The organism is Rhizobium sp. SAFR-030 (genome assembly GCF_059415005.1).
This window is the reverse complement of sequence record NZ_JBPFDO010000001.1, coordinates 110,225-166,734: the sequence shown is the minus strand read 5'-3', so window position 1 is coordinate 166,734 and position 56,510 is coordinate 110,225. Positions and strand designations below refer to the sequence as shown.

Below are 56,510 nucleotides of genomic sequence, written 5' to 3'. Positions count from 1 at the left end.
ATTAGAGGCAGTCTCTGAGGATGTAGAGAGAATTTTCGGCTGCTGCAGAGCAGGGATGCCAGCTTAGATGCCTCCCACCCGTCCTCGGCATCGATTTACTTCCCGCTTGACCAGCGTTTGTGTTGCGCAGATCTTCACTCGGATAACGGGTGGAGGGGATATGAGTACCATTGATGAAAGTTTGCGCTCGATCGCGGAGCGCGTCCGAACACATTCCAGTACGATGGCGACCGAGGAGGCGGTGAAGACGGCGGTGGTGCTGCCTTTCCTGCGTGCCCTGGGCTACGATGTCTTCGATCCGACGGAAGTCGTGCCGGAGTTTACCGCAGATGCCGTCGGCAAGAAGGGCGAGAAGGTCGACTACGCCATCAAGATAGACAACGAGATCAGGATCCTGATCGAGTGCAAGCCGATTTCAGTTGCCCTGGACAAGAAGCATCTGGACCAGCTCTACCGTTATTTCAGCGTGACCAACGCGAAGTTCGCCATCCTGACCAATGGTCGAACGTTCAATTTCTACACGGACCTCGAAGCGACCAACAAGCTCGATACGCGGCCGTTCTTCGTCTTCGACGTGACCGACTTCAACCCAGGCATTCTGTCCGAGTTGCGGAAGTTCGAGAAGGCGAGTTTCGACGTCGTGGCGATTCTCGCGACCGCCGAGCGGCTGAAGTACACGTCGGGGGTCAAGCAGATCATCTCGAGGCTGATGGAAGAACCGTCCGAGGATCTGGTGCGCATCGTCTCGGCCGGTGTCTATGATGGCCGTATGACATCACCGGTGCGAGAGATGTTCACCGGGATCGTCCGTGCGGCTTTTCGAGAGGTCATCATGGACACGGTCAAGAGCCGTCTCTCCAACGCGCTGGCTGATACCGAGGCGGTCATCGAAAAAATCGACCTGCCCGCGGCCGACGAGCCCGAGGTGGTGACCACGGAAGAGGAGCGCGAGGGCTACATGATCGTCAAGGCGATCGTGCGCGATACGATCAGTCCAAAGCGGGTGGTGATGCGCGACCAGCGAAGCTACTGCGGCATCTTGGTCGACAACAACAATCGAAAAACCGCTGGCGCGGCTGTGGTTCAATCGGTCGGTCAAGTATATCGGCCTGTTCGACGGTGACACCGAGGAGCGGCTGATCGTCGACAGCCTCGACAAGATCTACGAATACAGTGACCGCCTGCGGGCGACAGCCAAGAAATATCTCGATTCCTAGGCTGACTAAGCGCGAAAAAAAGGCCCGCCGATTGAACCGGCGGGCCTTCCGTCACATCTGCGCCGTTGCCGTTACTGGCAGTCGGAAACCACCAGCTTGCAGTTCGGGCATTCGTCGAGCGCGGCCTTCTGGGCTGCCTTCTCGGTCGCGCCGATGCCGATCGCATAGTTTACCTTGTCGCCGACGTAAGCGCCGCACTGTTCGAAGGTCAGCATCACCTTGCAGGCCTCATTACCGGCCGACTTGCATTCGCGCACGGCGTTGGCCGATGCTTCCTTCTTGGTGGTGCCGTAGCCGACGGCATAGCCGGCTTCATCGGCCGACATGCCCTGTTCGTCGTTGACGGCAATGGCGCCGGTTGCAAAGGCGGATGTCGAGAAGGCGCAGGTAAGCATCGCTGCGGCGAACGCAGCGCGAAGGGTAGATGTCATGTGAAAAGGTCCCCAAGCCCCAAAAATGGCGGCGCGAGCGACACTATAGAAGGCTTTTGATATTACAAGCGTCGCACTTGGTTAACCTTGGAATTATTTTCGGGCCAAGGTTAGCTCCCAGCTTTGCAGTTGATAGTGCAGGGGTGAGCGCTCGGTTGCTGCCCCGGCCCGATGACTTTGCGGTCTGGGTTCGCCGGACTTTGCTCGTCAGGCATGCGCGACCCACCGGCTTGGCAGTGAAGGTCCGCAGGAACCCTTGCCGACCCGCTCAGTTCTGCCAGCACGGATTGCGGAGGTATTATATTATGCCGAACTACAAGCTTCAGATTTCCGACGGATATTCCGGCGAAACGGCGATCGATGCGCCGAATTCGCACGAGGCGCTGAATTCGGCTCTCAATGCGATGGCGCAGTTTGCCTGCCGCAATTTCCCGCCCCCCGAAAACGTCAGCATCACGGTGACCGAAGCCGATGGCGCGCCTGTCGCCACCCTCAACCTCGCCTTCTCGATCGAATACGCCGAGCGGGTGCGCGAGAGCCTGTCCTAGCCGAGTTCTAGGAACCGGGCCGGGTGAGCCGACCCCTGTTCGATCGACCGCGTGCTGGGATACGGAGGGAGATCAGCGTGGAGGACCGTGCGTATTCGGGCAATCAGTCTTCCGGATAGTTGATCCGCTGACGGTTCACCAGTTTCAGCGAGCGGTCCGGCTGAATGATGTATCGCTCGCTCCACTCCTGGCCGAACTGGTCCCGAAAACGGTTGCCGACGGCGCTGCCGATTGGCGCCTTGGCCAGACGGCTGGCTGGCTGGCCGCCATAGGTAATGCTGCCGGGGACCGGCTCCAGTTCGCTCGTCGTGCATCCGGTGATGAAGATCGCGATGGCCGGTAGAAGAATGCGCAGCATGAAAAACTCCCTGAGCTTGCGGGGGCCGAACCATAAGTGGTGGCGGAGGTTCCATGGGCGCCGTGGCGTCAACGGGGTGGGCGATGGCGCCGGGTGGTGGTATCGCACACACGAACTGCGTTCGGGCGCTTCGCGCTCAATCGGATCAAGATTATGAGAGAGAAGGATGGAGGCCTCGCCCGGAATCGAACCGGGGTGCAAGGATTTGCAGTCCTCTGCGTAACCACTCCGCCACGAGGCCATCCGGGTAGTAAGTGCGTGTGGTGACGGGCGTTTAGAACGAATCTTGAAAGCGCGCAAGAGGCGAGATCGGCTGCGGCGACAAATTCACAGGCGGCGCGTTGAGCGAGCGGGGCAGGCGCCAAGTCATGCTCGAGAGTTAAGCGCATTGACGAGTGGCGGCGCCGCAGCGCCTCTCTGTCTTCGCGAGACACCCGGAGCACCGAGACCGCAAAATGCCTCAAGTGCCGAGATTGCGCCGCGGCGAACACGCCTAAGATGCCCGGTACGAAAAAGGCCGCCCCGCGGGACGGCCTTCGAAGGAACGTATAAGGAGCCTCGGCTCAGGCGGCGCCAGCGGGATCACCGATCGGCAGCAGTGCCGGGTTGAGCGTCGGATCGTTGGGGTTCTTCGTATCGCCCGGATCCTGTGCCGGGGTCAGCGGTGGTTTTTCCTGCGTGCGGTCCGGCACGCCGGGGGCAGGGGTCGGGCCGCGCGGCGTATCCACGGGGTTGTCGGGCAGGTTCGTCGGCATGGTGGCCTCCCTTCGGTTTCGTGTGGTCTCCCAGAGGCAACCCATCGGCTCGGGCTTTGTTCCGTTATTTGACGTCCCCGGCAGGCCGGAATTGCCGAGCCGCTGCGCGAACCGTCTTGAAAGGTGCAAGCGGCCCCAGTAAGACGAGGGCCAGATAGATGCACAGACGCTTTGACGAGGCGAACCACAATGATCGATTTCGAAGCAGCACGGGTAAAGATGGTCGAGCACCAGGTGCGGACCACGGATGTGACCTCCCATTCGGTGCTGCGGGCCTTCTTTTCCGTGCCGCGTGAAGCCTTCGTACCCGAGAAGCAGAAGATCCTCGCCTATGTCGACAACGACATTCAGCTGGCGCCGGGCCGCTTCCTGATGCAGGCCTCGCCGCTGGCAAAGCTGCTGCAGCTTGCCGCCATCACCAAGAACGACGTGGTGCTGGAGATCGGCTGCGGCACCGGCTACGCGACAGCGCTGCTGTCGCAGCTTGCCAGCGCCGTGGTGGCTCTCGAAAGCGATGCCGAGCTAGCAGCCGAGGCCTCCAAGACGCTCGCCGATCTCGGCTGCGACAATGTCGCGGTGGTGAGCGGCGACCTCGAAGCCGGTTATCCCGGCGAGGCGCCCTACGACCTGATCTTCATCAACGGTGCCGTCGAAGACGTGCCGGAGGCCCTGTTTGCGCAGCTGCGCGACGGCGGACGGCTGATGACGGTGGTCGGCTACGGCAATGCCTCCACGGCGCGCGTCTACCTGAAGGAGCACGGCGTCGTGTCGGAAAGCGTCTACTTCAACACCAGCGTCAAGCCGCTTCCCGGCTTCCGCAAGGCCAAGCAATTCGTATTCTGAGAACGCACTGGGCGGCCACGAGCCGCCCTTTTCGCGACCGCTCGTGCGGCTCCATGCGGTGACTTGATGCGGCAGTTCCGCCGCGCCGGCGCCGGGGTCACCGTTCCCTCTCTCCGATAAACCTGTGTATGCGCTGCAGCACGCCACCCCCGGCGATTGTGAGGCGGGCGCCGGATCGCGTAGACTGGTCACCGATTCGTCCGTTCGTGCCGCGGCACCGGACGGCCTTAAGGCAGATCGGGGATGAAGATGGCCCAGCCGAGCGTAGCGCGTGAACCCTCCATGGAAGAGATCCTGGCCTCCATCCGCCGGATCATCGAAAGCAATGACCCGATCGGCGAGGGCGAGCTTCACGGACGTCCGCAGCAGGCGGTGTTCGACGAGGAGGACGACGATTTCGAGGTGACCGACACGCTCGACCCGCCCTTCCTGTCGCAGATACCTGCAAACGACCCGGGTCGTCCCTTCGCTGGCGAAGCCATGAACCTGCGTCCCTCGATCGATCCTCCGACGCGTGCGCCGCTCGAGCCGGCAGCCCCGGCACGTTACACTCCGCCGGCCGAGCCTGTGGCTGCTGCTGCGGCGCCGCAGGAGCGGACGCTTTCGCTCGCCGATGTCGCCGCACGCGTGCGCGCCGCCGCCGGCCGTGTTCCAGAGCCGGTGGCGCAGCGCCCGGTGCCGGCCGACATGGCATCCGCGGATGTGGCTCCGACGAACCTCGCGCCGTCGCGGCAGATTCCGCGCGACCTGCCGCCGCAGCCCTCCGTATCGCCGCTCGTGCAGCCTGCCGCGCAGACCGGTTTCGAACCTGCGATCGCCACGCCGCCGGCGGCCGTGGTGATGGCCTCCGACCTGCCGCGCGAACGCTTCGAGGCGCGCTCAGCGGATCTGAAGCCGCGCGACATGCCCTCATACGAGGCGGAACAGTTCGCGCCCGAGCCTGCCGCTCCGAAGGCGGTGACTGCCGCTGCCGAGCCGATGGCCGCCGAGCCTATGCGCGACGCAGAGCCCGCCGCAGACATGCTGCCGCCGGTCACCGCAATGTCGCTTCCGGCAAAGATCGAGGAGGCGGCGCTGCTGCTGTCGGCCGAGGCCGGCGAACAGGTCGCCCGCTCGTTCAAGGAGCTGGCCGATGTCTTCAACGGCATCGAGCGGCAGTCGCTGGAGGACATGGCCCGCGACATGCTGCAGCCGATGCTGCGCGAGTGGCTGGACGACAACCTGCCGACGCTCGTGGAGCGCCTGGTGCGCGAAGAGATCGAGCGCGTGGCGCGCGGTCCGAACCGCTGAAGCTGCCGGAGGCAGGCATAGTGGGGCCGCTCTTCGGGGCGGCCTTTTTTATTGACTCGCTAGGGTCACTCCTGTTTACACCCAAGCAACGAGAACTCGAGAAACTGGTCGGAAAATGCTCGAAAAAACCTACGATTCCGCCGCCGTCGAACCGAAGATCGCAACCGCCTGGGACGAGGCCGACGCCTTTCGCGCCGGTGCAAATGCCCGGCCCGATGCCGAGACCTTCACCATCGTCATCCCGCCGCCGAACGTTACCGGTTCGCTGCACATGGGCCATGCGCTGAACAACACGCTGCAGGACGTCATGGTGCGCTTCGAGCGGATGCGCGGCAAGGACGTGCTGTGGCAGCCGGGCATGGACCATGCGGGCATCGCCACGCAGATGGTCGTCGAGCGCAAGCTCGCCGAGACCCAGCAGCCCGGCCGTCGGGCGCTCGGGCGCGAGGCGTTCATCGACAAGGTCTGGGAGTGGAAGGACGAGTCCGGCGGGTTGATCTTCAACCAGCTGAAGCGGCTCGGCGCCTCGTGCGATTGGTCGCGCGAACGCTTCACCATGGACGAGGGCCTGTCGAAGGCCGTCCTCGAAGTGTTCGTCACGCTCTACAAGCAGGGCCTGATCTATCGTGGGAAGCGGCTGGTCAACTGGGACCCCAAGTTCGAGACGGCGATCTCCGACATCGAGGTGGAGAACCGCGAAGTCGACGGCCACATGTGGCACTTCAAGTACCCGCTGGCCGGCGGCGAGACCTACACCTATGTCGAGAAGGATGAGGACGGCAACGTCACCTTCCAGGAACAGCGCAATTACATCGCCATCGCCACGACGCGGCCCGAGACGATGCTCGGCGACGGCGCGGTTGCCGTCAACCCGAAGGACGAGCGCTACCAGGCCATCGTCGGCAAGCTCTGCGAGATCCCCGTCGGGCCGAAGGAGCACCGCCGGCTGATCCCGATCATCGCCGACGAGTACCCGGATCCGGCCTTCGGCTCCGGCGCCGTGAAGATCACCGGCGCCCATGATTTCAACGACTACCAGGTGGCCAAGCGCAACAACATTCCGCTGTACCGGCTGATGGACGGCACCGCGCATCTGCGCGACGACGGCGAGCCCTATGCCGTCTGTGCGGCCCAGGCACTTGCCGTCGCCCGCGGCGGCGAGGTTCCCTCGGAATCCGAGGTGGACGACATCAACCTGGTTCCGGATGAATATCGCGGCCTTGACCGGCTGGAAGCCCGCAAGCGGATCGTCGATGCGATCAACGCCGAAGGTCTGAGCGTTACCGTCAAGGACGCAGAGGGCAATGACGTCCCCTACGTTGAGAACAAGAAGATCATGCAGCCGTTCGGCGACCGGTCGAACGTCGTCATCGAGCCGATGCTCACCGACCAGTGGTTCGTCGACGCCCAGACGCTGGCCGAGCCGGCGATCGCCTCGGTGCGCGACGGCCGCACGAAGTTCGTGCCGAAGAACTGGGACAAGACCTATTTCGAGTGGATGGAGAACATCCAGCCCTGGTGCATATCCCGCCAGCTTTGGTGGGGTCACCAGATCCCAGCCTGGTATGGCCCGGACGGCCAGTGCTTCGTCGAAAAGACCGAGGAAGACGCGCTCAACGCGGCGATCCAGCATTATCTGGCGCATGAAGGTCCGTGGAAGGCCTGGGTGCAGGAAAAGCTCGAAAACTTTGCGCCCGGCGAGATCCTCACGCGCGACGAAGACGTCCTCGACACCTGGTTCTCCTCGGCGCTCTGGCCGTTCTCGACGCTCGGCTGGCCGGACCAGACGCCGGAGCTTGCCCGCTACTACCCGACCAACGTCCTGGTCACCGGCTTCGACATCATCTTCTTCTGGGTCGCCCGGATGATGATGATGGGTTTGCATTTCATGAAGGACGAGAACGGCAACCCGGTGGAGCCTTTCAACACCGTCTACGTGCACGCGCTGGTTCGCGACAAGAACGGCCAGAAGATGTCGAAGTCGAAGGGCAACGTCATCGACCCGCTGGAGCTGATCGACGAATACGGCGCCGACGCGCTGCGCTTCACGCTGGCGATCATGGCGGCCCAGGGACGCGACGTGAAGCTCGACCCGGCACGCATTGCCGGCTACCGCAACTTCGGCACCAAGCTTTGGAATGCGACGCGCTTTGCCGAGATGAACGGCGTCAAGCGCGATCCGCATTTCGTGCCGCAGGCCGCGACGCTGACCATCAATCGCTGGATCCTCACCGAGCTGACGGCGACGATCCGCGAGGTGACGACCGCCATCGAGACGCAGCGGTTCAACGATGCGGCGAGCAGCCTCTACCGTTTCGTCTGGAACCAGGTCTGCGACTGGTATCTCGAATTTCTGAAGCCGGTGTTTGCCGGCGAAGACGAGGCGGCCAAGGCCGAGGCCCAGGGCTGCGTCGCTTACGTGCTGGAAGAGACCTACAAGCTGCTCCACCCGTTCATGCCGTTCATGACGGAAGAGTTGTGGGCGCACACGGCAGCGCGTGATGGTCTGCTGTGCCATGCCGATTGGCCGCAGCCGGGCTTCGAGGATGACGGTGCGGCAGCCGAGATCAACTGGCTGGTCGATCTGGTGACGGGCCTGCGCTCCGCCCGCTCCGAGATGAACGTGCCGCCGTCGGCGGTGGCGCCGCTGATCGTCGTCGGTGCAACCGCGCTGACGCAAGGACGCCTGCAGCGCCACGAGCCGGCGATCAAGCGGCTGGCGCGCGTCTCGACCATCGAGCTTGCCGATGCCGCTCCGCGCGGTGCAGCCCAGGTGGTGATCGGCGAGGCGACAGCCTGCCTGCCGCTCGGCAGCCTTATCGACGTGGCAGCCGAACGGGCGCGAATCGAAAAGGCGCTGGGCAAGGTGGATGCCGACACCGAGCGGACCGAGAAGAAGCTCGGCAACGAGCGGTTCGTCGCCAATGCGGATCCGGAAGTGGTCGCGGCCGAACGCGAACGGCTGGCCGAGCTTCAGGTGCAGCGCGCAAGCCTTCAGACGGCGCTGCAGCGGATCAACGAAGCCGGTTGAATCACCTGCAATAAACGGACAAGAAAACGGCCCGCGGGATCCATTCCGCGGGCCGTTTTGCGTCCGGCCGCAAACGGTTCCCGGAGGCAGCAGATCGTGGCGAGAAATGCGCCTATGTGGCGAATGTGCAACGGACCGCGAACTTTGAGTACGTTTTTCTAATGCGCGCACCAGGGCGCAAGCTTGACGCAAAAAACACCAGCCATTCTGCGTCGGCGCGCGAGAAGCTGAAGAACTTACGTAACTTTGAGACCTGCATGCTGCGCTGCACCGTTGCTAGCCGACGTTGTTTTTCAGGCGCGCGTCACTAGGCTGGCCAGGGTCACTTACCTTGGGAGTGGGAGAGATATGGTAAGATACACAATTACGAGCGGCCTTCTGGCCGCGGTCGCGGTCGGCGCGCTTCACACCACGGCGATGGCCGGCGGCCTTGAGCGCGGCGGCTACAACATCGATCTGCTGTTCGATCCGGCCACTGTGGCCGGGGAGGCGTCGGCAACATTCGTTGCTCCGCAGCGCGAGCTGAAGAACGCCCGCGACATCAACCCGGCGAATGGTCTGGGATCGGATGGCCGCAACGGCGGAACGACGACGGCAAACGATTCCGAGAACTACTGGGTGCCGCGCGTCGGCATCAAGGCCGGTCTTGGCGACAGCGTCGACTGCATGGCCGACTACTCGCAGCCATGGGGAGCACACACGAAGCCCGGCGCCAACTGGCGCGGCGCCAATGAGAACATCGAGACCAAGGTCGAGAGCGACAATTACGCTGTCACCTGTTCCTACCGCTTCGACGCGGGTCCGGGTCAGTTGCGTATCATCGGCGGCGGCTTCTACCAGGAAGTCGAAGGTTTCAAGGAGCGTCTGGTCGTTCCTCCGACCCCACTTGGGAACGGCGTTGGGCGCCTGGATCTTGAGGACAGCGGCTGGGGCTGGCGCGCCGGCCTTGCCTACGAGATACCGGAATATGCCTTCCGCGCGAGCCTTGTCTACAACAGTGAAGTCAAGCTCGACGACATCACCGGCACGCTCAATCTCACGCAGGTTCCCAGAGCGCTCACACCTGTCGGCGGACGCGTCTACAACGTGTTCGGATCGCAGAGCATGCCCGACAGTGTGGAGCTGAAGTTCCAGACTGGGGTCGCTCCTGGCTGGCTGGTCTTTGGTTCGGCCAAGTGGGTCGACTGGAGCCAGTTGTCGACGATCCCCTTCTGCGTCGCCGGCACCACGTCGAGCTGCACGACCGCGAGCCAGATCACCTCACTCGATCTCGGTTACCGCGACGGCTGGACAGTCACCGGCGGCGTCGGACACAAGTTCGATGAACAATGGAGCGGTGCACTGGCTCTGACCTGGGACCGCGGCACCAGCCAGGGCTTCGGCACGCAGACCGACACCTGGTCGGCGGCAGCGTCGGTCGCCTACACGCCGACGCAGAATGTCGAGTTCCGCCTCACGGGCGTTCTCGGCGTGCTGACCGGCGGCTCGTCCGGCCCGGTGACGCTGAACGGCGTCCAGTATGGCGCAGACTCGCGCTACGACTTTGATGACGATCTGGTCGCCGCCATCTCCACCTCGGTCCGCGTGAAGTTCTGATCTCATCCGCGCAATGCAACCGAAGGCCCGGATCCGTCCGGGCCTTTTTTTTCGTGCGCCTCCGGCCTAGCTGGCGCCCGCGATTTTGTGACGATTCGGCAACAGTTTCTTCAGACCATGCGACGTAGTCTCGGTGCCGGCCAATCGGTCTACTTCCCGCCACAAACGGGGCGCAGCGAATGTGTCAATTGAAGTAAGCGGACCTGCGGGGGCGGGGGCGTGTTGGGTGAATATGGGCGAATTCTTCAGTGAAATGCCGTGGATGCGGGGACATTCGACTTTCGTCGATGCCCGTCGCGCGTCGCGACCGCACATTGCAGAGCGGGACCGTAGTCTTGCCGGAAACACGTTCTATCGTGAGGCTGCGATCGGTCGCCGATCGTCGCAGTTCCGCCCAGCCGGTTGTCTGGCAAGCGCGATCGAATGTGTGTTCGGAGTACGTACATGACCTCTTATCAAGGCTCTGGCGAGCTGGCCCTACGGGCCGCGGCGACAGCGACCGTAGCGAACACCCGTCCCGCATCAAGCACCGGCATGGTTAAGGAAGTCTAAACATGCCTCGCCTCAACATGCTCACTGTCGGGCTCCTGACACTCGGCTTCCTGCCCGGGATGCTGGTCGCGCAATCAGGCTATTGTTTTGACATCACTGCGGGCGTGACGAAGGAATCCGGTCCGTTCGACCTCTTCAAGTTCGGCTTCAAGGCCTACAAGAACGGTCAGAAGAAGGACGCGGTCGAAGCCTATCGCTACGCTGCGGAAAAGGGTCATACCGGTTCGCGCTGGGCGCTTGCCAACATGTACGCCTATGGCGACGGCGTGGCGAAGAACGATTTCGAAGCGTTCAAAATCTACAGCGAGATTGCCAACCAGGGCGTCGAGCCGGGTTCGGAAGACACCGGCTTCTTCGTCAACGCGCTGCTGGCGCTCGCCGACTACTACCGCAACGGGATCGCCAATACCCCGGTCAAGGCCGATCTGGGCCAGGCCCGGCAGATCTACTTCCAGGTCGCATCGACATTCGGCGTGTCGGAGGCGCAGTTCCAGCTGGCCCGCATGATGCTGATGGGCGAGGGAGGCTCTGCCAATGTGCAGCAGGCGAAGAAATGGCTGAACCAGGCCCGCAAGGCCGGCCACGCCGGTGCCATGGCGGTGTTCGGCGACGTGCTGTTCCAGGAGGGGCAAACCGTCCGCGGTCTTGCCTTCCTGACGGCAGCGCTGGACCGCTGCAACAAGAAGGACTGCCCGTGGATGGAAGAGCTGCAGGAGGACGCCTTCTCGCTGTCCAACGAGCAGGATCGCCGCAGCGCCGTGGCGCTGGCGCAGCAGTTCGGCCAGGGCGACGACGCCGACTGAACGACGTTTCCTGTCGGATCAAAGCTTGCTTGACTGAGGCTAGAGCCGGCTGGCGAAGTCGAAGGTGCCGACCACCGGCACGTGATCCGACGGCTTTTCCCAGGCCCGCACCTGTTTTGCGATCGACGTTGCAACCAGGCGATCGGCCGCTTCCGGCGACAGCATCAGATGATCGATGCGGATGCCGTTGTTCTTCTGCCAGGCGCCGGCCTGATAATCCCAGAACGTATAGAGTTTCGTCTGGTCGCTCGTGGCGCGGACGGCATCGGTGAAGCCGAGGTTCTCCAGCCGGCGGAAGGCGGCGCGCGTCTGCGGCAGGAACAGCGCGTCGTTCACCCAGGCGGCGGGATCGAAACAGTCGTGCGGCTCGGGAATGACGTTGTAGTCGCCGGCCAGCACCAGCGGCTCCTCCAGCAGCAGGCGTGCCTGTGCGTGGCGGGCGAGCCGATCCATCCAGGCGAGTTTATAAGGGTATTTGACCGGGTCGTCGGAAGGGTTGCCGTTCGGCAGGTAGATGGACGCGACGCGCAGCACGCCGGATGGGATCGAAAACACGGCCTCGATGTAGCGCGACTGCTCGTCCGTATCGTCGCCCGGAAGGCCGCGCAGGACATCCTCGGGCTTCAGCTTCGAGAGGATGGCGACGCCGTTGAAGCCCTTCTGGCCATGCGTCTCGACATTATAACCGAGCGCCTCGATCTCCAGCCGCGGAAAGCCTTCGTCAACCGACTTGATCTCCTGCAGGCAGACGATGTCCGGGCTGAAATCGCTCAGCCACTGCCGCAGGCTGTCGATGCGTGCCTTGACGCCGTTGATGTTCCAGGTGGCGATCTTCATGACTTCCGGTCCTTGCGCTGTCCGCCTCTTTTAGCCGATGGGGCAGGCATTGAAAGCGGCAACTGCCGTCATCCACGCAAGTTGAAGCGATGCTCCGGACGCGGGTCGGGGCGGGTCAGTCAGGCCGAGGAAGCCGTCAGATGGAGAAGCTGGTGCCGCAACCGCAGCTGGCGACAGCGTTGGGGTTCTTGATCTGGAACGACTGGCCGAGCAGGTTGTCGACGAAGTCGATCTCCGAGCCTGCCATGTAGACGAGCGACAGGCTGTCGATCAGCACCTTGGCCTCACCCTTGGCGATCACCACGTCGTCGGCATCCGCATCGTCGACGAGGTCGAACTTGTAGGAAAAGCCGGAACAGCCGCCGCCTTCGACGGAGACGCGCAGAGCCTGCTTGCCGGTATCGGCGCTGACGATTTCGGCGATCCGCCGGGCAGCTGCATCGGAGAGGGTTACATTGATATCAGTCATCGCTTTTGCCTTCCTGCCGGGTTCAAGGCCCGGAGATTGCGCAACCGGCTATGCGCCGTGTTGCTCTATAGGTATGAAGGCTTAAATCAAGCGTCAATGGTGCTTCGCTGCGCACCTGACCTTCCATGCGTCGAAAACGGAATAGAGCATGTCGATCGATACTCGCAGTCTTGGCTTCGGCTCCGGCGAAAAGTCCGTCTATGCGGCCGACGCCTGGGCATCGCGCGGCAGGCTGGTGCCCGAGCCATCGTCGCTGACCCGCTCCGAGTTCCAGCGCGACCGCGACCGCATCGTCCACACGACGGCCTTCCGGCGTCTGAAGCACAAGACGCAGGTGTTCATCGGCGTCGACGGCGACCACTACCGCACCCGGCTGACCCATACGATCGAGGTGGCGCAGATCGCCCGAGCCCTGGCCCGGGCGCTGAAGGTCGACGAGGATCTTGCAGAGGGTGTCGCGCTCGTCCACGATTTCGGCCATACGCCGTTTGGCCATACCGGCGAGGACGCGCTGCATGAATGCCTGGGGGCCTATGGCGGCTTCGACCACAACGCCCAGTCGCTGCGCATTGTTACCAAGCTCGAGCGCCGTTACGCCGAGTTCGACGGCATCAACCTGACCTGGGAGAGCCTGGAAGGTCTGGTCAAGCACAACGGACCGCTGATGGATAAGAACGGCATCGGCACCCACGGTCCAGTGCCGCAGCCGATCCTCGACTACTGCGAGATCAACGACTTGGAACTGTCGAGCTATGCAAGTCTTGAGGCGCAGGTCGCGGCGATCGCCGACGACATCGCCTACAACACGCACGACATCGACGACGGGCTGCGCTCCGGATACCTTACCTTCGATATGCTGGAGGACATTCCCTTTCTCGCCTCGATGATGGCCGAGGTGCGCCTCAGATATCCGCATCTGGAGCCCGCGCGCTTCGCCAACGAGATCATGCGCCGTCAGATCACCCACATGGTGGAGGACGTCATCGGCGTGGCGCAGGAGCGGCTGTCGACGCTGCGGCCGCAGAGCGCCAACGATATCCGCGGCCATGACTGCGTCATCGCGACTTTCTCGCCGGAGATGCAGGAGACCGACCGGGCGATCAAGAAGCTGCTGTTCTCGCGTATCTATCGGCACCCCGACATCATGCATATCCGGGCCGGAGCGGCGCAGATCGTCACCGACCTGTTCGGCGCCTACATGGCCGATCCGTCGCAGATGCAGAGCCACTACTGGGTGAGCCACATGGCCGGCCTTAGCGAGGCGGCGAAGGCCCGCCACGTCGGCGATTACCTGGCCGGCATGACCGACACCTATGCGGTGAAGGCGCACCGGCGAATGTTTGACCATACCCCGGATTTGGGCTAGGCACCCCACCAACCGAACCTTGACTGACGGACGCACGCGCCGTCGTTTGCCCGGATGCACCACATGAACCTCTTTGCCGATTTCGAAGTCCGGATCAAAGCCGCTCTCGAAACACTTGATATCGTGAAGGAAAAGCGTGACAGCGTCGATTTCGGCCGGTTGACGATCGAGCCGCCGCGCGATCCGTCGCACGGCGACGTGGCAACCAATGCCGCGATGGTGCTGGCAAAGCCGCTCGGCACGAATCCGCGGGCGCTGGCCGATATCATCGCCGCTCGGCTTGAGGAAGACGACGACATCGTCGAGGTCACCGTCGCCGGTCCCGGCTTCATCAACATCCGCCTGTCGGTTGCCTACTGGCAGCGGCTGCTGGCCACCGTGATTCGCGAGGGCACGGCCTATGGCCGCTCGGGCGTCGGGCAGGGCAGGAAGGTCAATGTCGAGTTCGTCTCGGCCAACCCGACCGGCCCGATGCATGTCGGCCATTGCCGCGGTGCGGTCGTCGGCGATGCACTGGCGAACCTCATGGGCTTTGCCGGCTATGAGGTGACCAAGGAATACTACATCAACGATGCCGGCAGCCAGATCGACGTGCTGGCGCGTTCGGTGTTTCTGCGCTACCGCGAGGCGCTCGGCGAAAACATCGGCGAGATCCCGGCCGGCCTCTACCCGGGCGACTATCTCGTGCCGGTCGGCCAGGCGCTGGCCAAGGAATTCGGCACGCGGCTGCACAACAAGCCGGTGGACGAGTGGATGCCGCTGGTCAAGGAACGCGCCATCGACGCCATGATGGCGATGATCCGCGAGGATCTCGAGGCATTGAACGTCCACCACGACGTGTTCTTCTCGGAGCGCACGCTGCATGCCGATGGCGCTGCCCGTATCCGCCAGGCCATCAACGACCTGACATTCAAGGGACACGTCTACCGCGGCACGCTTCCGCCGCCGAAGGGCCAGCTGCCCGAGGATTGGGAAGACCGCGAGCAGACGCTGTTCCGTTCGACCGATGTCGGCGATGACATCGACCGGCCGCTGATCAAGTCCGACGGAAGCTACACCTACTTCGCCGCCGACGTCGCCTACTTCAAGGACAAGTTCGACCGCGGCTATGACGAGATGATCTACGTGCTCGGGGCCGATCATGGCGGTTACGTCAAGCGGCTGGAAGCGGTGGCGCGCGCTGTGTCCGGAGGCGCTGCGAAGCTGACGGTGCTGCTCTGCCAGCTGGTCAAGCTCTACCGCAACGGCGAGCCCGTGAAGATGTCGAAGCGCTCGGGCGACTTCGTCACGCTGCGCGACGTGGTGGAAGAGGTCGGCCGCGATTCGGTCCGCTTCATGATGCTGTACCGGAAGAGCTCGGAGCCGCTGGACTTCGACTTCGCCAAGGTGACGGAGCAGTCGAAGGACAATCCGGTCTTCTACGTGCAGTACGCGCATGCCCGCTGCATGTCGGTTTTCCGGCAGGCGAAGGAGGCGTTTCCGGACCTCGACATCGAATCACTCGACCTGGCGGCGGCGGCCGGCGACATCATCGACCCCACCGAAATCCAGCTGGTGGCGAAGCTTGCCGAGTATCCGCGCCTGATCGAGGCCGCGGCACTGTCTCAGGAGCCACACCGGCTTGCTTTTTACCTCTATGATCTGGCAAGCTCCTTCCATGCGCACTGGAATAAGGGCAAAGACAACCCTGACTTACGGTTTGTTAAGGATAACGACCGAAAATCCAGTATCGCCAGGCTTGGGCTGGTGCGCGCCGTCGCGTCTGTTTTGAAATCCGGATTGGCCATAACTGGCACAGCAGCTCCGGACGAGATGCGGTAAAAGCGCCACCATTTACCCATAATGCGCTGGCAATGACTGTGTTAGCGTAGGTAAGTGGACGAGGGTATGGCAGACAACAGCGTTGCACTTGGCCGCAACAGCGGACCGGATTTCTTCGCCGACGACGATCCGTTGGCGGAACTGGCACGCATTGCGGGCTTCGAGGAGCGGCCGGGGAACCGGCCGTATGACGCCGCACCTGCGCGGCGAGAGCCGGCCTTCAATCTGGAAGATGAACTGCTGCACGAGCTGGAGCACTTCGATTCGCCGCACCTCGATCCGGTTGCCGACATTCCCGTTGCTCCGCTGTTGCCCGTCGCTCCGCCGGCGCCTGTTGCTGCCCGTGCTGCACCTGTCGCGCCGCCTGTGGAACGTGATCCCTTTGCCGACGACGAGCCGGCCGCTCCCCGCTCGGAACCGCTGTTCACGGCACGCCCGGCAACGCCGGTGACGCAGGCTGCCGTCCAGCCCGACTATAGCGATCTGTCGAGCCTGTCGGCTGACCGCCAGCCGATGCCGGTTGCTGTCGCTGCACCGCGCGGTGGCTTCGACGTGGACCTGATCTCCGAACTCGAAGGCTCGATTGCCGCTCCCGCCGTCGCGCCGGCACCCAAGTCGGGTCGTCCTCCGGCGCGCGCCTACGAGCCCGGCTTCCGGATGCCGATCGCCAACTTCAACCTCGCCCAGACGCGGGTCGAGCCCGGCATGACCGCATCCGCGGCGTCTGCCGCCCCGTCGATCATGCCCGAATCACCGGCGCTTGCAGCCCAGCTCGCTTCGTCCGTCCAGTCGCTCGGCCCGATGGTGGAGCCGGTTCCGGCCGCCATCCAGGCGCCGCCGCTGTCGGCGGATACGTGGGAGAACGATTTCGATCTCGGTGCGGCGATGGAAGCCGAGCTGAGTGTCGATCAGCCGGCGCCGGTCGTGCAGCCTATCAATGAGCGTCGCGAACCGGTGGCGCCCATGGTGCCCGTTGCCGCGAGATCTGAAGAAGCCGCTCCGGACCAGGCCACCTTCTCGGCACAGCCGGAGCCCGCCTACGACGTCGACCACTACAGCGTATCGCAGAAGCCGGCGACGATGTCGGCGCCTGTTATCGGCAATCGGTCCGACGTCATGACTGCGCCAATGCCTGTCGCAGCACCGGTCGCAGCGCCAGTCGCAGCAATGGCTCCGCAGCCTGTCGCCGCCGATCTGGCGGATGACGAATTCGAGCTTGCCCTGGACGATCTGGAACTCGATTTCTCCGACTTGATGGTAGACGAGCCGATGGTCGCCTCTCCGGTGGTCCATCCGGCACCCCGCGCGGTCGAGCCGTCTTACGTGACCGAGCCCGTGACTGCTCCTTCGGTCGCGGTCGAAGAGCCGGCCCCGGTCGCCGCCTCGGTCAGCCCGTCGGTTCCGCCGTTCCTCGCCACCGCGCGGTCTGCCGCGCCAGTCGCCGTCGCACCGGCTCCGGTCGCTGCTGCTGCAATAGCCGAGCACCAGGTGGTTCCCGATCCTTTCGCTCTGGACAGCGATGCCTTCGACCCGGCGCTGCTGGCGGAAGCCGAGGATATGCCGGAAGCGGTTGCCGATCTCAACGTTCCGGAAATCCCGGTGCACGAGCCCGAGCAGCCGGTCGCGCCGCAGCACGACTACGACCTCGACCTCGACGCGGAACTCGCGAGCTTCCTCGAGACGGCACTTCCAGCCGCCACGGCTGCCTCGGCACCGACGACGCAGCCGGCGCGCGCCACGGCACAGCCGGCGGTGACGGAAACCAAGTCGTTCAATGATGGTCTGGACGAGTTCGAACGGGCGCTGGAGGAAGATTTCCGACGTAGCCTGTCGACGCCGCTGATGCGCAAGACGCTCGACGAGCAGGTCGAGACCGACGACGCTTACGCCGCGCCGCGCCGCTCGTTGGGCTCCTGGATGATGCCGCTGTCGGTCGCCGGCTTCGTTGGTATTGCCGGCCTGTCCTTCTACGCCTGGTATGCGAGCGAGGGCGGTCGCCTTGGTGGCGACGGTGCTCCGGTGGTCATCGCTGCCGATACCGATCCGATCAAGGTCGTGCCGGAAAACCCGGGTGGCAAGACTGTACCCAACCAGGACAAGGCGGTCTACGACCGTGTCGCCAGCGGATCGCTGGGCGATCCGAAGCAGGCGGCGCTGATTTCTTCCGATGAACAGCCGGTCGACGTCGTGCAGAAGACGCTGGTGCCGGAAAGCTTCTCGCTGGAAGGCGAAGACGAAGCAGGCGAGGGCGTGACGCAGGTGGCGGACACGCAGGATCCACGCCTGATGCCGGACCAGGTGGAAGCATCCGGAAAGCCGGGCGAGCATGATCAGCTCGCCGTCATGCCGCGCCGCGTCAAGACGATGATCGTCCGTCCGGATGGCACGCTTGTCGAGCAGGTAACCGAGGTTCCGGCTGCAACCGCCGCGACGGCCGCCGTGCGTGCCGAAAAGATACCGGCGGCTCCGACACTCGCCGAGCCGATGCAGACCGCAAGCACTTCGCAGATTGCCACCGTCAGCGATCATCCGGCCACCCAGCTGTCGGATGTCAACGTGGCGAAGACGACGGCGCTGACCGGCGCCGCAGCGCCTGCAGTGACCGCCGGCACGACGACGCCGAAGGGCACGCCCGTGCCAAGCGCCCGGCCGGCCGAACAGCCGGTCCGTGTGGTTGCCGCCGTCAGCGAACAGGGCAATGTCCAGAACGGCACGCGTCCGACGGCGCAGGCGCCGCTTGCCCCGGCAGCAGCAGCTCCGGCAGCCGTGCAGACGGCATCGCTCCAGCCGCAGAAGCCTGCCGCAAGCAGCGCGGCCGGTGGCTACTTCATTCAGATCGCCTCGCTTCCCTCGGAAGCCGATGCGCAGAAGTCGTACCGCAACCTGTCGTCGAAGTTCTCCGGCGTCATCGGTGGACGCGGCGTCGATATCGCCAGGGCCGACGTTGCCGGCAAGGGCACCTTCTACCGCGTCCGCATCCCGGCCGGATCCAAGGACGAGGCCGCGGCGATGTGCGAGAAGTACCGCTCGGCCGGTGGCACCTGCCTGATCGCCCGCTGAGGATTGACGACGCTTTTCGAATGGAACGGGGCCTTTGTGCCCCGTTTTTCGTATCGGCCGCAGCGCCTGCTGCAGCCCTACAGAATGCAGGGGGAATTTCTTCAACATGACCCGGACCAAGGCAATGATCCTCGGCTGCGCAGGCCAGGCGCTGACCACTGACGAAGTGGCTCTTTATCGCGACGAACAGCCATGGGGCTTCATCCTGTTTGCCCGCAATCTCGGTGAGCCGCAGCAGATCCGCGATCTCGTCGCTTCGATGCGCGACACCGTCGGCCGGCCGGATGCGCCGGTGCTCATCGACCAGGAAGGCGGCAGGGTTCAACGTATCCGGCCGCCGATTGTGGAAAAGTATCCGGCTGCCGCCGAACTCGGCGCACTGTTCGTGGCCGACCCGGAGCAGGGGTTGCGCGCCGCCTGGCTGATGTCGCGGTTGCATGCGTTCGATCTGACGCGGCTCGGCATCAACGTCGATTGCCTGCCGGTGCTTGACGTGCTGGTGGAGGGTGCGACGCCGGCGATCGGCAACCGCGCCTATGGCAGCGATCCGCGGCTGGTGACGGCGATGGGACGGGCGGCAGCTGCTGGCCTTAAGGCGGGCGGCATGCTGCCGGTGATGAAGCACATGCCGGGCCACGGCCGGGCGACGGTCGATTCGCATCACGACCTGCCGGTCGTCACTGCTTCCGTCGAAGAACTGGATGCTCATGACTTCGCGCCGTTCCGCGCCATGAAGGACGAGGTGATGGCAATGAGCGCCCATATCGTCTTCACCGCCATCGACGCGGAGCGGCCGGCCACCACCTCCAGGACGGTCATCGACGAGATCATCCGCGGAAGGATCGGCTTCGACGGGTTGCTGCTGTCCGACGACAGCTCGATGAACGCTCTGAAGGGCACGCTTGGTGAACGCGCCGCCGATATTGTCGCCGGAGGTTGCGATATTGTCTTGCATTGCAACGGCGTGATGGAGGAAATGAAGCAGGTTGTCGCTGAGGTGCCCGTCCTCGACGGGGAGCGGCTGCGGCGCGTGAAAGCGGTCGAAGCGGCATTCCCCGCACCGGACGACACTTCGGAAGAGGCGGCACGCAGCGAATTCTGGTCCTTGCTGGGCTCCGTCTGAGACGGCGCGCCGAGGGTGATCGCGGACAGGGGCAGGGCATGGCCGTTGATACATCCAAACCTGCCATTCCGATGGACAGGCTCTGGCAGGATAGCGAAGCGCGCGGCGTCACCGAGCCGGCGCTGGTCATCGACGTCGGCGGTTTCGAAGGCCCGCTCGACCTGCTGCTGCATCTTGCCCGCACCCAGAAGGTAGACCTGGCCCGCATTTCGGTACTGGCGCTTGCCGAGCAGTACCTGCAGTTCGTCGATAGCGCCCGGCGCGTGCGCATCGAACTTGCCGCCGATTACCTGGTGATGGCGGCGTGGCTTGCCTACCTCAAGTCCAAGCTGCTGATACCCCAGCAGGTGCGTCAGGAGGACGGACCATCCGGCGAGGAGCTGGCGGCAACGCTTGCCTTCCGGTTGAAGCGGCTGGAAGCGATGCGCGAGGCGGCGACCCGGCTCGTCAACCGCAACCGGCTCGGTCGCGACGTTTTTGCCCGCGGCGCGCCGGAACATATTCCGGAACGCAGCGGCGCGCCGTTCGAGGCGAACCTCTACGATCTGCTCAACGCCTATGCCAACCTGCGCCAGCGCCAGGCGGTCACGCATGTGACGATCGAGCGCCGCAAGGTCTGGTCGCTCGTCGAGGCGCGCCAGATGCTGACCGCGATGCTTGGCGAGATCGGCGACTGGACCGCGCTGCAGCATTACCTGCTCGATTATCTGCCGCCCGCCGAACGGGTAACGGCGACCGCCAGCGCCTTTGCGGCCTCCCTCGAACTCGTGCGCGAAGGCCGGCTCGAAATGCGCCAGGACGGCGTCTTCCAGCCGCTCTATATGCGTCGCTCCGAGGGCCGCCCGACCGGCCCGAGGGACGAGCAATGACGGCGGCAGACATCTCCGGAGACGACACCCGGGGCGATCGGGACGAGGTGAACGGAGCTGAGTCGATGGCGACCGTTCTCGAACTGGAAGCCGAACGGACCGCCGAGGCGCTGGTATTTGCCGCCGCCGAACCGGTGTCGGAGGCCTATCTCGCCGAACGCCTGCCGCGCGGCACGGATGTGCGCCGGCTGATGTCGAAGCTCGTCGATCTTTACGCAGGCCGCGGCGTCAATCTCGTCCGGGTGGAGGACCGCTGGGCCTTCCGGACCGCCGCCGACCTATCCTTCGTCATTCGCCACGATGATAGCGAGCAGCGCAAGCTGTCGCGGGCGGCGCTGGAAGTGCTTTCGATCATCGCCTATCACCAGCCGGTGACGCGCGCCGAGATCGAGGAGATCCGCGGCGTCCAGACCTCGCGCGGAACGCTCGACGTGCTGATGGAGGCGGGCTGGGTCCGCTTCCGGGGACGTCGCCGGACGCCCGGCCGTCCGGTGACGCTCGGAACGACGCCGCGCTTCCTTGATCACTTCGGCCTGGAGGAGCTGCGCGACCTGCCGGGTCTTGAGGAGCTCAAGGGGGCAGGGCTGCTGTCCGGCCGCATTCCGTCCGATTTTCGCATTCCGATTCCGCTGATGGCCGACGAACTGTCGGAAGACGAAGATCCGATCACCCAGCTGGATCTCGAGGAACTCGGCCTGCTGACGCCGGGTGGCGGCGACGAATAGGCGTCTTCTTGTCGCATGCGGCGAGGACAATCGAAGTTCAATCCAGTCGAAAATCCCGGAGGCAAGCCGCAGACCCATGCGGTGCCGCGAATGTCTCGTGGATGTTACTGTCATCGGCGGGACGAACGACATTTTGCTGTTTGAAAAAGTCCGCAAACGGCTTACATCGGACGCAACGCGAAATCATGGAGTGGAGTCATGGGTTCTTTTAGTGTGTGGCACTGGCTGATCGTTCTGGTCATCGTGCTCATCTTCTTCGGACGCGGCAAGATCCCCGAGCTCATGGGCGACATGGCAAAGGGCATCAAGAGCTTCAAGCGGGGCATGGCCGACGACGACAATCCGGACAGCACCACGACGACGACGACGGCGACGGGCAAGACCGTCGATCACAAGCCGGAAGAGACGAAGTAAGCATCCGGTGCCGCGCCCTCGCGGCGCGTCCCCTCAGGAGCGTAGCGTATGTTGGATATCGGCTGGACCGAACTCTTAGTCATCGCGATCGTATTGATCGTCGTCGTCGGGCCGAAGGATCTGCCGCCGATGCTTCGGGCATTCGGCAAGATGACCACCAATCTGCGGAAGATGGCGGGCGACTTCCGGACGCAGTTCGACCAGGCGCTGCGCGAGGCGGACATGGATGACGTTCGCCAGACGATCTCGGATGCGCAGCGGTTCAATCCGGCCAATGCGCTGCGCGAGGCGATCAATCCGCTGCGCGACATGGGCAACGAGATCCGTAACGACCTGCAGAAGGCGACGGCCATGCCGCCCCTGAGCGAGATCGGCAACAAGCCTCAGCAGGGCGATCCGCTGGCCGAGCCGGTATCGGACGCGTCTGCCGTGTCGGCCACCGATCCGGTTTCGCCCACGCCGCTTGCCACACCGGCACCCGGCGCACCGGCAGCAACTTCACCGGCGGCTGGCGCGACTGCTGCGCCTCCAGGCCCTGTCGCGCAGGCTGGCGATCCGGCGGCGCTGCCGAAGAAACCGGCTCGTGCGCCGCGCAAGGCAGCGGTCGTGACGCTCGCGGCGACCGAACTTCCGGCGGCTGCGCCTGCGGCACGCCGTAGCCGTACCGCCAAGGCGCTCGACGCGGCGGCAGCAGCCGAACCGCCGGCGAGCAAGAAGCCGGTCGCGCGCGCCCGCAAGAAGCCCGTAACCCCCATGGATGATGCATGACCGGCAATATCGAAGACAAGCCACAGCCGCTCATCGAGCATCTGATGGAACTGCGCACGCGGCTGATCTGGTCGCTTGCCTCCTTCTTCCTGGCCTTCCTGGTCTGCTTCTTCTTTGCCAAGCAGCTCTTCAACGTGCTGGTCGTGCCCTACAAGTGGGCGGTCCTGTGGGCGGGCCTCGATATCAGCAAGTCCGAGCTGATCTATACCGCGCCGCAGGAATTCTTCTTCACGCAGGTGAAGGTGGCCATGTTCGGTGCGCTGGTCATCGCCTTTCCGATCATCGCCTCGCAGCTCTACAAGTTCGTTGCGCCGGGGCTCTACAAGAACGAGCGGGCGGCCTTCCTGCCGTTCCTGATCGCCTCGCCGATCCTCTTCCTTTTGGGCGCGGCGCTCGTCTATTTCTTCTTTACGCCCATGGTCATGTGGTTTTTCCTCGCCATGCAGCAGGCGCCCGTCGATGGCGAAGTCGCCATCTCGCTGATGCCGAAGGTGTCGGAATACCTGTCGCTGATCATGACGCTGGTGATGTCCTTCGGCCTGGTGTTCCAGCTGCCGGTGGTCACCACGCTGCTGGCCCGCGTAGGGCTGCTGACCAGCACCTGGTTGCGCGAAAAGCGCAAGTTCGCAATCGTCATCGCCTTCGTGGTGGCAGCCGTGCTGACCCCTCCCGATCCGATGTCGCAGATCGGTCTTGCACTGCCGACCATCCTTCTCTACGAAATTTCCATCTATGCCGCTCGACTCGTTGAGCGCAAACGCGCCAGCGAGACATTGGCCGAGGCGGAGCCGTCGTCATCCGTGGCGAAGTCCGAAGAGGCGTAGCATCCGTTCATCAGAGACGGATGCCTCGGCCGGCACAACTCTTCGACGGCCGGGCAGAGCCCTACGGCCACAACCGCAGGCGACCTGGAACGACGATGCTCGATATCAAGTGGATACGTGACAACCCCGCTCTCCTCGACGAGGCGCTGCGCAAGCGCGGCGCCGAGCCGCAGGCCGACGCCATCATCGCGCTGGATGAGACGCGCCGTTCCGTCATCCAGAAGCTCCAGGACATGCAGTCGCGTCGTAATGCCGCCTCCAAGGAGATCGGCGCTGCGATGGCGCAGAAGAACACTGAGCTTGCCGAGCGGCTTAAGGCGGAAGTGTCGGATCTCAAGGAAACGATGCCGGCCGTGGAGCAGGACGAGCGCGCCGCGATCGCAGCGCTTGACGACGTTCTGTCGCAGCTTCCCAACATTCCCTTCGACGACGTGCCGGTTGGCAGGGACGAGCACGACAACGTCGTCGCCCGGGTGATCGGCCAGAAGCCGGGCTGGAACCATGCGGCCAAGGAGCACTTCGACATCGGCGAAGCGCTCGGCATGATGGACTTCGACCGGGCGTCCAAGCTGTCCGGTAGCCGTTTCACAGTCCTGACCAGCCAGCTCGCCCGGCTCGAGCGGGCGCTCGGCCAGTTCATGATCGACCTCCACACGCGCGAGCACGGCTACACCGAAGTCTCGTCGCCGCTGATGGTGCGCGACGAGGCGATGTTCGGCACGGGCCAGCTGCCCAAGTTTGCCGAAGACCTGTTTCGCACGACGGACGGCCGCTGGCTGATCCCGACGGCGGAGGTGACGCTGACGAACCTCGTCTCGGGCGAAATCCTCGACCAGGAAAAGCTGCCGCTGCGGTTTACCGCCCTGACCCCCTCCTTCCGGTCCGAGGCCGGATCGGCGGGCCGTGATACGCGCGGCATGCTGCGCCAGCACCAGTTCTGGAAATGCGAACTCGTGTCGATCACCGATGCCGAAAGCGCGGTGGCCGAGCATGAGCGGATGACTGCCTGCGCCGAAGAAGTGCTGAAGCGGCTGGGCCTGCATTTCCGCACCATGGCGCTGTGCACCGGCGACATGGGCTTCAGTGCCCGCAAGACCTACGATCTGGAAGTCTGGCTGCCGGGGCAGAATGCCTACCGCGAAATCTCGTCGTGCTCCGTCTGCGGCGATTTCCAGGCGCGCCGGATGAACGCCCGCTACCGGGTGAAGGACGAGAAGACGCCGCGCTTCGTCCATACGCTGAACGGATCCGGCACGGCCGTTGGCCGCTGCCTGATCGCTGTCCTCGAAAACTACCTGAACGAGGACGGCTCGGTCACCATTCCGGACGTCCTGCTGCCCTACATGGGCGGCCTGACGAAAATCGAGAAAGGCGCCTGACGACACGATGCGGATCCTGCTGACCAACGATGACGGCATTCATGCGGACGGATTGGCAGCGCTTGAGCGCATCGCCCTGACGCTCACCGACGATGTCTGGATCGTGGCGCCGGAGACCGACCAGAGCGGCCTTGCCCATTCGCTGACGCTGTCGGAGCCGCTACGGCTGCGCCAGATCGGCGAGCGGCGGTTCGCACTGCGCGGCACGCCGACCGATTGCGTCATCATGGGCATCCGTCACGTCCTCGACGGCAAGCCGGACCTCATCCTTTCGGGCGTCAATGCCGGCTCCAACATCGCCGACGACGTGACCTATTCCGGGACGGTGGCGGCGGCGATCGAGGGCACGATCCAGGGCGTCCGGTCGCTGGCGCTCAGCCAGGCGGTCCGCATGGAGGACGGCGTGCGTACGCTTCCCTGGGGGGTCGCCGAGACCCATGCACCGGCGCTGATCCAGAAGCTGATGACGCAGGACCTGCCGGCCGGCACCTTCTTGAACGTCAACTTCCCTGCCTGTGCCCCGGACGCGGTAGCCGGCCTGTCGGTGACGGCGCAGGGCCGCACCGATTTCGCCCTCGTCGTCGACGAGCGCCAGGACGGTCGCGGCAATCCATACTTCTGGCTGCGCTTCGGCACCCGTACGGGACAGTTCGACGAAGGCAGCGATATTCATGCGGTGCGCGCCGACAGGATCTCGGTGACGCCGTTGAAGCTAGATCTGACCGATCATTCGGTCCGCGACCGGCTGGCCGCTGCCCTGGGAGACCTTGCTTGAAATCAGGCATGATCGAGAGGGAGGGATTTGCGGCACTCGTGCTTCGGCTTCGCGCCGAGGGCATCACCGACCTCGATCTGCTGACCGCCTGCGAGCAGACGCCGCGCTCGCAGTTCGTGCCGCCGCAATTCACGGCCGAAGCCTATTCCAGCCGCAGCATTCCGATCGATTGCGGTTCATTCATGGAGGGCGCCGATCTTGCCGTCCGCATCCTGTCGCGGCTGCAGGTGAAGCCCGGCCACAGGGTGCTCGAAATCGGCACGGGCAGCGGCTTCATGACCGCCGTCATGGCGCGCACCGCCGAGCGGGTTCTGTCGCTCGACCGCTACCGGACGCTGGTTACGGCAGCGCAGGCGCGCATGGAGGCGCTGGCGTTGCGCAACGTCATCATCCGCCAGGCGGACGGCAGCAATGGTCTGCCGGGCGAGGGGACCTTCGATCGCATCCTGGTGACCGCTGCGTTTCCGGTAATGCCGCGTTTCTATGCCGATCAACTGGTGCATGGTGGCTCAATGGTGGCGCCGCTGATGATCGACGAGGAACATTGCATGATGGTGCGGCTGACCAAGACCGGCAGCCGCTTCGAGCGCGAGGACCTGTTTCAGGCACCCTACCTGCCGCTCGTCACCCACATCGCGGCGCATCTTTGATCTCGGTAATCAGCCGCGTCTCCGGCCCGATTCATGGTTAGCAATTTCTCAAAAAAATGATCGACCTGTCGGCACCTTAACCCGTCGGTAAGACTAACGCGCTTTAATCACTCTCAATGTGGTTGCGTCTTGTAGGTCGGGTCATGCGTGTGAAAAAAACGTCGAATGTAAGAAAGTCAGCCGTGCGCATCGCCGTGGCGGCTCTGCTGGCAAGTGCCGCGACGGGGTGCAGCTCCGACGCGACCCGGTTCGCAGGTGTCTTCGACCGCGATAACCTGACCACGGCCTCCATTCCGCAACGGCAGGGCGGTGCCGCCTACGGCCAGGCGCCAATGCCGACCGAGGACGTCGGTAACGGCGGCCAGCCGAGCTACGGCGCAGGCCGCAGCCCCGTCGCGCAATCCTATCCTTCGGCCAACTCCGGCAGCTACCCGTCTGCATCGGCTTCGCCGGCCCGCTCGGCTGCCGCTCCCGTCGCCGTCCAGCGCTCGACGCTGTCGGCACCTGGCTCCTCTTCGCTGCCGCCGGTGAGCGAACCGCAGAACCGCCAGCAGGCGATGGCCCAGCCGCTGCCGCCGCGCACCGCCGAGACCGCACCCGTTCGCCGTCCGCCGGCCGTCGATGGCGACAACGTCACCACCGGCTCGACACGCCCGGCCGGCTGGTCGGCTGCCAACGCACCCAAGGTCACGCTTCGTCCCGGTGAAACCGCCGCCACGCTCTCGCGTCGCTACGGCGTGCCGGAAAAGGAAATCCTGCGTGCCAACGGCGGTGCTCTGACCGCCGGCCAGATCGTCGTCATCCCGACCTTCGGCGGCGGCAATGCCGCCAAGATGGCCGCCGGCTCGATCGATCTCCCGAAGGACAGCAATCCGCCGATGCCGGCGCGTGAAAACGGCGACAAGGTTGCGGTGCTTCCCTCGGCCACGGCGCGCGACAAGGCGCAGGCCGAAGGTGCCAAGCTCACGCCGCCCACCGGTGGCAGCGCCGTACCGCCGTCCCCCGGCAGCTATACGGTGAAGGCCGGGGACACGCTGAGCAAGATCGCCCAGGCGACCCGGACGCCGATCGACCGCCTGAAAGCTGACAACGGCCTCAACGACGGCAATCTGCGGATCGGCCAGACGCTGAAGGTTTCCGGCGAGGCTGGCGACCAGATGAAGACGGCGTCGATCGTCCGTCCGGCAGTTGAAAAGCCGGCCGCTCCGATCAAGGCTGAGCCGGTTGTCGCCAAGCCCGATGCCCCGGCACAGGCGGTCGAAGCGCCGAGCGCCCAGTCGGCAAGCCTGACGGACGTCGAGAAGAAGTCGGATGTCAGCGCCGCCGCACCGACGGCGACCGGCATCTCCAAGTATCGCTGGCCGGTAACCGGTGCGGTGACAGCATCCTACGGCCAGAACGTCGACGGCAACCGCAACGACGGCATCAACATCTCGGTGCCCGAGGGTACCCCGATCAAGTCTGCCGAGAATGGCGTCGTCATCTATGCCGGCAACGGCCTGAAGCAGCTCGGCAACACGGTGCTGGTGCGCCACGACGACGGCAAGGTCACCGTCTACGGGCACGCCTCGAACATCTCGGTGTCGCGCGGCCAGAAGGTTCAGCGCGGCCAGACGATCGCAACTTCGGGGATGAGCGGCGACGCCAAGCGTCCGCAGGTGCACTTCGAAGTCCGCAAGGACGCGACGCCGGTCAACCCGATCACCTTCCTCGAATAGGAAGACAAGCAGTTCCGTTCCTCGATCTGTATTGCGTACGAGGAATGCGAAAAAGCCCGGCATCGCGCCGGGCTTTTTTGTGTTCGGCGAATGCCGAGACTATCAAACCCGCTCGAGCGGCTTTCGCAGGCGCCCGGCGAGATCCTGGATGTACTGCCAGGCGACGCGGCCGGAGCGTCCACCGCGGGTGGTCGCCCATTCCAGCGCCTGATGATGCAGCGTCTCGCGATCGAGGCCGAGGTCAAAGTGCTGCGCATAGCCGTCGATCATCGACAGGTAGTCGTCCTGGCTGCACTTGTGGAAACCGAGCCACAACCCGAATCGGTCCGACAGCGACACCTTTTCCTCCACGGCCTCCGACGGGTTGATTGCCGTCGACTGCTCGTTCTCCATCATGTTGCGCGGCAGCAGGTGCCGGCGGTTGGAGGTTGCGTAGAACAGCACATTGTCCGGACGGCCCTCGATACCACCGTCGAGCGCCGCCTTCAGCGACTTGTATGCCGTGTCGTCGTGATCGAAGGAAAGGTCGTCGCAGAAGACGATGACCCGGAGGCCCGACGACTTGAGAATATCGAGGAGCGCCGGCAGCGAGGCGATGTCCTCGCGGTGCACTTCCACCAGTTTAAGCGGAGTCTGCGTGGCGGCCTGGACATCGGCATGCACCGCCTTGACCAGTGACGACTTGCCCATGCCGCGGGCTCCCCAGAGGAGCACGTTGTTGGCGGCGTAGCCGTCGGCGAAGCGCAGCGTGTTCTCGTGGAGGATGTCGCGAACGTGATCGACGCCGCGAATGAGGCCAAGAGCGACGCGGTTCGGGCGAGCCACCGGCTGGAGGTACTGATTGACCGGCACCCAGACGAAACAGTCGGCTGCGGACCAGTCATTTTTGGCCGGAGGAGGGCCCGCCAGCCGCTCCAGCGCATCCGCCAGCCGGCGTACTTCGCTCAGCAAGAGCTCGCTCATATCGGTGGACATCCTCACCTCCGGATTGCCTTGCCACAAGCGTGGCGGATTTCGCTGCGGGTAGCATGGCCTTTTGCCTATCGAAAGGGTAAGAGGCCTTAAATCGGTACTCTCCGGCTGCCGCTACAGTTGCATCCGCCGTGTTCGCAACTATATCTCGGCGGCCTCTGCGGAGCGTACCTCCGTTCTTGCTTATCTCTGGGAGTTATCCATGTTCGTTACAGAAGCATTTGCCCAAGCCACGGGTGCTGCACCGGCTTCGTCCGCATTCGGATCGGGACTGGAAATGCTTTTCCTCTTCGCGCCGCTGATGGTGGTCTGGTACTTCTTCCTCATCCGCCCGCAGCGCGCTCAGCTGAAGAAGCGGCAGGAGACGCTCACCAACATCCGTCGTGGCGATCAGGTCGTTCTCGGCGGCGGCATCTCCGGCAAGGTCACCAAGGTCATCGACGATAACGAACTGGAAGTCGAAATCGCCGACGGCGTGAAGGTCCGCGTGCTGCGCAGCTACGTGGCCGAAGTTCGCGTCAAGGGCGAGCCGGTCAAGACCGAAAACGCCTGACACCTGCGACGCCGGCCGGTCGGGCCGGCGCCATCCACCGGATCATTACCGGATCATTGAGAGCGCCATGCTGTATTTTTCTCGCTGGAAGACCCTGCTGATCTGGTGCGTGATCGCCATCAGCACACTCGTTGCGGCCCCCAATTTCTTCAGCAACGACCAGCTGGCAAAACTGCCCGCCTGGTTTCCGGCAAAGAAGGTGACGCTCGGCCTCGACCTGCAGGGCGGGTCGCACATCATGCTCAAGATCGAGCCGGCCGATATCGTCAAGGAACGGCTGGAAACGATCGTTGGTGACGTGCGCAATGTGCTGCGGCAGGCGAATTTCCGCTACACCGGCCTGACCGGAACGGGCCAGCAGATCCAGGTGCGAATCACCGACGTCGCCCAGCTTGCAGCGGCGCGCACGGCCTTGCAGCCGCTGCTGCAGCCGGTCTCTTCCGGCACCTTTGGCGGCACGATCGAGGAGGTCACGCTCGAGGACGCCGGCGAGGGCCTACTGCGCCTCGACCTGACGGATGCCGGCATCGCCTACCGCCTCTCCGGTGCGGTCAACCAGTCGATCGAGGTCGTGCGCCGTCGCGTCGACGAACTCGGCACGACCGAGCCGCTTATCCAGCGCCAGGGCGACGACCGCATCATCGTCCAGGTTCCCGGCCTCCAGGATCCGCAGCGACTGAAGGGCCTGCTGAACCAGACCGCCAAGCTCTCCTTTCATATGGTCGATACCAGCGTGCCGGTGCAGGAAGCCGTCAACGGCCGGCCGCCGGCCGCCTCCGAGGTCCTGTACTCGACCGACGATCCGCCGGTGCCCTATCTGGTGGAGCGCCAGGCGCTGGTCTCCGGCGAAAACCTCGTCGATGCGCAGGCAAGCTTCAACCAGCAGAACAACGAACCGGTCGTCACCTTCCGCTTCGACGCACGCGGCGCGCAGCGCTTTGCGCAGGCGACGCAGCAGAACGTCGGCCGCCCCTTCGCCATCGTCCTCGACGACCAGGTGATCTCGGCGCCGGTCATCCGCGAGCCGATCATCGGCGGCTCGGGCCAGATCTCCGGCAACTTCTCCGTTGAAGGCGCCAACGATCTTGCCGTCCTGCTGCGTGCAGGCGCACTGCCTGCGACCCTGACGGTGGTCGAGGAACGGACGGTCGGACCAGGCCTCGGCGCCGACTCGATCCGCGCCGGCGTCGTCGCCAGCGTCATCGGCGCAATTGCGGTGGCCGGCTTCATGTTCGCCTTCTACGGCTTCTTCGGCCTGCTCGCCAACATCGCGCTCGCCGCCAACATCATCATGATCCTCGCTGTGCTCAGCCTCATCGGCTCGACGCTGACACTGCCCGGTATCGCCGGCATCGTACTGACCATGGGCATGGCGGTGGATTCCAACGTCCTCATCTACGAGCGTATCCGCGAAGAGGTGAAGAGCGGGCGATCGCTGCTGCCGGCCATCGACAGCGGCTTCAAGCGCGCCTTCGGCACCATCGTCGATGCCAACCTGACGACGCTGATCGCAGCCGTCGTGCTCTTCTATCTCGGCTCAGGCCCGGTCCGCGGCTTTGCCGTGACACTGGCCGTCGGCATCGTCACGACCGTGTTCACGGCGTTCACCTTCACCAGCTGGATGTTTGCGATGTGGGTGCGGCGCGCCCGGCCGAAGCAGCTGCCCAAGGGCATCCGCACCGGCATCTTCGACGGACGCGGCCTGCCGTTCATGTCCATCCGCAAATACACCTTCGCGCTCGCGGCAGCCCTGTCGATCGCATCGGTCATCGGTTTCACCGGCGTCGGCATGAACTTCGGGATCGACTTCCGCGGCGGTTCGATCATCGAGCTGAAAGCGCGTCAGGGCGATGCCGATATCGGCGACATCCGCGCCCGGCTCGATCAGCTGAACCTCGGTGAAGTGCAGGCGCAAGGATTTGGCTCGACGCAGGACGTTCTCGTGCGCGTACAGGCCCAGGACGGCGGCGAGAATGCCGAGCAGTCGGCGCTGCAGCGCATCCGCAACGACCTGGAGCAGGACTACGAATTCCGCCGTGTCGAGGTCGTCGGACCGGCCGTGTCGAGTGAGCTGTCCTTCACCGCGACGCTTGGTGTCGGCGTGGCGCTGCTGTTCATCCTCATCTACATCTGGGTCCGCTTCGAGTGGCAGTTCGCCGTCGGCGCCATCATCGCCACGATGCACGACGTGATCCTCACCATGGGCCTGTTCGTGCTGACCGGCATCGAGTTCAACCTGACGAGCATCGCGGCCATCCTCACCATTGTCGGCTATTCGCTGAACGATACCGTCGTCGTCTATGACCGGATGCGCGAGAACCTGCGGCGCTACAAGAAGATGCCGCTGTCGGAGCTGATCGACATCTCGATCAACCAGACACTGTCGCGCACGGTGCTCACCAGCCTGACGACCATGATCGCGCTCTCGGCCCTGTACATCTTCGGTGGCGAGGTCATTCGCTCCTTCACCTTCGCCATGCTATTCGGCGTTGCCGTCGGCACCTTCTCGTCGATCTATATCGCTGCACCTGTGCTGATCGCCTTCCGCCTGCGCAGTGATGCGTTCGGTACCAATGAAGGCGCCGTCAGCCCCGGCACCAGCATCGCCGGCAGCAAGCGGAGAACCTGACATGCCGCGCGTGCCGGATATCCGCGACGCCCACTTTCCGGGCCGCGCACCGATCGATACCTATGGCAATGGCGGCTTCCGCTTTGCCGACATGTCGCATCGCGGATCGCTGCTCTGCCTGCCGTCCGGCATCTACGGCTGGAGCATGGAGGAGGGCGCGCCGCTCGATATCGAGGCCTTTGAGCGGGTGATTGCGGAGGCCGCTGATTTCGAATTCCTGCTCGTCGGCACCGGCCACACCATCCGTCCCCTGCCGGCTGCGCTGAAGGCTGCCTTCCGCGCACGGGGAATATCTGCCGATCCCATGGGAACCGGAGCCGCCATCCGCACGTACAACATCATGCTCGGCGAGCAGCGGCCGGTGGCCGCCGCTCTGATCGCCGTCTGACGTAAGCGGCAAGCGGAGGAATAGGCTTTGACGGCAACAGCCGCCGATCATTGGGAGATCTGCCTGTCGACGCTGCGCGACACGGATCGCGACCGCTACCTTGCCTGCCTCCTGTCGCCGGCGGCCAAGCGCGGCCCGCTGGCTGCCCTCTACGCCTTCAATGCCGAAATTGCCCGGGTGCGCGACGTCGTGCAGCAGCCGCTGGCCGGCGAGATCCGCCTTCAGTGGTGGCGGGATCTGCTGGAGGGCCAGGAGCAGGGCGAGAGCGCCGCCAATCCGGTCGCCGCTGCCTTGCTGGAGACGATTGCCGCCTACGAGTTGCCGCGCCGGACGCTGATCGACATGATCGATGCGCGCATCTTCGACCTCTACGACGATCCGCTGCCGGATCGAAACGCCCTGGAGGGCTATGCGGGCGAAACCGCTTCGGCGCTCATCCAGCTTGCCGGCCTGGTGCTCGACGCGCCGTCGGCGATGAAGGCGTCGGATATCGCCGGTCACGCAGGCGTCGCTCAGGCCATCGCCGGCCTGCTGCTGCTGATGCCGTCGCATCGCCGCCGCGGGCAGCTCTACGTACCGCTCGACATCCTGTCGGCGACGGGCCTCGATCGGGATAGGTTTTTGTCTGGAGAGGCGGACGAGCAGGCAGGCCATGCCATTGCAGCGCTGGCCGGCCTCGGCCTCGATCATCTCGCTCAGGCGCGAAAGGCCGGGACAATCCCGCCGGCCATTCTCGCCGCCTTCCTGCCCGCATCGCTGGCGGAACCCGTCCTGCGGCGTGCGGCAAGCCTCGGCAGCCGTTTCTTCGACGCACCGCTACAGCCGCCGCAGTGGCGGCGGCAGATGCGCATGGTGCGCACGCTCGCCCTCAAGCGACTCTGATCCCACGCGCCACCAAGGTCAAACTCGCACAAGCCTCGCGCACTAATCTCCACGATGCGCTGGCATTGGCTGTGAAGGGGATCAAAAGTGAGCCTGGTGACCTGGTCGATCATTTCTCTGGTGGTCATCCTCATCGCCTATTACGCGACGCGGATGGCGAAGGATCGCGAGGAGGGCAGCCGCCACGATGCGGGGCTGGCGATCATCGAGTTCGGCCGGGCTTTCCCCAACGAGGCGATCCGCAATCTTCATGAGACCGTGGATGGCAACGCCATCTTCGTTCGGCTGCACGACAACAAGGCGGGCGTGATGCGCAATTACGGCCACCACTATGCCTGCCATCTGATCGAGCCGGGACGTGCCCGCGTCACACCGCTGTTCAACGGCCGCGGCTTTGCCGTGGAATTCCTCGACTCGCCGACGCAGAACGGCGAGTTCGTGTTTGCCAGTGCGGCCATTGCGGCGGAAGTGTCGCTCTGGCTGCTCGGAAACTATGTCGCCGCCGGCCTTGCCGGATCAGGCGACGCCGACGCCAAGCGCGACGGCTCCACCATCTGACGAACCGGCCGGGCTCTCGTCCGACGGTTCGGCCGAAACAATGGCCGCCGGAGGAACCGGCTTGCCGAGCCAGCCGGCGCAATCCTCGAGCGCCCGTCGCGCCATCAGCTGCCGCTTCATGATCGTCTTGTCCTTGCCGCGGAAGCGTTTGACGCCTTCCGGCCTGACGATGGATCCGGGTGCCAGCTCGGGGAACAGGCCGAAATTGACGTTCATCGGCTGGAACGAACGCTTGCCGGGCTCGTCGTCGGAGACAAGGTGGCCGCCGGTGATGTGGTTGAGGAGGGCTCCGAGCGCGGTCGTGGCCGGCGGCAGCGAGGGTGTCTCGCCGCGTGCCTCGGCTGCGGCAAATCGGCCGGCCAGCAGGCCGATCGCGGAACTTTCCACGTAGCCTTCGCAGCCGGTGATCTGGCCGGCAAACCGCAGAGCCGGACGGCTCTTCAGTCGCAGCGTATGATCGAGCAGCGTCGGCGAATGGATGTAGGTGTTGCGGTGCAGGCCGCCGAGGCGGGCAAATTCGGCATTTTGCAGCCCGGGGATCATCCGGAAGATCTCCGCCTGGGCGCCGTATTTCAGCTTCGTCTGAAAGCCGACCATGTTGTAGAGCGTGCCGAGCGCGTTATCCTGGCGCAGCTGCACCACGGCATAGGCCTTGACGGTCGGATTGTGCGAATTGGTCAGCCCCATCGGCTTCATCGGGCCATGGCGCAGCGTCTCGCGGCCGCGTTCCGCCATCACCTCGATCGGCAGGCAGCCGTCGAAATAGGGTGTGCCTTCCCATTCCTTGAAGCCGACCGTGTCTCCGGCGATGAGCGCATCGACGAAGGCATCGTACTGATCCTTGTCCATCGGGCAGTTGATGTAGTCCTTGCCGTTGCCGCCCGGCCCGACCTTGTCGTAGCGCGACTGGTACCAGCAGATGTCCATGTCGATCGTGTCGCGATGGACGATCGGCGCGATGGCGTCGAAGAAGGCGAGGGCATCCTCGCCGGTCTGCGCCTGGATCGATTGCGCCAGGGCGGCGGACGTCAGCGGTCCGGTGGCAACGACCGTCAGGCCCCATGTCTCAGGCGGCAGGCCCTTGACCTCTTCGCGGACCACCGTGATCAGCGGATGGCCGGCGATCGCTTCGGTGACGGCTTCGGCAAACCCGTCGCGGTCGACGGCCAGCGCTCCGCCGGCGGGGACCTGGTGGCGATCGGCGCAGGCCATGATCAGCGAGCCGGCGAGCCGCATCTCGGCATGGATGACGCCGACCGCATTGGCGGTCGCATCGTCCGAGCGGAAGGAGTTGGAGCAGACCAGTTCGGCCAGGCTATCGGTCTTGTGGGCATCGGTGCCGCGCACGCCGCGCATCTCGTGGAGGATGACGGGCACGCCGGCCTCGGCCAGCTGCCAGGCGGCTTCGGAGCCCGCAAGGCCGCCACCGACGACGTGCACGGGTGTAAGGGAAGAGGTGTTTTGCATGGGCCGCTGCATATCACGAGGCAGGCGGCACGCCAAACGGAAAGCAGCCGTGCCGCCGGCAAGCCGGCCGGCGGCACGGCATGAAATGCGAAGGCTTCAGGCTTTCGGCTGCATCTCTTCTGCCAGCGCGTCGTCCAGTGCCTGCGCCCGCTTGGCGGCGTCGCGCTGCATCAGCCGCGCGGCATAGGCCTCGAATGCCGGGCGGCGCTCCAGCGTGCCGAACATCATTCCCCACGCCACCTGCGATCCGACATAGACGTCGGCTGCGGTGAACCGTTCGCCTGCGACATAGGCGCGCTCGGACAGCAGCCCGTCCAGCGCCTCGACCACGGTCTCGTAGGAACCGTAGCCGATCATCCGCCGCTTCTCCTCGGGGATCTCGATGCCGAGGCTGCGATTGCTGACGCAGGCTTCCAGCGGTCCGGCCGCGAAGAACAGCCAGCGAAGATAGGCGCCACGCTCACCCGCCGTCGGCGCAAGACCAGCCTGCGGAAACGTGTCGGCGAGATAGGCGCAGATCGCCGCGCATTCGGTAACGACGGTATCGCCGTGTATCAGGGCCGGAACCTTGCCCATCGGGTTGATGGCGCGGTAGGCGGCATCCTTCATCGCATCGCCGTAGGCGAGAGGATGGACCGTGTAGGGCTGGCCGATCTCCTCCAGCATCCAGCGGGCAATGCGGCCGCGCGACATCGGGTGGGTATAGAGCGTCAGTTCCACGGAAGTCTCCCTCATCGTTCGCTTTATGTTCGTTCTCTACGACCGTCCGCCGCACCTGACAAGCGTCGACGATCGGCGTCAACAAAAAGCCCGGCGCGAGCGGCCGGGCTTCATGTCTGTCAACAGTGTCCCTGGGCTCAGGCGCCCATGGCTCTCTGCAGGTTCTCGTCGATCTTGTCGAGGAAGGCGGTGGTCGACAGCCACGGCTGGTCGGGGCCGATCAGCAGCGCCAGGTCCTTGGTCATATAGCCACTTTCGACGGTGTCGACGCAGACCTTTTCGAGCGTCGAGGCAAACCGTGCGAGCTCTGCATTGTCGTCGAGCTTGGCGCGGTGCGCCAGACCACGTGTCCAGGCGAAGATCGAGGCGATCGAGTTCGTCGAGGTTTCCTGGCCCTTCTGGTGCTGGCGGTAGTGACGCGTCACGGTACCGTGTGCGGCTTCCGCTTCGACCGTCTTGCCGTCCGGGGTCAGCAGGACCGAGGTCATCAGGCCGAGCGAGCCAAAACCTTGTGCGACCGTGTCGGACTGAACGTCGCCGTCGTAGTTCTTGCAGGCCCAGACGTAGCCACCCGACCACTTCAGCGCCGAGGCGACCATGTCGTCGATCAGGCGGTGTTCGTAGGTGATGCCGGCATCCTTGAACTGGTCCTTGAACTCGGCTTCGTAGACTTCCTCGAAGATGTCCTTGAAGCGACCGTCATAGGCCTTGAGGATGGTGTTCTTGGTCGACAGGTAGACCGGCCACTTGCGCATCAGGCCGTACATCATCGAGGCGCGGGCGAATTCGCGGATCGAGTCGTCAAGGTTGTACATGGCCATGGCGACGCCGGCGCCGGGAGCGTCGAACACTTCCCGCTCGATGACGGTGCCGTCTTCACCGACGAACTTGATGGTCAGCTTGCCCTTGCCGGGAAACTTGAAGTCGGTGGCGCGGTACTGGTCGCCGAAGGCGTGGCGGCCGACGACGATCGGCTGCGTCCAGCCCGGAACCAGGCGCGGAACGTTCTTGCAGATGATCGGCTCGCGGAAGATGACGCCGCCGAGGATGTTGCGGATCGTGCCGTTCGGGCTCTTCCACATCTGCTTGAGGTTGAATTCCTTCACGCGGGCTTCGTCCGGCGTGATCGTCGCGCACTTGATACCGACGCCGTACTTCTTGATCGCGTTGGCGGCGTCGATGGTCACCTGGTCATTGGTGGCGTCGCGGTTCTCGACCGAGAGGTCAAAGTAATCGATGTCGAGGTCGAGATATGGATGGATCAGCTTGTCTTTGATGAGCTGCCAAATGATGCGCGTCATTTCATCGCCGTCGAGATCGGCGACGGGATTGGCGACCTTGATCTTGTTCATATATCTGCCTCTTAGAGATGCGGGACCAGCGGGGTCCCGGTGGGTGGACTTAAGTCCCGAGCGCTATAGCACCGCCGGAACGGAACGCAAAGCGCAGAGACCAGATTTGCCTTTGCCAAACCGGGGCCGCAGGATAATCTCGCGCATCACTTCAACCAGGGATTCTCACAGCATCATGCGCGTCCTTCCGCTTGCGCTCTTCATCTCCATGGCCGCCTTCCAGGCGCCCGCCGCCGATGTCACGGCGCCCGTGCGCGAGGTGATGGACATCACCAAGACCAACTGGGGCACGGTGGACGCCGACTGGAAATACATCTTCGATCCGGCACCGCTGTCGAAGCTTTTCAGCAAGCGGTTCCAGGCCGCCTACAAGGAGGCCGCGAAGCATCCGGCCTATGATACGGAAAACAACGAGCCGGGCGATCCCTTCGGCTACGACGTGGTGACGAACTCGCAGGACGGCTGCCCGTTCGAAAACCTCGAAATTGGCGCCGGTCCCCTCAAGGACGGTCTGACCGATGTCAAGGCGAGCTTCAAGATGTGGACCTGCATCGACGAGGCGGAGATCAAGAACTCGGTTTCCGAGGTGCATTTCGACGTCATCACCGAAGACGGCACGCCGGTGATCGACGACATCCATCGGGCGGCCGATGGCGAGCGCGATTCGGTGCTGGCCGAGATGCAGTCGCTGGCCAAGGGCCAAGGGCAATAGACCGAAAACCCTGTTCGGCCATCTGCCGGAGATGGCTGTCTGCCGCCGCTGGAGGTGAGGGGCTGCCGACGGCGCTTTGATTTTTCGCCGCGACTGTGCGAGGGAAGCGCCGATTTCGGATGTGGGATTGAACATGGCAGGCACCAACAGCGAGCGGACACTTGTGGCGGAAGGCCCGGCGATCATTCTCGTCGAACCGCAGCTCGGCGAGAATATCGGCATGGTGGCGCGCGCCATGGCCAATTTTGGCCTGGCGGAACTGCGGCTGGTCAATCCGCGCGACGGCTGGCCGAGCGAGAAGGCGCAGGCCGCCGCCGCCAAGGCCGATCACGTGATCGAGGCGACGACGGTGTTTTCGTCGCTCGAAGAGGCGGTCGCCGACCTCAACTTCGTCTTCGCCACCACCGCCCGAAACCGCGACGGCTTCAAGGAAGTGCGCGCTCCGGTGACGGCGGCGGCCATGCTGCGCCAGCGTTTCGTTAGCGGCGAGGGGACCGGTATTCTCTTCGGGCGCGAACGCTGGGGGTTGACCAACGAGGAGGTCGCGCTTGCCGACGAGATCGTTACCTTCCCGGTCAACCCTGCCTTTGCCTCGCTGAACATCGCCCAGGCCGTGCTGTTGATGTCCTATGAATGGATGAAGAGCGGCATGGAGGACGGCGCGACGACGCCGTTCCAGAAGGTCGAGCAGAAGCCGGCGAGCAAGCAGCAGCTGATCGGCTTCTTCGATCAGATCGAGGATGCGCTGGGCGCGCGCAACTACTTCCATCCGCCCAACAAGGTGCCGCGGATGATCGACAACCTGCGCTCGGTGTTGTCGCGGCCGGGCTTTACGGAGCCGGAGATCAGCGTGCTGCGCGGCGTGATCTCGTCGCTCGACCGGTTCCAGAGACGCTGGCCCGAGGGCAAGGCACCGGCCGGGTGGACGGCCGGCGGGCCGAACGCGGAGGCCGACGACCGCAATGACGACGGCAAGTGAACTGAAGCCGGTCCTGGTCTTCGATTCCGGCATCGGCGGGCTGACGGTGCTGCGCGAAGTGCGCGTGCTGATGCCGGAGCGCCGCTTCGTCTACATCGCCGACGACGCGGCCTTCCCCTATGGAAGCTGGGAGGAGGAGGCGCTGAAAGCGCGGATCCTGTCGCTGTTCGATGAACTGCTGCAGGCACACCGTCCAGAAGTCTGCGTCATCGCCTGCAATACCGCGTTCACGCTGGCAGGCGCAGCACTGCGCGAAAAGTTCCCGCAGATGACCTTCGTCGGCACGGTGCCGGCGATCAAGCCTGCCGCCGAGCGCACCCGCTCGGGCCTCGTTTCGGTGCTGGCCACCCCCGGCACCGTCAAGCGCGCCTATACGCGCGACCTCATCCAGTCGTTTGCCAGCCAGTGCCACGTGCGCCTCGTCGGTTCAGAAAACCTGGCGCGCATGGCGGAAGCCTATATCCGCGGAGAAGCTCTTTCAGACGACAGCGTGCGGGACGAGATCCTGCCGTGTTTTGTCGAGAAGGACGGATCGAAGACGGATATCGTCGTGCTCGCCTGCACGCATTACCCGTTCATGGCCAACCTGTTCCGCCGGCTGGCTCCCTGGCCGGTCGACTGGCTCGATCCGGCTGAAGCCATCGCCCGACAGGCGCGGCGGCTGGTACCGGCAGCCGACGATACCGATCATCCGGACGCGCCGGACGTTGCGCTCCTTACATCCGGCGCTCCCGACTTCCCGACCCGCCGCCTGATGCAGGGATTCGGCCTGTCGATCCGCTGACGCAATGGGTGGAGTTGCGTCCTGTTGCTTTTCAGCAACGGATTGGCGCGTTTGTCTGCAATCTTCAATTGCGCTCTTGTCGAGCAGCAAGGCCTGTGTCACCTTGTCGCTATCCGCAACACACAATTGAAAGGAGACGCACCATGACCGATTTTACCATGCTTATGCACGTCTCCGGCGGACAGCTCGTGATGGCCATGCCATCTTATTCGGTTGATACCCGACGAGTAACCTCGCTCGCCTGAGCGGCTTCTTGTGCACTGATTTCCTCAGTTTAGCACATTCTCCTGAACCATGACGTGATCAGCCAACGCCACGACTCCGTCGTGATCCGCCTTGCGCCTGCACCACGTCTTTTCAAACATCGAAAGGACCTGGCTGCCTGGCGGCACCGGGGCAGAATAGCTATGTCCAATATGCAAGTCATGGTTGCCGACGTCGTCGACGACCTCTTCCGGAAGTTCGGGTTCTGGCGGGTCGCGCGGGCACTCCTCGTCGCCGCATTCAGGCGCCGCAGTCACGTGAACGACACGCGTCATCTGTCGGATCGCATGCTGCGCGATATCGGCATCCATGTCGAAGACGAGACGCTGAAGCCCCAGTCGTTCTCGCTCTGGAGCATCCGGTTTCCCAACCTCTGACGATCAGGCGGCCGATCACTCGGCCGCCTGAGACGCTTCGTTCGGCGCAGAGGCCCTCGGCCAGATGATTTCCGGGAGGCATCGGGCGGTACCTTCAGCCCCTCTGGCCGAATATCTCGGCTGCTTGTCGCGCACCGGGACCGAGGTTTCTGAAGCTTTTGGCAAGGCCAACGATCGAGAGACTGGCTGCGCGACCTGATCTTCCCCTCCATTACCGACGGATGTTGCCGGAACCCTCTTTGACCAACCCTCTTGCCAAGCGGCGCGAACGGTGGATTGCTGCAGCCTCTGCAGGGAGGAATGATACTTATGTCGATCGAACACTGGCTGGCCTTTGTCGCCGCCTCGGCGGTGCTGCTGGCGATCCCCGGGCCGACCATCCTGCTGGTCATTTCCTACGCGCTTTCGCACGGTCGTCGGGCAGCCACCGCAACGGTTGCCGGCGTGGCGCTGGGCGATTTCACCGCCATGACGGCGTCTATGCTCGGCCTCGGCGCGCTTCTCGCCACATCCTCCATGCTGTTCACGGGGTTGAAGTGGGCAGGCGCCGCCTACCTGATCTATCTCGGCATCAGGCTCTGGCGAACACCGGTCGGCGAACCGACGGCGGAGGCGACCGACGTCCCCGCAGCGCGTCCGGTGCGGATCTTTCTGCACACCTATGTGGTGACGGCGCTCAACCCGAAGAGCATCATCTTCTTTGTCGCCTTCCTGCCGCAGTTCCTCGATCTGGCCCAACCGCTGTTCTTCCAGATGGCGATCTTCCAGACGACGTTTCTCGGGCTCGCCATCATCAATGCCGGCCTCTACGGCCTGCTGGCGTCCGCGGCGCGCGAGACTATCGTCAAGCCAAAGGTGCAGCGGATCGTCAACCGCACCGGCGGAACACTGATGATCGGCGCCGGGCTCCTGACCCTCGGCTTCCGCCGCGCCGCTGCCTGAGCCGTCGTTGAGAGAATTGCCTGTTGATGAGGGCGCCTTTGGCCGAGCCGACTCGGCGGATATTTGCTACAGGGTTGCCGATGGGCGACGTGTAACGATCGACCAGATGATGTGGCGGCAGTCGAGGTAGTGCAGTGCAGGTAGGCATCGATATGGGAACTGTGACCGGCGGGCAGCCGGCCAAGCTCGATATCGAGGAGCTGCTGGCGACCCGTCTTCTGGTGCAGGGCAATTCCGGCTCCGGCAAGTCTCATCTTCTGCGTCGTCTGCTGGAGCAGTCGGCGCCGTGGGTACAGCAGGTCGTCATCGATCCGGAAGGCGATTTCGTCACGCTTGCCGATAAGTACGGCCACGTGGTGGTCGATGGCGAGCGCACCGAGGCGGAACTTGCCGGCATCGCCAACCGCATCCGCAAGAACCGCGTCTCCTGCGTGCTGACGCTGGAAGGTCTCGACCTCGAGGACCAGATGCGTGCCGCCGCCGCCTTTCTCAACGGCCTGTTCGATGCCGACCGCGAATACTGGTATCCGGTGCTGGTCGTCGTCGACGAGGCGCAGATGTTTGCACCGTCGGTCGGTGGTGACATTTCCGAGGATGCGCGCAAGATGTCGCTCGGCGCCATGACCAACCTGATGTGCCGTGGTCGAAAGCGCGGTCTTGCCGGGGTCATCGCCACCCAGCGCCTGGCAAAGCTTGCCAAGAATGTCGCCGCCGAAGCCTCGAACTTCCTGATGGGCCGCACCTTTCTCGATATCGACATGGCGCGCGCCGCCGATCTGCTCGGCATGGATCGCCGCCAGGCGGAAATGTTCCGCGATCTGAAGCGCGGCAATTTCGTCGCACTCGGTCCGGCCCTGTCGCGCCGGCCGCTGCCGATCGTCATCGGCAACGTCGAAACCTCGGCGCGCTCCTCCTCGCCGAAGCTCATGCCGCTGCCGGATGCGCCGCAGGATGTGGAAGAGCTGATCTTCACGCCCGATCCGGAAGAATTCACCCGTCCGATCGTCCGACGCGCGCCGCCGGCGCCGCGCCCGACGACGGATATCCTGGCGGAGCTGTCTCGCTCGACGCCGGCCGCCGCACCGATGGCGGCCGACCCTAGCCGACCGGTGCAGCCCGAGCTATCGGCAGAGCAGCGCGAAGAGCGGCTGAACGCGGTGCTCGCGGAAATCATCGACGATCCGCAGGCCGCCTACCGCACCGATTCGGTGCTCTACCAGGATTTCCTGGTGCGCGTCCGCATGCGCCGTCTGCCGGGCCCGCCGATGCCGATGGGCGAATTCCGCCGACGGGTTGCGATTTCGCGCGCCGGCGTCGACGAGGAAACCGCCGCGACCCCCGGCTGGCAGACGGCGCTGGAGCTTTCGGCGCGGGTGTCCGACGACCTGCAGGGCGTGTTCCTGATGCTCGCCAAGGCAGCTCTGATCGGCGAGCCTTGCCCCTCCGACATGCGCATCGCCAAGGCCTACGGCACCCATTCGGCGCGTCGCGCCCGCCGGCTTCTCGGCTATTTCGAAGAGCAGGGCCTGGTCGTCGTGCATTCGGACTTCTCCGGCAAGCGGATCGTCGCCTTCCCCGATCTCGACGTGCAGACGGCACCGGGGCTTCCCGATGCGCAGGACGACGAGCCGGTGAAGCTCGACCGGTTGGCGGCCGAGTAGGGTCACCTTCCGGCATGGACCTTGGTGACCTTATCTATCTAGGCAATCTCGACATTTTTGATGTCTGACAGCGCGTGTGCGTTCGGGCGCCGCCCATCTCGTTTTACATCGCCACCTGCCAGGGTTTTGCGATATCGCGCGGAGACCGAGAGCCGTTGGTCTGGAACACCGGCTCTCGTATTCTGGCGTTGATCAGGCGCGTTCTTCCCAGACCTTCACCAGTTCGACGATGGCCCGGACCGACGTCTCCATGTCCTGCACGCTCACCCATTCGAGCGGCGAGTGATAGGCGTGGCCGCCGGTGAAGATGTTGGGGCAGGGAAGCCCCATGAACGACAGCCGCGAGCCGTCGGTGCCGCCGCGGATGCTGGTGATCTTTGGCTCGAGGCCGACGCGGCGGGTGGCTTCGATAAGGTTATCCATGATCTCCGGATGCCGGTCGAGGACGATCCGCATGTTGCGGTACTGCTCCTTGACCGTGAAGCTGTAGGTGGAGCCCGGATAGGCGTTCATCACGTCCTCGGCGATGGCCTTCAGCAGGTCTTCCTTCTCGGACAGTCCGGCATCCTCGAAATCGCGGATGATGAAGCCGATCTTGGCCCCTTCCATCGTGCCGCTGATGCCGACCGGGTGGATGAAGCCCTGGCGGCCTTCGGTGGTCTCCGGTGCCTGGTCCTGCGGCAGCCGGGCGACGATGGCGCTGGCAATCTTGATGGCATTTTCCATCCGGCCCTTGGCGGTGCCGGGATGCATGGCGACGCCGGAAATCTCGATCGTCACGCCGTCCGCCGAGAACGTCTCGTTTTCGATCTCGCCGATGGTCGAGCCGTCGAGCGTATAGCCGAATGTCGCGCCGAGCTTTTTGAGGTCCACCTTGTCGGCGCCGCGGCCGATCTCCTCGTCGGTGGTGAAGAGGATTTTTACCGCGCCGTGCTTCACCTGCGGATTGGCGAGAAGAAACTGCGCAGCGGTCATGATCTCCGCCACGCCCGCCTTATCGTCGGCGCCGAGCAGCGTCGTGCCGTCTGTGGTGACGATATCGTGGCCGATCTGCGCCTGCAGTTCCGGATGTTCCGCGACGCGGATCACCTGGCTGGTGTCGCCGACGAGACGAATGTCGCCGCCCTGGTAGTTCTTGACGATCTGCGGCTTGACGCCGGTGCCGGAAAAATCCGGTGCCGTGTCCATATGGCTGCAGAGGCAGATCACCGGCACGGTCTTGGCCGTGTTGGCCGGGATCGTCGCGTAGACATTGCCGTGTTCGTCGAGATGCGCGTCCGCAAGACCCAGCGATTTCAGTTCCTGCTCGAGGATCCGGCCGAGGTTCTTCTGCTTTTCCGTCGACGGCTGGCTGGTGGAGGTGGCCTCCGACTGGGTGTCGATGACGACGTAGCGGAGAAAGCGGTCGAGAACGGTATCGGTGGGAAGAGACATGCGCAGGCATCCGATTCTGCTGATGGAAAGCAAAATCATAGCCTGCCGCCGACCGGTCGTGAACGCCAAACCGGTGCGCGCAACGAGAAACCTCGCCGGATGTCCGGCGCGGCTGAAGGGGCCGATGTCAGGCGCGCGGCTTGCCGTCGAGTTCCGCCGGCGTGTTGCGGGTCGCCCAGAGCGATCCGACGATGCCGGCGGCCAGGATGGCGAGCGTCACGCCGAGCGAAACCAGCGGCGGGATCTTGGCGAGCCCCAGCATGTCGGCGAGGAAGATCTTCGAGCCGATGAAGATCAGGACGACCGACAGCGCGTACTTGAGATAGGCGAAGCGGTGGATAAGCGCCGCCAGCGCAAAATAGAGGGCACGCAGGCCGAGAATGGCAAAGATGTTCGAGGTGTAGACGATGAACGGGTCGGTGGTGATGGCGAAAATCGCCGGGATCGAGTCCACCGCAAAGACGAGGTCGGCGAACTCGATGAGGATCAGCGCCAGCATCAGTGGCGTCAGGTAGGTCTTCAGCTTGCCGGTGGCGGGATCGGCCTGACGAACGAAGAACCTTTCGCCGTGCAGGCGTTCGGTCACCGGCAGGCGCTTGCGCAGCACCTTGAGGATCGGGTTGTTTTCCACATCATAGGGCTCGCTGCTGGAGAAAAGCATCTTGATGCCGGTGATGATGAGGAAGGCGGCAAACAGGTAGAGCACCCAGCCATAGTTCTCGACGACGGCTGCCCCGACCGCGATCATGATGCCGCGCAGCACGATCACGCCGAGGATGCCGTAGAGCAGCACCCGGTGCTGGTACTGGCGGGGAATGGAGAAATAGCCGAAGATCATCGCGATGACGAAGATGTTGTCCATCGCGAGGCTCTTCTCGATGACGAAGCCGGTCAGGTATTTAATGCCGGCCTCTTGACCGAACTGGCTCCACACGAAGGCGGAGAACAGCACGCCGAGCGACATGTAGAAGCCAGACATCAACAGGCTCTCCCGGATGCCGATCTCCTTGCTGTTCTTGTGAAGAACACCGAGGTCGAGCGCCAGAAGAGCCACGACGATTGCGATAAAGGTAAGCCACATCCACAGGGCAGCGCCCTGGACATCAAACCAGAGGAAATCCATGACATAATCCATGCCGGATCCAGTTGGCTGATGAAGCACCGACATCACGGGTCGATCCGGCAATACACGTCAGAGGGGCCCGGTGCTGGCGATCGAGATGGGAAAGACCCGCAAGCCGTTCAAGAGCGTCGTGCCTGAAAAATGCACCCGGCAGGGGGTGATGCCGGTATTGGCCGGCAAGCCACGAAGAGGCCGCCTGTTCGGCCGGCCGATGTTGACAAGCCGGACCGTTCCCCCTAAAGACCCCCAATCGCCGGGCGGCAACGCCTAGCGTTTCAACGACATGTCCCGTGGTTGTCTCCGGACGCTCCGTGAGAAACCTGTCAGAAGCTCCTCAAGCGGGCGCTTCTTAGGAGGGCGTGTTTCCTTAAGCCGGTTTGGCAACAGACCGGCGTAAACCTGTGAAAGGAAATGCGATGAGCAAGCGCGCTGCATCCAAGTACAAAATCGATCGCCGCATGGGCGAAAACATCTGGGGTCGTCCGAAGTCCCCGGTCAACCGCCGCGAATACGGCCCGGGCCAGCACGGCCAGCGCCGCAAGGGCAAGCTTTCCGACTTCGGCGTGCAGCTGCGCGCCAAGCAGAAGCTGAAGGGCTACTACGGCGATATCCGCGAGAAGCAGTTCCGCGCCACCTACGACGAAGCTAACCGCCGCAAGGGCGACACCGGTGAAAACCTGATCGGCCTGCTCGAATCGCGCCTGGACGCCATCGTCTACCGCGCCAAGTTCGTGCCGACCGTCTGGGCTGCCCGTCAGTTCGTCAACCACGGCCACGTCACGGTCAACGGCGTCAAGGTCAACATCGGCTCGTACCGCTGCAAGGCTGGCGACGTGATCGAAGTTCGCCAGAAGTCCAAGCAGATGGTGACGGTTCTCGAATCGGTCTCGCTGGCTGAACGCGACGTTCCGGACTACATCGACGTCGACCACAACAAGATGGTCGCCACCTACGTTCGCGTTCCCACCCTGTCGGACGTTCCGTACGCCGTCATCATGGAACCGAACCTCGTCGTCGAATTCTATTCGCGCTAATATTCGGATCTGGCCCCGGCAACGGGGCCACATCCTGCAGCAATGCTGGAAGAGCCGCCCGGTCAACGCCGAGGCGGCTTTTTCATGGCCGCAGCCCACGGCTTTCGACAGGATGGCAAAGCCGGGGCAGGCGAAGCCGGAGGCCTGGACCTCCGGCTTCTGTGAGATCAGATGTTGGCGGCCTTGCGGGCTTCCGGTGCCGCCTCAGTCTCCGCAGGTGTCAGCCCCGGCGTCTTGTCGAGCGGCTGCGACGTGGCGACCGGCGCCTCCTTCGGCCCTTCGCCCATCCGGTTCCAGGCATCCAGTCCGGCGATCTTGTACGCTTCTGCGAGCGTCGGGTAGTTGAAGGTGTTCTCGACGAAATACTCGACGGTGCCTTTGAGGTTCAGGACCGCCTGGCCAATATGCACAAGTTCGGTTGCCCCTTCGCCAACAATGTGGACGCCGAGCAGCCGGCGCGTCTTCAAGGAGAAGATCATCTTCAGGAGGCCGGTGTCGAGCCCCATGATGTGGCCGCGCGAGGTCTCGCGGAAATGCGCAATGCCTGTCTCGTAGGGAATGCTGCGCTGGATGACCTCTTCTTCGGTGAGGCCGCAGGTGGAAATCTCCGGGACGGCGTAGATGCCGTAGGGGAAGAATTGCGGCGGTTCGCTGGCCGGCACGCCGACCGCGTGTCTTGCCGCGATCCGTCCCTGCTCCATCGATGTCGATGCAAGGCTCGGAAAGCCGATCACGTCGCCGGCCGCATAGATGTGCGGCACGGCGGTCTGGAACGTCTCGGGATCGACCTTCAGCCGACCGCGGCTGTCTGCCTCCAGTCCTGCTGCGGCAAGGTTCAGCGTGTCCGTCGCGCCGACGCGGCCGGCGGCAAACAGCACCATCTCGGCCTGAAGGATCCGGCCGCTCTTCAGCGTCACGCGGCATTTGCCAGCCTGTGCGTCGCGCTCGACCGTCTCGACCGTCTGGCCGAAGATCAGCTTCATGTTCCGGTCACGCAACTGGTAGGCAAAATCCTCGACGATCTCCTTGTCGATGAAGTCGAGCATCGTTTCGCGCGGCTCGACCACGGTGACCTGTGTGTCCAGAGCGCTGAAGATCGTCGCATACTCGATGCCGATGACGCCGGCACCGACGACGACGAGCGAGCGCGGCACTTCCTTCATCTCCAGGAGTTCGTCGCTGTCGATGACGTAGCGGCCGTCGAAGGGGATGTGCGCCGGCCGGTAGGGCCGGGTTCCGACGGCCAGCAGCACCGACGCGGCTGTCACCCGCAGCGTCTCGCCGTCCGACTTGGCGATCTCCAGCATGTTCGCATCAATGAACGTGGCGCGGCCGCGTACCTGCTGCACCCGGTTGCGGGCGAACTGGTGCTCCAGCACTTCGACCTCGTGGTCAAGCGTGATCAGCAGGCGCCGGCGCAGGTCATCGGCGCTGATTTCCTGCTTCACCCGGTAGGAGCGGCCGTAGAAGCCGCGTTCGCGCCAGCCCGTGAGGTTGAGCGCCGTCTCGCGCAGCGTCTTCGACGGGATGGTGCCGGTGTGAACCGAGACTCCGCCGACGCGGCGACCCTGCTCGACGACGAGAACCTTCTTCTCGAGCTTGGCCGCCTGGATGGCTGCGCGACGTCCGGCCGGGCCGCTGCCGATGGCGATGAGATCGTAAGTGTACATGAAGGTGCCTCGTCTGGGATGCGCTTCTATTGCAGCGCAACAACTGCTGTTGGTCAATCGTAACCATCAATCCTGACCAATTTCTCCACGCCGCCCGGAGTTCCCTAGAAACTTCTGCATTCAAGTCTGTGTGCAGATGCACAAAAGATTTGCACCGGTCAAAATGCCTAGATTTATGGCTTGACAGAGATCTATTGTGACAGGAGGATGAACCAATATCGAATTGGTTCAGCAAATGGTCCAGCCGCAGACACCGCCCGACAATGCCAATTATGCACTCGAGAAGCTGCGCGATCTGCTGCGCCGCGGCACGACCGGCGCCGACGGCAAGCTGCCAACCGAGCGGGCACTGTCCGAGATGCTCGGCATCGGTCGCCGGGCGGTGCGCCAGGCGCTCGAAGTGCTCGAGGCGGAAGGTGAAGTCTGGCGGCGTCAGGGGTCTGGAACGTTCCTTGGCCAGAACCCCGGCGCCCTCTCCAACGATGTCGGTGCCATCGTCGCCGGGACGGATTTCATGGAAATCATGGAGGTCCGCCTGCGCATCGAGCCGCAGCTGGCACAGCTCGCGGCGCTGCGCGCCAAGCCTGCCGAAGTAACGCGCATGCACGAGCTGGCACAGAAGATCACCAAGAGCGACGACGCCGATGCGCGCGAACTCTGGGACGGCGCGCTTCACCGGCAGATCGCCCAGAGCGCCCGCAACCAGCTGTTCCTCACCGTCTTCGACGTCATCAACCACGTCCGGCAGAACGAGGCCTGGCAGAAGATCCGCGAACGGGCGCGCTCCAACAACGGCGTGACGATTGCCTATGCGCAGCACGAGGACATCATCGATGCGATTGCCAAGCGCGATCCGGCGCGGGCCGGCGAGGCGATGCGCCAGCACCTGCTGATGCTGCAGGAACGGCTGATCCGCGAAACCTCGCTGGATCACGATCTGCCGCCGTCGGCCGGCGATGAGGCCCTCGCCTCATGAGAATTCGCCGGGCCGACAGGCCCGGCAGAACGGGAAGCCGGAGGTCACAAGCCGGCACCAGGAATGCAATCGACCTATGGATCAGAGGAGAATGACCATGTCTCGTTTCCTACGCCTCACCACGGCGCTCGCTTTCGGCGCCCTGTCGGCGCTTCCCGCCGCCGCTTCCGAACTGAAGATCGGCCTCAACGACGATGCCGACGTACTGGACCCGGCCCAGTCGCGCACCTTCGTCGGCCGCATCGTCTATACGGCGATGTGCGACAAGCTGGTCGACATCGATCAGAACATGAAGATCGTCCCGCAGCTTGCCACCGAGTGGGCCTGGTCCGAAGAGGGCAAGGTGCTGACCATGAAGATCCGTGACGGCGTCAAGTTCCATGACGGCGAACCGCTCGACGCGGCAGCCGTCGTCGCCACCATCGAACGCAACATGACCCTGCCGGAATCGCGCCGCAAGAGCGAGCTGGCATCGGTGGCCAAGGTAGAGGCGTCCGGTCCCCTGGAGGTCAAGTTCACCCTGAAGACCGCCGACGTGACGCTGCTTGCCCAGCTGTCGGACCGCGCCGGGATGATCGTCGCGCCGAAGGCTGCCAAGGAGCTCGGCGCCAACTTCGGCTCCAAGCCGGTCTGCGCCGGTCCTTTCAAGTTCGTCGAGCGCATCCAGCAGGACCGCATCGTGCTCGAAAAGTTCGCTGACTACTGGGACAAGGACAAGATCCTCGTCGACAAGATCACCTACCTGCCGATCCCCGATACGACGGTCAAGCTCGCCAACCTGCGCTCCGGCGACCTCGATATTGCCGAGCGCATCTCGGCCTCCGACGCTGTGTCGGTGAAGAACGACCCGAACCTCACCTATGCCGACATCATCGGCCCGGGCTACATGGCAATGTATGCGAATGTCGGCAACGGCGCGCGTGCCGACAATCCGCTCGGCAAGGACAAGCGCCTGCGCCAGGCCTTTTCGCTGGCGATCGACCGCGAAGCGATCGGCCAGATCGTCTTCGAAGGCACCTCGATGGCCGGCAACCAGCCGTTCCCGCCGTCGAGCCCTTGGTTCAACAAGAACCTGCCGGTGCCGGCGCGTGACATCGAAAAGGCCAAGCAGCTGATGAAGGAAGCGGGTTACGAATCCCTCGACATCGAGCTGCAGCACGCCAACAACACGACGCAGACGCAGATGATGCAGGTCATCCAGTCGATGGTTGCCGAAGCCGGCTTCAACGTCACGCTGAAGGCCACCGAGTTCGCCACGCTGCTGTCGGAACAGACGGCCGGCAACTATCAGCTGAGCCGTTCCGACTGGTCCGGCCGCATCGATCCGGACGGCAATCTCCACCAGTTCGTCACCTGCAAGGGCGGCATCAACGACGTGAAGTACTGCAACCCGGAAGTCGACAAGCTCCTCAACGAAGCCCGCACCTCGCCGGACGATTCGGTGCGCAAGGAGAAGTATGACGCGGCAACCGCGATCCTCAACGAGGACATGCCGATCATCTATCTCGGCCACCAGCCCTACGCCTACGCCATCTCCAAGAAGGTCGAGGGTTTTGCACCGTCGCCGGACGGCATGATGCGCCTGCTGGGCGTGAGCAAGAAGTAAGCTCGAACAAGACTGCCGCGCGGGGACAAAATTCCCGCGCGGCCACCTGAAATCCAAGAGGGCGATGTCATGCCTGTCTATATCGGCAAGCGGCTGCTGGTCGCGATCCCGACGCTGTTGATCATCTCGATCTTCGTGTTCTCGCTGCAGAAACTCCTGCCCGGCGATCCGGTGCTGGCCATGGCCGGCGAAGAGCGCGATCCGGCAACGATCGAGTTCCTGCGCGAAAAATACCACCTCAACGATCCGGTGATCGTCCAGTACTTCTCCTGGGTCGGAGGCATCCTGGTCGGCGATTTCGGCATTTCGCTGCGCACCAACCAGCCGGTGCTGGAGCTGATCGGCCAGAAGCTGCCGGTAACCATCCAGCTCGCCGTGATGTCGATGATCCTCGCCTTGGTGATCGGCATTCCGACCGGCATCCTGGCCGCCGTCTACAAGAACCGGGCGCTGGATTACATCGCAAACCTGGTGGCGCTGTCGGGGCTTTCGGTTCCCAATTTCTGGCTCGGGATCATGCTGATCCTGCTGGTTTCGGTCAATCTCGGCTGGCTGCCGGCCTCCGGCTACGAATCGATCTTCGTCGATCCGGTACGCTCGATCAAAACCATGATCATGCCCGCCTTCGTCCTGTCGACGGCGCTCGCCGGACAGCTGATGCGGCACACCCGCTCGGCAATGCTCGGCGTCCTCAGCTCCGATTATATCCGCACTGCCCGGGCCAAAGGCCTGTCGCCGCGCGAGATCATCCTCAGCCACACCTTCCGCAACGCGCTGCTGCCGATCGTCACCCTGTCGGCGCTGCTGTTTGGCGAACTGCTGGCGGGCGCCGTGCTGACCGAGCAGATCTTCACCATTCCCGGCTTCGGCAAGCTGACCGTCGATGCCGTGTTTACCCGCGATTACGCCGTGGTGCAGGGCATCGTCATGTGCACCGCCATCGGCTTCATTCTCATGAACCTGATCGCCGACGTGCTCTACGTTCTCCTCAACCCGCGCCTGAGGGCAACCCTATGACGGTCATCGAACAGACGGCTCCCATTCCCCAGCCGCGCGAGAAGAGCCGCGCCTGGCGCAAGATGCGGGCAAACCGCGGCTCGATGGTCGGCATGGTCATCATCCTGTTCTTTGCCATCCTGGCATTGGCGGCACCGATCCTGCCGATCCCCGATCCGGTCGCCACCAGCTGGGGCGCGATCCGCAAGGCACCGTCGGCCGCCCACTGGCTCGGCACCGACGATCTCGGCCGCGACATCCTCTCGCGGATGATATGGGGCGCGCGTGCCTCGCTGATGGCAGGCGTCATCTCGGTTGCCATCGCCGTGGTCATCGGCGTGCCCTTCGGCATCCTGTCCGGCTATTTCGGCGGCTGGACCGACCAGATCATCCAGCGGGTGACCGAGGCGCTGCTCGCCATGCCGTTCCTCATCACCGCCATCGCGCTTGCCGCTTTCCTCGGCCCGAGCCTCACCAATGCGATGATCGCCATCGGGCTTTCCGCCATGCCGATCTTCGTGCGGCTGACCCGCGGCCAGGTGCTGGCGGTGAAGACCGAGGATTATGTCGAGGGCGCCCGTTCCGTCGGTCTCGGCCATGTCGACATCATGACCCGCTACATCCTCCCCAACGTCTTTGCGCCGATCATCGTCCAGGCGACGCTGACCGTCGCCACTGCCATCATCGCCGAGGCGAGCCTGTCCTTCCTCGGTCTCGGCCAGCAGGCACCGGCACCGAGCTGGGGCTCGATGCTCAACATCGCAAAGAACTTCCTTAGCCAGGCGCCGTGGATGGCCATGTGGCCCGGCATCGCGATCTTCCTGGTGGTGATCGGCTTCAATCTTCTCGGCGACGGCCTGCGCGATGCGCTCGACCCGCGCGAACACTAATCTTGAAAAGGCATGACGCATGACTGATTTCACCACACGGCCGGAAATCCTCGGCACCTTCGGCGTGGTCACCTCGACCCACTGGATCGCCTCGGCCGTCGGCATGAGCATCCTGGAGAAGGGCGGCAACGCCTTCGACGCCGCTGTCGCAACGGGCTTCGTCCTGCAGATCGTCGAGCCGCATCTGTGCGGCCCGGGCGGTGACATGCCGGCGATCATCTACTCGAAGAAGACCGACAAGGTGGAGGTGATCTGCGCCCAGGGGCCGGCACCGGCCGGCGCCACCATCGAGCATTACACCGCCGAGGGCCTGAAGCTCATCCCCGGCGACGGCCTTCTTTCGACGGTCATTCCCGGCGCCTTCGACGGCTGGATGCTGATGCTGCGCGATTATGGCACGATGAGCGTCCGCGAAGTTCTGGAGCCGGCTATCTATTACGCCGAGCACGGCCATCCGGTGCTGCCGCGGGTCTCCGCCACCATCGCCGGGCTTGCCGATTTCTTCGCCAAGGAATGGCCGACCTCGCATGAGACCTGGCTGCCGGGTGGATCGGCGCCCGAGCCGCATTCCAACTTCAAGAACCCGGTGCTCGCCGAGACCTGGAAGCGGATCATCGCCGAGTCGGAGGCAAAGTCCGGTCGCGAGGAACAGGTTGAGGCCGCCCGCGACGCCTTCTACCGCGGCTTCGTCGCCGAGGCGATCGACACCTACCTGAAGACCGCCGAAGTGATGGATGCCAGCGGCATTCGCCACAAGGGCGTGCTGACCGCTGACGACATGGCCGGCTGGAGCGCCACCATTGAGGCGCCGCAGACCTTCGACTACCACGACTGGAGGGTTGCCAAGACACCGGCCTGGGGGCAGGGACCGGTGCTGCTGCAGTCGCTGGCGCTGCTGAAGGGCTTTGACGTCGGAGCGATGGATCCGTCCGGACCGGACTTCGTCCACCATGTGGTGGAGGCGATGAAGCTCGCCTATGCCGACCGCGAGGTCTATTACGGCGATCCGGAATTTGGCCAGATCCCGACCCAGTCGCTGCTGGCGGACAGCTACAATGACGAGCGGCGCAAGCTGATCGGCGCGGAAGCGTCGCTGGAGCTGCGTCCCGGCACTGTGCCCGGCTACGAGCGCCAGCGCGACGCGACGATGGCGATGCTCGCCGAGTTCTCCGGCAAAGGCGCCGTCTACGAACCGACCATGTCGCACCTGACCGAGAAGAAGGGCGACACCGTCCATATCGACGTCATCGACCGTTGGGGCAACATGGTCTCGACGACGCCGTCAGGCGGCTGGCTGCAGTCCTCGCCGATCGTGCCGGGCCTTGGCTTTGCGCTGAATTCGCGGGCCCAGATGTTCTGGCTGAAGGACGGCCTGCCGACGTCGCTGGCGCCCGGAAAACGTCCGCGCACGACGCTGACGCCGTCGCTCGCCCTGCATCAGGGTCGGCCGACGCTCGCCTTTGGCACGCCGGGTGGCGACCAGCAGGATCAATGGCAGCTGCCGTTCTTCCTGCGCTACGTCCACCACGGCAAGAACCTCCAGGCCTCGATCGATGCGCCGCTGTTCCACACGACGCATTTTCCGGGCTCCTTTTATCCGCGCACCTCGCAGCCCGGCCACATCATGGTCGAAGCCGGCTTCGGTGAGGCGACGATCGGCGAACTGCGCCGCCGCGGACACCAGGTGACGGTGGCCGACAACTGGACTGTGGGACGGCTGACGGCGGCCCGCCGCGATGCCGACGGACTGCTGCGGGCGGCCGCAACGCCGCGCCTGATGCAGGCCTATGCGGTGGGACGCTGAGCCATGACCTGGTCGATCGTCGCCCGTGACCCAGAGACCGGCCATCTCGGCATCGCCGTCGCCAGCCGCTTCTTCGCGGTCGGCTCCGCCGTGCCTTATATGCGCGGCGGCATCGGTGCCGTGGCGACGCAGGCCTTCGTCAGCCCGCTCTACGGGACCGAGGGACTGGCGATGCTCGGAGAAGGCCGCAGCCCGCGGGAGATCATCGATCACCTGACCGGCCGCGACGACGGCGCGCAGCAGCGGCAGCTTCACCTGATCGATGCCGCCGGTCGCAATGCCGCCTTCACCGGCGCAAAGTGTATCGACTGGGCGGGGCATATCGTCGAGGACAATGTGTCCGTGGCCGGCAACATGCTGGCCGGGCCACAGGTGCTCGACCGGACACTGGAGACCTACCGGCAGCATGCGTCGCTGCCGTTTGCCGACCGACTCCTGTCGGCCATGGATGCCGGCGAGGCGGCCGGCGGCGACAAGCGCGGCCGGCAGTCGGCAGCGCTCGTCATCTACCGCGACCAGGATCACGCCTGGCTGAATATCCGCGCCGACGATCATACCGACCCGCTGGCCGAACTGCGCCGCCTCTATGCCGTGGCGCAGGAGCGCTACCTGCACGTGGCCGAGACCATGCCGACCCGCGAGAATCCGCACGGCATGATCGACCGAACCGAAATCGACAGAAAGATCGCCGGGCTTGAGGCCCAGCGGGCAGCCGAAGGCCGCCAGTCGGCATCTTTCGCCACGCCATGGACACCCACATGACAGTAGATATGACACCGCCGCCCATCCTGTCCGTCCGCAACCTGACGACATCCTTCCGCACCGACAGCGGCTGGAAGTCGGTGGTCCGCGACGTTTCCTTCGACGTGGCGGCCGGCGAGACGCTGGCGATCGTCGGCGAGAGCGGCTCAGGCAAGAGCGTCACTTCGCTGTCGATCATGCAACTGCTGGCCAAGAACGTCAGCCGCATCGAGGGCGAGGTGTTCCTCAACGGTCGCGACCTCCTGGCGCTGTCCGAAAAGGAGATGCGGGCGGTGCGCGGCAACGAGGTCTCGATGATCTTCCAGGAGCCGATGACCAGCCTCAATCCGATCTTCACCATCGGCCGGCAGATTTCTGAGGTGCTGACGCGGCACAAGGGCATGAACCAGGCGCAAGCCCGGGCAGAAACCATCCGCATGCTGGAAAAGGTGCGCATCCCGAACGCCGGCACGCGCTTCGACGAATACCCGCACCAGTTCTCCGGCGGCATGCGCCAGCGTGTAATGATCGCCATGGCGCTCGCCTCGCGCCCGAAGCTGCTGATCGCCGATGAGCCGACCACGGCACTCGACGTGACGATCCAGGGCCAGATCCTCGACCTCATCAAGACGCTGCAGGAGGAGGAGGGCATGTCGGTCCTCTTCATCACCCACGACATGGGCGTCGTCGCCGAGATCGCCGACCGTACGGTGGTGATGTTCCGTGGCGATGCGGTGGAGACGGGTCCGACAGAAGAAATCTTCCACCACGGTC

The 56,510-nt window shown here is 64.2% G+C and carries 52 protein-coding genes and 1 tRNA gene (1 of these 53 cut by a window edge); 40 read left to right on the top strand and 13 right to left on the bottom strand.

Annotated elements, in window-relative coordinates; genetic code table 11:
- The first annotated feature begins 67 nt into the window (after positions 1 to 67).
- A complete protein-coding gene (locus tag ACR65N_RS00840; RefSeq protein WP_440455396.1) occupies positions 68 to 1,123 on the top strand; it encodes a type I restriction endonuclease in 1,056 nt (351 codons plus the stop codon).
- A 165-nt stretch (positions 1,124 to 1,288) separates the two neighbouring features.
- On the opposite strand, the gene ACR65N_RS00835 is transcribed toward ACR65N_RS00840, so the two are convergent.
- Entirely contained in the window at positions 1,289 to 1,648 is a 360-nt protein-coding gene (locus tag ACR65N_RS00835) for a DUF4189 domain-containing protein (protein WP_430308028.1), read from the bottom strand.
- A 305-nt stretch (positions 1,649 to 1,953) separates the two neighbouring features.
- On the opposite strand from ACR65N_RS00835, the gene ACR65N_RS00830 reads away from it, so the two are divergent.
- Positions 1,954 to 2,196 carry a hypothetical protein gene (locus ACR65N_RS00830; RefSeq protein WP_440455395.1) on the top strand — a complete coding sequence of 81 codons (243 nt, stop codon included), beginning with the start codon at positions 1,954 to 1,956 and terminating at the stop codon, positions 2,194 to 2,196.
- 103 nt (positions 2,197 to 2,299) lie between these two features.
- Here the strand turns inward: ACR65N_RS00830 and ACR65N_RS00825 are convergent, their stop codons facing one another.
- The 3 genes from ACR65N_RS00825 to ACR65N_RS00815 form a co-directional block, all read right to left on the bottom strand.
- Positions 2,300 to 2,551, bottom strand: coding sequence for a hypothetical protein (locus tag ACR65N_RS00825; protein WP_440456095.1), 252 nt, complete (start codon positions 2,549 to 2,551; stop codon positions 2,300 to 2,302).
- Between the two features lie 170 nt (positions 2,552 to 2,721).
- A tRNA-Cys gene (locus ACR65N_RS00820) sits at positions 2,722 to 2,795 on the bottom strand.
- A gap of 322 nt (positions 2,796 to 3,117) precedes the next feature.
- Positions 3,118 to 3,309: a hypothetical protein gene (locus tag ACR65N_RS00815; RefSeq protein ID WP_430308030.1), complete on the bottom strand. Its 192-nt coding sequence runs from the start codon at positions 3,307 to 3,309 to the stop codon at positions 3,118 to 3,120.
- A 189-nt stretch (positions 3,310 to 3,498) separates the two neighbouring features.
- Between ACR65N_RS00815 and ACR65N_RS00810 the strand changes: the two genes are divergently transcribed.
- From ACR65N_RS00810 to exoR, 5 genes are all read left to right on the top strand, one after another.
- Positions 3,499 to 4,152: a protein-L-isoaspartate O-methyltransferase family protein gene (locus ACR65N_RS00810; RefSeq protein ID WP_430308031.1), complete on the top strand. Its 654-nt coding sequence runs from the start codon at positions 3,499 to 3,501 to the stop codon at positions 4,150 to 4,152.
- A 249-nt stretch (positions 4,153 to 4,401) separates the two neighbouring features.
- Positions 4,402 to 5,442 (top strand): PopZ family protein, encoded by a 1,041-nt coding sequence (locus tag ACR65N_RS00805; protein ID WP_440455394.1) that lies wholly within the window; start codon positions 4,402 to 4,404, stop codon positions 5,440 to 5,442.
- 115 nt (positions 5,443 to 5,557) lie between these two features.
- Positions 5,558 to 8,473, top strand: coding sequence for a valine--tRNA ligase (locus ACR65N_RS00800; RefSeq protein WP_440455393.1), 2,916 nt, complete (start codon positions 5,558 to 5,560; stop codon positions 8,471 to 8,473).
- Positions 8,474 to 8,821: 348 nt separating this feature from the next.
- Positions 8,822 to 10,069, top strand: coding sequence for an OmpP1/FadL family transporter (locus ACR65N_RS00795; protein WP_440455392.1), 1,248 nt, complete (start codon positions 8,822 to 8,824; stop codon positions 10,067 to 10,069).
- A 569-nt stretch (positions 10,070 to 10,638) separates the two neighbouring features.
- Complete coding sequence (gene exoR / locus ACR65N_RS00790) at positions 10,639 to 11,424, top strand: exopolysaccharide production regulator ExoR (RefSeq protein ID WP_430308088.1); 786 nt, start codon at positions 10,639 to 10,641, stop codon at positions 11,422 to 11,424.
- A gap of 39 nt (positions 11,425 to 11,463) precedes the next feature.
- Here the strand turns inward: exoR and xth are convergent, their stop codons facing one another.
- Together xth and erpA are read right to left on the bottom strand one after the other, a co-directional pair.
- Positions 11,464 to 12,261: an exodeoxyribonuclease III gene (gene xth, locus ACR65N_RS00785; protein WP_440455391.1), complete on the bottom strand. Its 798-nt coding sequence runs from the start codon at positions 12,259 to 12,261 to the stop codon at positions 11,464 to 11,466.
- A 136-nt stretch (positions 12,262 to 12,397) separates the two neighbouring features.
- Positions 12,398 to 12,730 (bottom strand): iron-sulfur cluster insertion protein ErpA, encoded by a 333-nt coding sequence (gene erpA, locus ACR65N_RS00780; RefSeq protein WP_430308036.1) that lies wholly within the window; start codon positions 12,728 to 12,730, stop codon positions 12,398 to 12,400.
- Between the two features lie 148 nt (positions 12,731 to 12,878).
- Between erpA and ACR65N_RS00775 the strand changes: the two genes are divergently transcribed.
- The 13 genes from ACR65N_RS00775 (at position 12,879) to ACR65N_RS00715 (ending at position 28,222) form a co-directional block, all read left to right on the top strand.
- Positions 12,879 to 14,096 carry a deoxyguanosinetriphosphate triphosphohydrolase gene (locus tag ACR65N_RS00775; protein WP_440455390.1) on the top strand — a complete coding sequence of 406 codons (1,218 nt, stop codon included), beginning with the start codon at positions 12,879 to 12,881 and terminating at the stop codon, positions 14,094 to 14,096.
- Between the two features lie 63 nt (positions 14,097 to 14,159).
- Positions 14,160 to 15,917 carry an arginine--tRNA ligase gene (gene argS, locus ACR65N_RS00770; RefSeq protein WP_440455389.1) on the top strand — a complete coding sequence of 586 codons (1,758 nt, stop codon included), beginning with the start codon at positions 14,160 to 14,162 and terminating at the stop codon, positions 15,915 to 15,917.
- 66 nt (positions 15,918 to 15,983) lie between these two features.
- On the top strand, positions 15,984 to 18,977 hold the full coding sequence (locus ACR65N_RS00765; protein WP_440455388.1) for an SPOR domain-containing protein: 2,994 nt from the start codon (positions 15,984 to 15,986) through the stop codon (positions 18,975 to 18,977).
- Positions 18,978 to 19,083: 106 nt separating this feature from the next.
- Positions 19,084 to 20,100, top strand: coding sequence for a beta-N-acetylhexosaminidase (gene nagZ / locus ACR65N_RS00760; RefSeq protein WP_440455387.1), 1,017 nt, complete (start codon positions 19,084 to 19,086; stop codon positions 20,098 to 20,100).
- Positions 20,101 to 20,138: 38 nt separating this feature from the next.
- Entirely contained in the window at positions 20,139 to 20,969 is an 831-nt protein-coding gene (locus ACR65N_RS00755; protein WP_440455386.1) for a segregation and condensation protein A, read from the top strand.
- A gap of 65 nt (positions 20,970 to 21,034) precedes the next feature.
- Positions 21,035 to 21,694: an SMC-Scp complex subunit ScpB gene (scpB, locus tag ACR65N_RS00750; RefSeq protein WP_440455385.1), complete on the top strand. Its 660-nt coding sequence runs from the start codon at positions 21,035 to 21,037 to the stop codon at positions 21,692 to 21,694.
- 198 nt (positions 21,695 to 21,892) lie between these two features.
- Positions 21,893 to 22,108, top strand: a complete 216-nt coding sequence (locus tag ACR65N_RS00745) for a twin-arginine translocase TatA/TatE family subunit (protein WP_440455384.1) — start codon at positions 21,893 to 21,895, stop codon at positions 22,106 to 22,108.
- A 48-nt stretch (positions 22,109 to 22,156) separates the two neighbouring features.
- Positions 22,157 to 22,876, top strand: a complete 720-nt coding sequence (tatB, locus tag ACR65N_RS00740) for a Sec-independent protein translocase protein TatB (protein ID WP_440455383.1) — start codon at positions 22,157 to 22,159, stop codon at positions 22,874 to 22,876.
- On the top strand, positions 22,873 to 23,700 hold the full coding sequence (gene tatC / locus ACR65N_RS00735; RefSeq protein WP_430308045.1) for a twin-arginine translocase subunit TatC: 828 nt from the start codon (positions 22,873 to 22,875) through the stop codon (positions 23,698 to 23,700). The genes tatB and tatC overlap by 4 nt, the downstream gene beginning before the upstream one ends.
- A 95-nt stretch (positions 23,701 to 23,795) precedes the next feature.
- Positions 23,796 to 25,079 carry a serine--tRNA ligase gene (serS, locus tag ACR65N_RS00730; protein WP_440455382.1) on the top strand — a complete coding sequence of 428 codons (1,284 nt, stop codon included), beginning with the start codon at positions 23,796 to 23,798 and terminating at the stop codon, positions 25,077 to 25,079.
- A gap of 7 nt (positions 25,080 to 25,086) precedes the next feature.
- Positions 25,087 to 25,854: a 5'/3'-nucleotidase SurE gene (surE, locus tag ACR65N_RS00725; protein ID WP_440455381.1), complete on the top strand. Its 768-nt coding sequence runs from the start codon at positions 25,087 to 25,089 to the stop codon at positions 25,852 to 25,854.
- Positions 25,855 to 25,862: 8 nt separating this feature from the next.
- Positions 25,863 to 26,504 (top strand): protein-L-isoaspartate(D-aspartate) O-methyltransferase, encoded by a 642-nt coding sequence (locus ACR65N_RS00720; protein ID WP_430308048.1) that lies wholly within the window; start codon positions 25,863 to 25,865, stop codon positions 26,502 to 26,504.
- A 116-nt stretch (positions 26,505 to 26,620) separates the two neighbouring features.
- A complete protein-coding gene (locus tag ACR65N_RS00715; RefSeq protein WP_440455380.1) occupies positions 26,621 to 28,222 on the top strand; it encodes a peptidoglycan DD-metalloendopeptidase family protein in 1,602 nt (533 codons plus the stop codon).
- A gap of 102 nt (positions 28,223 to 28,324) precedes the next feature.
- On the opposite strand, the gene ACR65N_RS00710 is transcribed toward ACR65N_RS00715, so the two are convergent.
- The gene (locus tag ACR65N_RS00710; protein ID WP_440455379.1) at positions 28,325 to 29,197 is read right to left on the bottom strand and encodes an ATP-binding protein; all 873 of its coding nucleotides are present in this window, start codon (positions 29,195 to 29,197) and stop codon (positions 28,325 to 28,327) included.
- A 199-nt stretch (positions 29,198 to 29,396) separates the two neighbouring features.
- Here ACR65N_RS00710 and yajC point away from each other — a divergent pair, with 199 nt between their 5' ends.
- From yajC to ACR65N_RS00685, 5 genes are all read left to right on the top strand, one after another.
- Positions 29,397 to 29,747: a preprotein translocase subunit YajC gene (gene yajC / locus ACR65N_RS00705; RefSeq protein WP_440455378.1), complete on the top strand. Its 351-nt coding sequence runs from the start codon at positions 29,397 to 29,399 to the stop codon at positions 29,745 to 29,747.
- Positions 29,748 to 29,814: 67 nt separating this feature from the next.
- Entirely contained in the window at positions 29,815 to 32,376 is a 2,562-nt protein-coding gene (secDF, locus tag ACR65N_RS00700; protein WP_440455377.1) for a protein translocase subunit SecDF, read from the top strand.
- Between the two features lies 1 nt (position 32,377).
- Positions 32,378 to 32,764, top strand: a complete 387-nt coding sequence (locus ACR65N_RS00695) for an Mth938-like domain-containing protein (RefSeq protein WP_430308053.1) — start codon at positions 32,378 to 32,380, stop codon at positions 32,762 to 32,764.
- Positions 32,765 to 32,791: 27 nt separating this feature from the next.
- Entirely contained in the window at positions 32,792 to 33,646 is an 855-nt protein-coding gene (locus ACR65N_RS00690) for a phytoene/squalene synthase family protein (RefSeq protein ID WP_440455376.1), read from the top strand.
- Between the two features lie 87 nt (positions 33,647 to 33,733).
- Positions 33,734 to 34,204: a hypothetical protein gene (locus tag ACR65N_RS00685; RefSeq protein WP_440455375.1), complete on the top strand. Its 471-nt coding sequence runs from the start codon at positions 33,734 to 33,736 to the stop codon at positions 34,202 to 34,204.
- On the opposite strand, the gene trmFO is transcribed toward ACR65N_RS00685, so the two are convergent.
- The 3 genes from trmFO to ACR65N_RS00670 form a co-directional block, all read right to left on the bottom strand.
- Positions 34,163 to 35,671, bottom strand: a complete 1,509-nt coding sequence (gene trmFO / locus ACR65N_RS00680) for a methylenetetrahydrofolate--tRNA-(uracil(54)-C(5))-methyltransferase (FADH(2)-oxidizing) TrmFO (protein ID WP_440455374.1) — start codon at positions 35,669 to 35,671, stop codon at positions 34,163 to 34,165. The genes ACR65N_RS00685 and trmFO overlap by 42 nt on opposite strands.
- Positions 35,672 to 35,767: 96 nt before the next feature.
- Complete coding sequence (locus tag ACR65N_RS00675) at positions 35,768 to 36,391, bottom strand: glutathione S-transferase family protein (RefSeq protein WP_440455373.1); 624 nt, start codon at positions 36,389 to 36,391, stop codon at positions 35,768 to 35,770.
- 137 nt (positions 36,392 to 36,528) lie between these two features.
- Complete coding sequence (locus ACR65N_RS00670) at positions 36,529 to 37,743, bottom strand: NADP-dependent isocitrate dehydrogenase (protein ID WP_440455372.1); 1,215 nt, start codon at positions 37,741 to 37,743, stop codon at positions 36,529 to 36,531.
- A gap of 175 nt (positions 37,744 to 37,918) precedes the next feature.
- Between ACR65N_RS00670 and ACR65N_RS00665 the strand changes: the two genes are divergently transcribed.
- The 6 genes from ACR65N_RS00665 (at position 37,919) to ACR65N_RS00640 (ending at position 43,462) form a co-directional block, all read left to right on the top strand.
- Positions 37,919 to 38,455, top strand: coding sequence for a hypothetical protein (locus ACR65N_RS00665; RefSeq protein ID WP_440455371.1), 537 nt, complete (start codon positions 37,919 to 37,921; stop codon positions 38,453 to 38,455).
- Between the two features lie 133 nt (positions 38,456 to 38,588).
- Positions 38,589 to 39,434 carry an RNA methyltransferase gene (locus ACR65N_RS00660; RefSeq protein ID WP_440455370.1) on the top strand — a complete coding sequence of 282 codons (846 nt, stop codon included), beginning with the start codon at positions 38,589 to 38,591 and terminating at the stop codon, positions 39,432 to 39,434.
- Positions 39,418 to 40,218 carry a glutamate racemase gene (murI, locus tag ACR65N_RS00655; RefSeq protein ID WP_440455369.1) on the top strand — a complete coding sequence of 267 codons (801 nt, stop codon included), beginning with the start codon at positions 39,418 to 39,420 and terminating at the stop codon, positions 40,216 to 40,218. The genes ACR65N_RS00660 and murI overlap by 17 nt, the downstream gene beginning before the upstream one ends.
- Positions 40,219 to 40,625: 407 nt before the next feature.
- Positions 40,626 to 40,859 (top strand): DUF1127 domain-containing protein, encoded by a 234-nt coding sequence (locus tag ACR65N_RS00650; protein ID WP_440455368.1) that lies wholly within the window; start codon positions 40,626 to 40,628, stop codon positions 40,857 to 40,859.
- A gap of 309 nt (positions 40,860 to 41,168) precedes the next feature.
- The gene (locus ACR65N_RS00645) at positions 41,169 to 41,801 is read left to right on the top strand and encodes a LysE family translocator (protein ID WP_440455367.1); all 633 of its coding nucleotides are present in this window, start codon (positions 41,169 to 41,171) and stop codon (positions 41,799 to 41,801) included.
- A gap of 134 nt (positions 41,802 to 41,935) precedes the next feature.
- Entirely contained in the window at positions 41,936 to 43,462 is a 1,527-nt protein-coding gene (locus ACR65N_RS00640) for a helicase HerA domain-containing protein (protein WP_440455366.1), read from the top strand.
- Positions 43,463 to 43,654: 192 nt separating this feature from the next.
- Here ACR65N_RS00640 and pepT read toward each other — a convergent pair whose 3' ends face one another.
- Entirely contained in the window at positions 43,655 to 44,896 is a 1,242-nt protein-coding gene (gene pepT / locus ACR65N_RS00635; protein WP_440455365.1) for a peptidase T, read from the bottom strand.
- A 127-nt stretch (positions 44,897 to 45,023) separates the two neighbouring features.
- Positions 45,024 to 46,019: a TerC family protein gene (locus ACR65N_RS00630; protein WP_440456094.1), complete on the bottom strand. Its 996-nt coding sequence runs from the start codon at positions 46,017 to 46,019 to the stop codon at positions 45,024 to 45,026.
- Between the two features lie 82 nt (positions 46,020 to 46,101).
- On the opposite strand from ACR65N_RS00630, the gene ACR65N_RS00625 reads away from it, so the two are divergent.
- Positions 46,102 to 46,290, top strand: coding sequence for a hypothetical protein (locus ACR65N_RS00625; protein WP_440455364.1), 189 nt, complete (start codon positions 46,102 to 46,104; stop codon positions 46,288 to 46,290).
- A gap of 145 nt (positions 46,291 to 46,435) precedes the next feature.
- Positions 46,436 to 47,053 carry a 30S ribosomal protein S4 gene (rpsD, locus tag ACR65N_RS00620; RefSeq protein WP_430308068.1) on the top strand — a complete coding sequence of 206 codons (618 nt, stop codon included), beginning with the start codon at positions 46,436 to 46,438 and terminating at the stop codon, positions 47,051 to 47,053.
- A gap of 167 nt (positions 47,054 to 47,220) precedes the next feature.
- Here the strand turns inward: rpsD and sthA are convergent, their stop codons facing one another.
- Complete coding sequence (gene sthA, locus ACR65N_RS00615; RefSeq protein WP_440455363.1) at positions 47,221 to 48,723, bottom strand: Si-specific NAD(P)(+) transhydrogenase; 1,503 nt, start codon at positions 48,721 to 48,723, stop codon at positions 47,221 to 47,223.
- 235 nt (positions 48,724 to 48,958) lie between these two features.
- On the opposite strand from sthA, the gene ACR65N_RS00610 reads away from it, so the two are divergent.
- The 7 genes from ACR65N_RS00610 to ACR65N_RS00580 all read left to right on the top strand — a co-directional run.
- Positions 48,959 to 49,699 (top strand): FadR/GntR family transcriptional regulator, encoded by a 741-nt coding sequence (locus tag ACR65N_RS00610; RefSeq protein WP_440455362.1) that lies wholly within the window; start codon positions 48,959 to 48,961, stop codon positions 49,697 to 49,699.
- A gap of 97 nt (positions 49,700 to 49,796) precedes the next feature.
- On the top strand, positions 49,797 to 51,305 hold the full coding sequence (locus ACR65N_RS00605; RefSeq protein ID WP_440455361.1) for an ABC transporter substrate-binding protein: 1,509 nt from the start codon (positions 49,797 to 49,799) through the stop codon (positions 51,303 to 51,305).
- Positions 51,306 to 51,374: 69 nt separating this feature from the next.
- Positions 51,375 to 52,322 (top strand): ABC transporter permease, encoded by a 948-nt coding sequence (locus ACR65N_RS00600; RefSeq protein ID WP_430308073.1) that lies wholly within the window; start codon positions 51,375 to 51,377, stop codon positions 52,320 to 52,322.
- Positions 52,319 to 53,191 carry an ABC transporter permease gene (locus tag ACR65N_RS00595; RefSeq protein ID WP_440455360.1) on the top strand — a complete coding sequence of 291 codons (873 nt, stop codon included), beginning with the start codon at positions 52,319 to 52,321 and terminating at the stop codon, positions 53,189 to 53,191. Before ACR65N_RS00600 ends, ACR65N_RS00595 begins: the two co-directional genes overlap by 4 nt.
- A 19-nt stretch (positions 53,192 to 53,210) precedes the next feature.
- A complete protein-coding gene (locus ACR65N_RS00590) occupies positions 53,211 to 54,995 on the top strand; it encodes a gamma-glutamyltransferase family protein (RefSeq protein WP_440455359.1) in 1,785 nt (594 codons plus the stop codon).
- 3 nt (positions 54,996 to 54,998) lie between these two features.
- Positions 54,999 to 55,757 (top strand): DUF1028 domain-containing protein, encoded by a 759-nt coding sequence (locus tag ACR65N_RS00585; protein ID WP_440455358.1) that lies wholly within the window; start codon positions 54,999 to 55,001, stop codon positions 55,755 to 55,757.
- An 8-nt stretch (positions 55,758 to 55,765) separates the two neighbouring features.
- A protein-coding gene (locus ACR65N_RS00580; RefSeq protein WP_440456093.1) for an ABC transporter ATP-binding protein crosses the window boundary here: on the top strand, positions 55,766 to 56,510 show its 5' end (the start). It continues 1,064 nt past the right edge of the window; the window shows 745 of its 1,809 coding nt (coding positions 1-745); the start codon lies at positions 55,766 to 55,768; the stop codon falls past the right edge of the window.

What these genes read in the sequence shown, in the direction of transcription:
- pepT (WP_440455365.1), bottom strand. Translation starts at nt 44,896, where the DNA reads ATGTCTCTTCCCACCGATACCGTTCTCGACCGCTTTCTCCGCTACGTC.
- ACR65N_RS00775 (WP_440455390.1), top strand. Translation starts at nt 12,879, where the DNA reads ATGTCGATCGATACTCGCAGTCTTGGCTTCGGCTCCGGCGAAAAGTCC.
- murI (WP_440455369.1), top strand. Translation starts at nt 39,418, where the DNA reads ATGACGACGGCAAGTGAACTGAAGCCGGTCCTGGTCTTCGATTCCGGC.
- serS (WP_440455382.1), top strand. Translation starts at nt 23,796, where the DNA reads ATGCTCGATATCAAGTGGATACGTGACAACCCCGCTCTCCTCGACGAG.
- ACR65N_RS00795 (WP_440455392.1), top strand. Translation starts at nt 8,822, where the DNA reads ATGGTAAGATACACAATTACGAGCGGCCTTCTGGCCGCGGTCGCGGTC.
- yajC (WP_440455378.1), top strand. Translation starts at nt 29,397, where the DNA reads ATGTTCGTTACAGAAGCATTTGCCCAAGCCACGGGTGCTGCACCGGCT.
- secDF (WP_440455377.1), top strand. Translation starts at nt 29,815, where the DNA reads ATGCTGTATTTTTCTCGCTGGAAGACCCTGCTGATCTGGTGCGTGATC.
- ACR65N_RS00600 (WP_430308073.1), top strand. Translation starts at nt 51,375, where the DNA reads ATGCCTGTCTATATCGGCAAGCGGCTGCTGGTCGCGATCCCGACGCTG.
- ACR65N_RS00835 (WP_430308028.1), bottom strand. Translation starts at nt 1,648, where the DNA reads ATGACATCTACCCTTCGCGCTGCGTTCGCCGCAGCGATGCTTACCTGC.
- exoR (WP_430308088.1), top strand. Translation starts at nt 10,639, where the DNA reads ATGCTCACTGTCGGGCTCCTGACACTCGGCTTCCTGCCCGGGATGCTG.
- ACR65N_RS00840 (WP_440455396.1), top strand. Translation starts at nt 68, where the DNA reads ATGCCTCCCACCCGTCCTCGGCATCGATTTACTTCCCGCTTGACCAGC.
- ACR65N_RS00800 (WP_440455393.1), top strand. Translation starts at nt 5,558, where the DNA reads ATGCTCGAAAAAACCTACGATTCCGCCGCCGTCGAACCGAAGATCGCA.
- ACR65N_RS00810 (WP_430308031.1), top strand. Translation starts at nt 3,499, where the DNA reads ATGATCGATTTCGAAGCAGCACGGGTAAAGATGGTCGAGCACCAGGTG.
- ACR65N_RS00665 (WP_440455371.1), top strand. Translation starts at nt 37,919, where the DNA reads ATGCGCGTCCTTCCGCTTGCGCTCTTCATCTCCATGGCCGCCTTCCAG.
- xth (WP_440455391.1), bottom strand. Translation starts at nt 12,261, where the DNA reads ATGAAGATCGCCACCTGGAACATCAACGGCGTCAAGGCACGCATCGAC.
- ACR65N_RS00720 (WP_430308048.1), top strand. Translation starts at nt 25,863, where the DNA reads ATGATCGAGAGGGAGGGATTTGCGGCACTCGTGCTTCGGCTTCGCGCC.
- tatC (WP_430308045.1), top strand. Translation starts at nt 22,873, where the DNA reads ATGACCGGCAATATCGAAGACAAGCCACAGCCGCTCATCGAGCATCTG.
- tatB (WP_440455383.1), top strand. Translation starts at nt 22,157, where the DNA reads ATGTTGGATATCGGCTGGACCGAACTCTTAGTCATCGCGATCGTATTG.
- ACR65N_RS00630 (WP_440456094.1), bottom strand. Translation starts at nt 46,019, where the DNA reads ATGGATTTCCTCTGGTTTGATGTCCAGGGCGCTGCCCTGTGGATGTGG.
- sthA (WP_440455363.1), bottom strand. Translation starts at nt 48,723, where the DNA reads ATGTACACTTACGATCTCATCGCCATCGGCAGCGGCCCGGCCGGACGT.
- scpB (WP_440455385.1), top strand. Translation starts at nt 21,035, where the DNA reads ATGGCGACCGTTCTCGAACTGGAAGCCGAACGGACCGCCGAGGCGCTG.
- ACR65N_RS00650 (WP_440455368.1), top strand. Translation starts at nt 40,626, where the DNA reads ATGTCCAATATGCAAGTCATGGTTGCCGACGTCGTCGACGACCTCTTC.
- ACR65N_RS00610 (WP_440455362.1), top strand. Translation starts at nt 48,959, where the DNA reads ATGGTCCAGCCGCAGACACCGCCCGACAATGCCAATTATGCACTCGAG.
- ACR65N_RS00805 (WP_440455394.1), top strand. Translation starts at nt 4,402, where the DNA reads ATGGCCCAGCCGAGCGTAGCGCGTGAACCCTCCATGGAAGAGATCCTG.
- trmFO (WP_440455374.1), bottom strand. Translation starts at nt 35,671, where the DNA reads ATGCAAAACACCTCTTCCCTTACACCCGTGCACGTCGTCGGTGGCGGC.
- ACR65N_RS00590 (WP_440455359.1), top strand. Translation starts at nt 53,211, where the DNA reads ATGACTGATTTCACCACACGGCCGGAAATCCTCGGCACCTTCGGCGTG.
- erpA (WP_430308036.1), bottom strand. Translation starts at nt 12,730, where the DNA reads ATGACTGATATCAATGTAACCCTCTCCGATGCAGCTGCCCGGCGGATC.
- ACR65N_RS00585 (WP_440455358.1), top strand. Translation starts at nt 54,999, where the DNA reads ATGACCTGGTCGATCGTCGCCCGTGACCCAGAGACCGGCCATCTCGGC.
- surE (WP_440455381.1), top strand. Translation starts at nt 25,087, where the DNA reads ATGCGGATCCTGCTGACCAACGATGACGGCATTCATGCGGACGGATTG.
- ACR65N_RS00670 (WP_440455372.1), bottom strand. Translation starts at nt 37,743, where the DNA reads ATGAACAAGATCAAGGTCGCCAATCCCGTCGCCGATCTCGACGGCGAT.
- ACR65N_RS00645 (WP_440455367.1), top strand. Translation starts at nt 41,169, where the DNA reads ATGTCGATCGAACACTGGCTGGCCTTTGTCGCCGCCTCGGCGGTGCTG.
- ACR65N_RS00755 (WP_440455386.1), top strand. Translation starts at nt 20,139, where the DNA reads ATGGCCGTTGATACATCCAAACCTGCCATTCCGATGGACAGGCTCTGG.
- ACR65N_RS00695 (WP_430308053.1), top strand. Translation starts at nt 32,378, where the DNA reads ATGCCGCGCGTGCCGGATATCCGCGACGCCCACTTTCCGGGCCGCGCA.
- ACR65N_RS00830 (WP_440455395.1), top strand. Translation starts at nt 1,954, where the DNA reads ATGCCGAACTACAAGCTTCAGATTTCCGACGGATATTCCGGCGAAACG.
- ACR65N_RS00715 (WP_440455380.1), top strand. Translation starts at nt 26,621, where the DNA reads ATGTGGTTGCGTCTTGTAGGTCGGGTCATGCGTGTGAAAAAAACGTCG.
- nagZ (WP_440455387.1), top strand. Translation starts at nt 19,084, where the DNA reads ATGACCCGGACCAAGGCAATGATCCTCGGCTGCGCAGGCCAGGCGCTG.
- ACR65N_RS00660 (WP_440455370.1), top strand. Translation starts at nt 38,589, where the DNA reads ATGGCAGGCACCAACAGCGAGCGGACACTTGTGGCGGAAGGCCCGGCG.
- ACR65N_RS00710 (WP_440455379.1), bottom strand. Translation starts at nt 29,197, where the DNA reads ATGTCCACCGATATGAGCGAGCTCTTGCTGAGCGAAGTACGCCGGCTG.
- ACR65N_RS00605 (WP_440455361.1), top strand. Translation starts at nt 49,797, where the DNA reads ATGTCTCGTTTCCTACGCCTCACCACGGCGCTCGCTTTCGGCGCCCTG.
- rpsD (WP_430308068.1), top strand. Translation starts at nt 46,436, where the DNA reads ATGAGCAAGCGCGCTGCATCCAAGTACAAAATCGATCGCCGCATGGGC.
- ACR65N_RS00815 (WP_430308030.1), bottom strand. Translation starts at nt 3,309, where the DNA reads ATGCCGACGAACCTGCCCGACAACCCCGTGGATACGCCGCGCGGCCCG.
- argS (WP_440455389.1), top strand. Translation starts at nt 14,160, where the DNA reads ATGAACCTCTTTGCCGATTTCGAAGTCCGGATCAAAGCCGCTCTCGAA.
- ACR65N_RS00765 (WP_440455388.1), top strand. Translation starts at nt 15,984, where the DNA reads ATGGCAGACAACAGCGTTGCACTTGGCCGCAACAGCGGACCGGATTTC.
- ACR65N_RS00595 (WP_440455360.1), top strand. Translation starts at nt 52,319, where the DNA reads ATGACGGTCATCGAACAGACGGCTCCCATTCCCCAGCCGCGCGAGAAG.
- ACR65N_RS00745 (WP_440455384.1), top strand. Translation starts at nt 21,893, where the DNA reads ATGGGTTCTTTTAGTGTGTGGCACTGGCTGATCGTTCTGGTCATCGTG.